The following is a 57,671-nucleotide window of genomic DNA, read 5'->3' on the forward strand; positions in this document are numbered from 1 at the left end:
CAAGCTGCCGACCCGGAAGCGGGATATGATGTCATCTGGCCGGTTCATGCCGAGGGTGTGGATAAAAACAAGGTGTATCCAAGTGGATATAATACGCTAGGTTGGAATGTGAATGTCATTACGACGAACGCCAAGGACCCCGAAGCCATTTTTGCTTATATGAACTGGGCTATCAGTGAAGAAGGCCAGCAAGTCCTCTTTTTCGGACCGAAAGGATTGTTCTATGATGAGGTTAAAGATGGCGTCCCGATCCCGAATGAAGCCTATATCAACCGGGACCCGAAGAAATATGACGAAATGAAGATCGGAGAGTTTAACTGGTACGGAAACACAAGTTATGTGGATGTCGCCAAAGCCAAACGGGAAGAGCTTTTGCCGGAAGAAGCGCAAGACTGGACAACCGTTGCACAGTCTACGGTTTCCTTTAAAACGTCCAAAAACATGACTGAATTCTCCAATCTGGACCCCCTTGCAACATCAGAAGAAGGGATTATTCTCCAAAGGTTGAAAGATTATTATAAGCAGGTCATTCCTCGTCTTGTATTTGCCGGAAATGATGAAGAAGTGAAAAGTATTCTTGCTGAGGCTCAGGCTGAATCGGTAAAACTTGGATATGACAAAGTGCTGAATTGGAAGACAGCCAAATGGCAGGAGAATCTTAAAATTATGGGGAAATGATAATAGAACCAAGCCATACGATGTCAAAAAACGGTGGGTGTGCTGAGGCACGCCCTTTTATTCTCTATTAAGGAGTCGAACGATCATGTATAAAGCAGCGTTGGTCGATGACGAAAACTACGATCTGGTTGGTATGCGTGAGCTTATTCCCTGGGACGAACTTAATATTGAGATTGCTTTCATGGGAAATAAACCACTGGCCGCATTGCATTACCTTCAGAATCATGATGTGGATATTCTCGTTACCGATATTAAAATGCCCGTAATGTCTGGCTTGGAGCTTGCCCGAATGGCACTCCAGACACAGCCGGAGCTTAAGATCATATTTATCAGCGGTTATGAGGACTTTGATTATGCGAAACAGGCTATTCATTTGAAAGCGGATGGTTATATTCTGAAACCAGTGGATGACGATGAAATTAAGTCAACTCTGCAAAAAATCGTTCATGTTCTGAAAGAAGAGAGTACCAAGCTGGAGACAAGCAACGGGAACGAGATCCTTGAACATTTTGATTTTGTGAAGCAGGATTTCTTGAAGCATCTAATGGAAGGCAGTATAGATGCGTCTACCCTGCGGTCCTTCACCCGGCTGTATCCGCTTCCCAAACGAACGGAGACAGCTCATGCCGTTATTATAGAAATGGATCATATGCAGCACTTGTTCACAGATGAAGAATATGAACAATGGCATGAGCTGACGTTTCGCCAGATTACGTCCTGGATTGAAACCAAAAATTGGGGGGCGTGGTGTCGTTTGTCTATCGATCGAATTGGCCTCATGTATTCCCACGATGCAGGGGATATAGAAATGAATCTGAATGAACTTATCCATTACATACGCGATCGCTCCCGCTTTACCATTACAGCCAGTTTTGGAAAAAAAACGAGTCGGGTTGCAGAGCTCCCGGTATCCTTTGATGAAGCGCGAAATTTAATCGGATGCAAAATGTTTCTTGGTAAAAATCGGCTTATCTCTCCAGGGGAGGTACATATTCCGCTTGTACGAGATGTACTGGATGTGAATAGTCAGTTGGATCGGCTATTTACGGCAATGTCCACGTATGAGCTCGTCACCATCTGTGATGCCGTCGAGGAGCTGTTTGAGCATGCGAGAGCCTTTTCCGACTCGTCCAAAGTACACCATTTCTCTACCCATGTCCTGTCACGATTGGAAGGATACTTGAATGCAGAGGCACAAGATGATTTTCCTCACTTTGCAAAATGGAAATCGGAAGGATTTGCGACAGTCCAGCAGTTTGACACGGTAGATGATATTAAATCCTGGCTAAGACGAACGGTGTTCGAATGGTCGGAGCATATCTATTTGCGCAAGCAAAAGTCCAATTGGAAGCTCTTCTCCGATATTGAACATTATGTTGGGCAACGTCTGTCACAAGACGTTACTCTCAAGGACCTGGCTGCCCATTTCTCGTATTCCCCGAATCATCTTGGATTTCTGTTCAAGGATAAGGTGGGAAAAACGTTCAGTGATTATGTTGCCGCCCGTCGGCTTGAACATGCCAGACATCTGCTGCAAACCACCAATCTCAAAATTTATGAAATCGCCGATCGGGTAGGTTATCGGAGTCTTACCTATTTCAGTCGATTGTTCAGAGAAACCTTTGGCATGAAGCCCGGCGATTTCAGAAAGCAGAGTTGATGCATGATACAGCACAGCAGTCGACGACGTTTCCTTCCCATTTTATATAAGTTACTCATATCCAATCTCACACTTGTGATTATTCCAATTATAGTGATTGGTTGCTACGCCTATATTTCCTCAGCACGTTCTGTGGAGGAACATACACGTAACAATCTTGAGGTAGCGGTGAGTCAGATTCAGAGCAATGTTGAATACAGAGTTGGAGAGATCATTCGCAGTTCGGATGAAATCTATCAGGATCAGGGCTTATCTACGTTACTTTCGGGCTACTATCTGGACTGGGAGAAGTATCAGATGACAACGCAATATGTGATGCCAAGACTTGAATCGGCTACTAATCTGCCCAAATCCAAGATTAAGCTCTCCCTGTATTTACATGCACCTACTATCAGTGAATTTTACTACAATGAAACGGAGCAGTCGCTAATCGCCGGAGAAAGACAATATGAAATTCTGCATACCCGTCGGATTCTGGATAAGGGGTGGTATCAGAATCTGCGTATCGGTTACGACGAAATGAAATGGCAGCAAATCGAAAACGATGCCGAATACGGATATATCTCTTTGTTAAGACATGCCATTAATTATGAAACGTTTCAGTCCATTGGACTTGTACGAGTTTCAGTGAAGTTAAAAGATATTTTTGAAGATGTTGACTTCAATCAGTTAGGGGAAGGGACAAAGTTGTTTGTTCTCGATCAGGATGAGCAACTCCTCTATTCGAGTTCGCCTGGCGGTTCCTTGCCATATACTGTCGAAGAATTGAATGAATCCCGTGATTATCTGAAAATCGCCAAACCGATTCACAATATTCCTGTTCAGATCGTTGCGCTAGTCCCGAATGCATCCTTTAAGGACAATTCTCAAAAAGTCCGGAATGTGACCATCATCATATGCGTCATCAGCATTCTTGTTATGACCCTTGTCAGTTTCGTTATGGCACGTATGTTCTCCAGCCGCCTCTCCAAACTGGTAGTATCCCTTGAAGCTTTCAAAGAAGGGGAGTTGCAAAGAAGAATTCAATATTCGGGCAATGATGAGTTTGCCATTATTGCAGAATCCTTTAACGAAATGGCCTCAACCACTGAGCAACTGATTGATGAAGTCTATACGAGCAAGCTGGAGAAGAAGGAAGCAGAGCTGCAAATTTTACATTCCAAAATCAATCCTCACTTTTTATACAATACGTTCTCGTCCATTAGCCGCATGGCAAAGCTTGGGGAGATTGATAAGCTGCATGAGATGATTCGGGCTCTGGCGAAGTTTTATCGTCTTACTTTAAACAAGGGAGAAATGCTGATTCAAGTCGATAAAGAGCTGCAAATTGTAAGAACCTATCTTGATATTCAAAATATTAAATATGCAGAACGCATCCATTATCAGTTGGAGGCTGAGCCGGAAACATTGGCTCTGGAGACGGTTAAATTCATTCTGCAGCCTTTTGTAGAAAACGTGCTGGAACATGCCTGGTATGACGATGAGATCAAGATTCATATTGTGGTGAAGAAGCAGGCAGAACATGTACACATTGAGGTTCGCGACAATGGACTTGGGATGAAGCAGGAGATTATAGACGCGATTTTCACCGAAGGGGCAGGCGGAATAGGCTATGGGATTCGTAACGTGGACCAGCGAATCAAACTTCATTATGGCAAGGACTATGGCGTGAGCATTCGTAGTGAAGTGGGAACAGGTACGGTAGTTACGGTTGTTTTTCCGGTAAAGTCTCCATCTTCCAGGCAGGAGTAGTTCGGTGCAAAGTTACACTTATCGTTGCTGGGTACAGTATTTTTGTAAGCGTGACCAAATTAAAATAAGTAGGAGCCGATACAGCTTAACATTCTACATCATGACTTCGGTACCATCACCCATGAAGGGGGTATTTTAAGACATGGCATCAAGAAGCAAAAGAAGAGCATTTGCTGGGAAGGGATTGGCACTTGCATTGATCGCTGCATTATTTACCACCATGTTTCCGGGCTTTGTCCCATCCAAAGCTCAGGCTGAGCCTGCATCTTATCTATTGTCTAGCAATCGACCAGCTTACGCTTCATCAACTGAAGGGAATAATACGGCGAATCTCGCCGTTGACGGTTCAAGCGGAACGAGATGGTCGAGTGCCTGGGGCAAAGATCCGCAGTGGCTGTATGTAGATCTGGGTGACACTGCTACGATTGACAAAGTACGCATTGAATGGGAGGGAGCATACGCCAAATCATATCAGATTCAGGTGTCAACCGATGAAGTGAACTGGACAGACATCTACAATACGGTAACAGGCAATGGTGGGACCGACGAGCTTACCGTTAATGGAAGTGGCCGCTATGTGCGTGTATTAGGGACAGAAAGAGCCCTCACGAATTATGGTTACTCCATCCTCGAATTTGAAGTGTTCGGCATCGGTGGCACGGGTGTACCTCCTGTTACATATGGACCGGATGTAGCGAAGGGCAAGAAGGTTACCGTCTCTTCCTATGAACAATCCGATTATCTGCCCCCAGGGGCAACACTTCCGGAGAATGCAGTCGATGGAAATTCCTCTACCCGATGGGGTTCAAATCATACGGATGACGAATGGATCTATGTGGATTTGGGCAGTAAGCGGAATATTGGAAGAGTGGTTTTGAACTGGGAAGGGGCGGCAGGGCGAGCATTTGACCTACAGGTCTCCGATGATGCCAATACCTGGACCACCGTGTACCGGGAGCTGCATGGCAGTGGAGGAAAGCAGGACATTTCGATGTATGCTTCCGGACGTTATGTCAAAATGCAAGGCATCGGAAGGGCGACCAATTTTGGCTACTCCCTGTTTGATTTTGAAGTATACGACTATGTAGACGGAACACCGAAGCCATCCTATCCTATTCCTGATTTGCCGAATCCCAGCACCGTCCAGGTAGGAAAGGGCAGTTATTTGACGAATGACATCCGTATGCCTCAGCCCAAATACCCGACGTATAAAACGGATAACGTTCAGGCACCTATCGCGTCTAATGATTGGTGGCAGTCCCTGCTTATTAAGCCGCTCAGTGATTCCATAATTACACTGCCACTCAAATCCAAGTTCTACCCCCAGGGGCTCGGCCTATTGAACCCAGGAGAAGGATGGATTAATGGAAATGGGAGTGCAGTGAACGCAGATGGTAACCCGGACCTGTATTTTATGTCCACCAATATTAATGCCAAGAATATGGAAACCCGTGTCAGCGGGTACAGTGACTATGCGGTTGATACCATTCTCAGTGATGATGAATCGGCGAAAATGAAAACGACCTTCGTAAAGGGGTCCCCTTACGTATTTATGGAATTCAATAATCCCAATACAGCCGAAATCTTTTCTTCGCTCATCACCAAAGTCGTGAATGGAAATGGAGAGCCGATACTGCAATCGGATGGTGATACCTTTACAGGTGATCATATTGGCATTCAGTTGGAGAATCAAAGCGGCGATCCGGCAGGCGAAAAAGAGGATCGCTATTATGGAATTTTTGCGCCGGAAGGAACGGTATTCAAAAAAGCAGGAGCCAAGATCAAACTCCAGCTCGGAGGCGGAAAAGGTTATCTATCCGCAGCTACAATGCCGTCTTTAACGGATCTGAACCAATTCCATCAACATGCCTATGCTTTTGTAACAAATACAGAGGTTTCCTACACCTATGACGAGCAGACGTCTACAGTTACCACCAACTTCAAAGCCGAGACAGCCGTGAAACGTGCAGGATTTTCAGCGGACACATTGCAGGCACTGTACCCACACCAATGGAAAATCACGAAATCTCCGCTTACTTCTCTCACCTATCCGTCCATACGTGGTACGTTGAAAGTGCGGGAGGGAAACCAGTTTACAGTGGAGGATCATTTCTACGGCATGGTTCCCCAGTTTACGGAGCCAACCAATCCGGAATACAACCGAGCAGAGATGGTGAGCTATCTGGAAACGCTCAAAACAGAAACGGACAATAATCTGATGGCTGCCGACGCATACTGGCAGGGCAAAAAACTGCATCCTCTTGCCATGGGTGTACTTGCAGCAAATGAAATGGGCGAGACCGGTTATCGTGACCTGTTCCTTTCCCGGATAAAAGCAATTCTGGTCGATTGGTACATGTACACGGAAGGGGAACCCGACTATTTCCTCTATTACAATGACGATTGGGGAACGATGTACTACAAGACGAGTGAGTTTGGCGCAAACTATGGAATTACCGATCATCATTTCACTTATGGGTATTATGTCTTTGCATCAGCGGTACTGGCTACCTTTGATACACAGTTCCGGGCAGATTATGGCGATATGGTGGATCATCTCATTCGGGATTATGGCAATCCGTCCAAGAACGATCCATTATATCCTTCCTTCCGCAGCTTTGATCCTTATCAGGGCCATTCCTGGGCTGGAGGGTATGCAGACAATGATAGTGGCAATAATCAGGAAGCCGCAGGCGAGTCTCTTTTTGGCTGGGTAGGACAATATATGTGGAGCTTGTTAACCAAGGATCAGGATTTCCGGGATGCAGCGATTTACGGATTTACAACTGAACTGAAAGCAATCGAACAATATTGGTTCAACTATGATGGAGATAACTGGCTCGATGAGTGGAAACATGCTTCTGTTGGGCAAGTCTATGGAAGTTCGTACTTCTTTGGTACGTTCTTCAGCGGTGAGCCGATTCATATTTATGGTATCCACTGGCTTCCTACCAGTGAATACTTGACCAGTTATGGTTTGGACAAAACAAAAGCAGCAGGGTTGTACAACGGATTCGTTGCCGACAACGGAGGGCCGGAACAAGAATGGCAGCATATTGTATGGCCTATTCAGGCGTTAAGTGATCCGGCAGCAGTACTTGCCAAGTGGAGTGCTTCATCCATGCAGAAAAATGAAATTTTCAACACGTACTGGTTCGTAAATAGTATGGCTACGCTTGGTGAACGTACGAAAGACATTTGGGCCACCGGATGGAGCAGTGCAACCGTCTACAAGAAAAATGGTACGTATACTGCACAGATCTGGAACCCGACAGATGAGAGTGTAACCGTCACTTTCAGAAATGCATCCGGTATCACAGGAAAAGCGGTTGTTGGGCCAAAATCACTGGTTAGTGTCAATCCAACCCAAAATACCGAAGTTTCTGATTCATGGATTCCATGGAATGGAGAAAACGGAGAAAATGAAGGTGGGGGAGGAGACACGAATGTCAATTTGGCTGCTAACAAAAATGTGACCGTTTCTTCAACGGAGGAGCCTTTTGTTGGCAAGAATGCGGTCGATGGAAATCCCGAGACACGTTGGAGTTCCGGATTTGGTGATACGCCGGAGTGGATTACGATTGATCTGGGAGAAGTTAAGCAATTGAAACGCATTAAGCTGAATTGGGAAGCAGCCTATGCTACCGCCTATCGTATTGACGTATCGGATGATGGTGCCATCTGGAAGGAACTGTATCATACGCAAGAGGGCAAAGGTGGCTTGGAAGAACTGGCGGTGAACGGAAAAGGTAAATACGTACGACTTACGGGTGAGAAACGAGCCACCCAATATGGATATTCACTCTACGAAGTGGAAGTATACGGGATAGATTAGAGGTTCATAATCGGCTAAACAGAGGAAGAGCAGATCAGAATATTCTGATCTGCTCTTTCCTATTAATGGAATACTTATAATGAAACGGTATGATTGGCAGATTCGCGGTCAGGCTGCAGAGGTCTTATCAGCATTGTGAAGAGTCTGCGAGTGGCGGCCAAGCAGGTATCCTGCAAGCGAGGCCAACATCTGCTGAAATACCATGCCGAGTACAACCGGGACGGCAACCGGCGGAGGGAAATAGGACACGGCAAGCACCGCTCCTGCACTAATATTGCGCATGCCTCCGTTGAACACAAGCGCGACCTGATCAGCTTCATTCCAACCGAGCAATCGGGCAATGAAGTAACTCAGTGCATAGCCAAACGACGCGAGGAAAATGATGATGGCTGCGAGACCGGCCAATCGCCAATTAAAGTCAGCCAAATAGGGAGCAACAACAGAGCCATTGATCGCGACAACAGCCGCCATGAACAATTTGGAGAACGGATTCAGCCTTGGTCCCCAGACCGGGACAATTCCACCCTTGGTCCACTCATTCAGCAGCATACCGAGCAAGGAGGGGACAACGATCATCCAGAACAGACTGCTCATCATTGCTGCCATATCGAGTGTGACACTGGTTCCGATCAGGAGAGACAATATCCCGGGTACAACAAAAGGAGCAAGCATCGTGTCAATCAGGATAATTGAAAGCGTCAGAGCGATATTGCCCCGATAGATACTGACCCAGATAAAGCTGCTTACACCAGTCGGAATAACTGCGGCGAGAACAAGGCCCGTTATCGTGTAGGCATCCGTTGGGAATACCAGGTGACCCATGCCCAGAGCAATCAAAGGCATCGCCAAATGCAAAATAAACAGGCAAACAAACAGTGGAAAAGGCTTCTTCAGCACGTTCACAAAATCCCGTATCCCGAGGCTGATGCTTCCGGCAAACGTCATGAAAGCAAAAAGCCATGGTGACAAAAAGGTATAAGAAGAAAGAAGACTCCCGCAAAGAACGCCAATAATAATGCTGATTGGGGTAATCAGTGGCATGATGCGGTTCAAGCGTACATTTAAGGCCTGAAGCATATTCATGACATCCCTTTACCGTGTGATTCCTTTATTATACATGTTAATAAAGCTGAATGCAGACCCATTTGCAATGAAGTACACCGAACAGTTATGATGGATTTTGGAGGAGTACTCCAATTTTGAGTAGGGGGGATGATTGTGATTAAATGGAAAAGAAAGCAAGCTTGGATAATGACAGGCCTCATTGCGTCAAGTATTCTAGTGATCTCGGCCTGTTCCGTTGTGGAACAAGCGAATCAGAGTTTGAATTACGTAAGTGGGGCTACTGATTATATAGAGCAAGTATCAAGCGCTGGTACAGAATTGCAGCAACTCGCTTCAGGAGCAGTGAACAATCCGGAAGTGACCACTCAGGTTCAGGAGAAAATCGATCAGATTCAGGCGGAAGCAAGTGAATTCTCTCAGCTCACAGCACCAGCCATAGGTGAAAGCATTCATGAGAATCTGGTTAGTTATAATAATCAATTAACCGAAGTTGTGGGTCAATTCGAGAATACAATTGCACAGCACGGTTTTACAGCCGAAAACTGGGAGAAGACAGGAATTCCTGAACTGATCTCCAATATCAATGGTTTAAAAGATCCGTTAAGCGGGCTTGGAAATAATTGAAGAATTGAACCAGCAGTTACAGGTGTAGTTATATTCATTTGTAAGCGATAGCTGGATTATCCTAATAAATTGCATCATCTTAATAAATAAGGACGTTATACCGAAGTGTTTTTACCTCTCGGGAATATCGTCCTTTTTCGTTTTTTTTATAAATAAGGTGAAAAGTAGCAAGACTAGGTAATGCATTTACAGGATGGATATGAATTTTTTGCACATAATGATGTGAAGTCGCTCCCTTGTTTGACAACGGTGTGACATCGGCGTATGATGAGCTTTTATGAATAAAATATAGTTACTTACTTTAGTTCTGGAGACTGCACCAAAATATGTTCTTATCAAAGGAGACCTGCGTTATGTCTGAACAAGATGGAAAAGTAATCATTATTACGGGCGGAGCGAGTGGGATTGGTAAAGAAACAGCTCTTCAACTTTCGGCACAAGGCGCGACGATTGTTGTGGCGGATTATAATGAAGAGGGTGCGAAGAAGCTTGCTGCCGAGATTGAAGCAGCTGGTGGCACAGCCGGGGCATATAAAGTGGACGTGTCCAAAGGGGACGAGATCAAGGCCCTGATCGACTGGACTGTAGAGAAATACGGAACATTGAACGGTATTTTCAACAACGCTGGCATTGGACTTGTGAAGCCATTTCTGGAGATGGACCCGGAATCCTATCACAGAGTAATTGATGTTGACCAACACAGTGTGTATTACGGCATGTTTTATGGTGCGAAGAAAATGGTTGAACTGAATGTACAAGGGACCATTGTTAATACAGCATCGATCTATGGCAGCATTGCTGCTGTGGGAAGCTTTAACTACAATGCAGCCAAGGCAGCTGTCGTGATGATGTCCAAATCCGGTGCACTGGAACTTGCCGAGCATGGCATTCGTGTGGTCGGTGTAGCTCCAGGCTTCATTGAGACCCCGATTCTGGGAGATGACAGAGCGATGAAGGATGCACTTGCCACCCAACATATGCGCGGAGAGCTCATTCAACCTGAGAAAGTTGCAAGTGTTGTTGCCTTCCTGTTCAGTGACGCTGCCAGTGCAGTGAATGGTACAACGGTTGCGGTAGATGATGGATTCCTCAGCTTCAAAACAAAATAAGATATACGGTATAAAGGCAGTCCGTATCCGAAAAATATAAGGGAAAACGGTGCAGCAACGAATAAATCGTTCTGCACCGTTTTTTATATCCCATATAAGACGAATGTTTATTATGAAAATAATTCTATATAGTCATCCCGGTAGTTCAGAGATCATGATACAATAAGCAGGCATGTGCTTTTATCATTTTGTGGTGTCATAGACAATACGCACACCGAGAGAGCCATAGCTCTCTTCTTTGTAGTGACATTGGGAGCATGTTTTTGTAGCGCATAACGCATCACTGTGAACTTGTAATTTTTCGTTGCATAGCGGGCATTTATTTTCAAAAAGAGTCTTCAACACGTTAAACATGCTTAATCACTCATTTCGGATTAATTTACTTGGTTTTTATTATAGCCGAATATTTTATCCGCGTATACTGTTTTTTTGCATCATTTTTACACCGCAAGAAAGGAAGAAAAACCGATGGATACTCTGCTTTTTATCATCATGTTTATACTGGGTCTGGTCGGTTCCTTCTTCTCCGGTTTGTTGGGTATTGGTGGAGCCATAATTAATTACCCGTTGTTATTGTACGTACCTTCTCTTATGGGACTGGAGCCGTTCTCGGCACACGAGGTATCGTCAATCAGCATGTTTCAGGTGTTTTTTGCCTCACTTGCTGGTGTGATCGCCTACATCAGGAGAACAGGGAGTGGGAAAAAGAGCGACGCTCTCATTCATAAAGGTCTGGTGGCTTATATGGGCTCCAGTATTCTTGTCGGGAGTCTGATCGGCGGATTCATATCCGGTCATCTGAATGGAGAAGTTATTAATCTGATCTACGGCATTCTGGCCATTATTGCCATTGTGCTCATGCTGATTCCTGGTAAGGGAACAGAGGACTCGGGTGGATCATTAGTGTTTAACACGTATGTTGCGGCAGGATCGGCTCTTGCTGTTGGGATCGTCTCAGGAATTGTCGGTGCAGGCGGAGCTTTTATATTAATTCCAATCATGCTTACTGTACTTAAGATCCCTACCCGGACGACCATAGCTTCTTCGTTGGCGATCGTGTTCATCTCTGCGATCGGTGGAGTGCTGGGTAAGGTTCTGGGTGGAGACATCCCGCTGGAGCCCATCATTTATACGGTAATCGGGAGTCTGCTTGGCGCTTCAATCGGTTCCAAAGTCAGTTCGATGATTAATGTGAGACTGCTTCGGTATGGACTGATGATTCTTATCGCCATTACAGCAGTGAAGGTGTGGTCTTCCATTTTGTAAAACGACATAGGATTAAAGCGTCCATGACGATTTCGTAACCAAACGGATGGAATGCCGTATAAAGGTTATGAACATGAGCTGGCGAATTTGTTGCAGCATGAATTCAAATCAGTTTTCGTCCATGGAGCACCCTCAAACTCCTTTCATGGATACATGTTTAACATTATTAGAAGTTGAGGTATCCATCCTATGAATAACGTACTTACAGAACAGGCTGATGCAGGATATCGGCTGGCCGAACAGAAGGCAGCTCAATATTTTAATTCTCTTCATGAACAACTTTTGGATAACACCTATACTACTGCGCTTACGCAAGATATTTACTTGTGGCAAAAAAAGCATGTTCAACCATTTTCCTGGTTATCTTTTTTATTACCGAGTCAAAAGAAGCCGGATTCCCGGGATGCTCATAGATATATCCATTGGCTGAATGTTACAGGCAAACTGGATGATTACCTGGATCGAAGTATTTCTTACATTTATATGCGAGATCTGGGCAAAGCACTGGATTCCCCCGATACGCAAGAGCGTATTCAGCGGATGGCTCAGGATACCAAAGCATACTTTATGCGTTCAAATACAATTCATCGCAAGGAAAGCTCGGATTATATCAGTCTGGCCGCCTTGTACCGCTGGGCTCAGAAGGAGAACGTGGAAACAGCCGTCATCTGGGTAATCAGCAAATTAAAGCAGGTCGCTTCCAATATTCCCAAAGAACTGGACGCTGAACAGGCACAGCGCAAGCTGCTTAAGATTATCCTGGGCGTGGTTCTGCATGTGAACGATGATATGCATGATGAGACTCCCCAGGCAGAACGTTCCCAGAGGCTGGACGCTGCAATTCGGCTTGGTTATTCTTACGGACTGACCTATCCGTTTATTGATGACCTGCTAGATTCGCAGGCGTTAACTGAACAAGAGAAGGAGCAGTATTCTCTCTTGATTCGAAATGCGCTTCTCACCGGGATCGTGCCAGATATCGGCGAATGGAAGGGAGCCAGCCTCAAAGTCATTCAATATGTTCATGCCGAGCTGAGGGAGGCGTTCGAGTATATTAAAAACTACCAGCGCGCTGAAACACAGCATACGTTCTTCGAGCAATCCTATGTATTCTTTCAGTCCCAGGAAGTAGACCGGGCCAAAAAACTGTCGAACGCAAATTATTCCAATGAAGAACTTTATATCCCGATTATTATTAAATCCTCATCCTCCAGACTTATTGTTCGCTCCGTGCTCAGTGCATCGGCTGATGAAGGTTTTGATTTGCGGACGTTCTACTATGGCATATATAATCAGCTTGCAGACGATTTTGCTGATATGTTTGCTGATATGGAGGAGGGGGCAGTAACCCCATATACCTACTATCTGAAGTACCGTGATCTGCGACCCGATCTGATTAATCCATACGAACTTTACTGGGCGGTTATCTCTTATCTGATTCATGAGGTGTACCATTCGGATGCGAAGACACGTGAGGTCATACTGGATCGTGCGATTAATGGTCTTAAGCGTTGTAAAGAACGATTGGGTCAAGATCAATATAACGAAGTGATGATGATCTTTGCCTCAGGACAACCGGAATTTAATCACCTAATTCAGCAAATGGTGCGAAAAGCCGATGATGTGGATTTCCTGGATAAATTGCTGCGGGATCAGGTCATCATGCAATTGCAGAATGACAAGCAGGAAAAACAGGATTTTCTGGATACGATTCGCACAGTTCGTGAACAGATCAATATTGAATTGCAGATTTCCAAGCCGAGCGGACTTCCAGAGATGAAAGGGACACTAATTGATGCAGCAAATTACAGTCTGCAGGGAGATGGGAAGCGGCTAAGACCGATCCTGACCTGGGTGATGGGAGTGCGTGAATATGGACTGCATGAATCTTCTATCCTCCCTCTTCTTAGATCACTGGAATACATGCATACCGCATCACTGATCTTTGATGATCTGCCGACTCAGGATAATGCTTCAACGCGGCGAGGCCGCTCTACTTTACATCAGGTACACAACAGCGCAACAGCTGAATTGACAGGTTTATATCTTATCCAAAAAGCCATTGGCGAGCAATCCTCCCTCAAACAGTTTGACGCCGCTACCGTGCTTACCCTGATTCAATATTCGGCTCAAAAAGCAGAAGATATGTGTATGGGACAGGCGATGGATCTGAACGCCAAAGGAAAAGCGCTGACACTGGAACAATTGAACATGATCTGTTTCTACAAAACAGGCATTGCTTTCGAGGCTGCACTTGTGATGCCTGCCATTCTGGCTCAGGTGAAGGAAGTGGAGATTGCATCTCTGAAGAAGTTTGCCTATCATGCGGGTATCGCCTTTCAAATTAAGGATGACCTGTTGGATTTGGAAGGAGATCATCGGGTACTCGGTAAGCCGGCAGGTCAGGATGTGCGCAACAACAGCTCCACCTTTGTATCTATTTTGGGTGAAGATGGCGCGAAGAAAGAGATGTGGGAGCACTACTGTCTGGCAACCGATGCACTGAACGAAATGCCAAAACCGATTTCTTTTCTGAGGCATCTGTTGGATTACATTATTGGCCGGGAGCGGTGAGATCTTTCCTGATCCATCCTGTACTCAGCATGGATTATATAAGTTAAAACAAAGATGCCTGGATTCCTTACGGATTGAATCCAGGTCTTGTTTTGCGTTCCCGACACAAACAATTAGAAAATGAGATGTTTCAACAATGAAAAAATCGGGTACTAAGCAAATATTGCGTATATACAACAAAAGGAGAGCTTAAGATGCAGGTTCAAAAGGTCGATCATCACGAATTGTTTGAGCAGATTTATAATCAAGCACCTATTGGGATTGCACTTGTTGCTCCAACAGGACAGTGGATGAAAGTGAATCCTGCTTTATGCAGAATGCTGGGTTATACTGCTCAAGAGTTAATCCTACTTGATTACCAGGAGATCACCCATCCCGATGATGTTGCACAGGATCTGATATACGTGCGTGAACTCTGTAAAGGTGAACTGAAAGAGTACAGATACGAAAAGCGTTATATTCAGAAAAATGGAGAAATTATATGGATATCATTGCATATATCTTTGGCTCGGAACGAGGTTAGCGGTGAACCGCTGTATTTTATTTGCCACGTTGTAGATATTACGGATCATAAAACAACCGAACAAAAGCTGCTTCAAACGGAAGAAATGTTCAAACTTATTTCCGATAATGCACAGGAAATCATCTATATCGCCACCTTTGATGGTGTTTGTCGCTATTGTTCTCCTTCCATTTATAATTTGCTTGGGTATTCGCCAGAAGAAGTGATTGGCAATAACAATACAGCAGTTTTCCATCCTCAGGATCTAGGAGGTACCTCACAGATCGATTTGAGCACAGGTCATATGTTGAATATGCAGGCTCGCCATAAAGATGGACATTGTGTTTGGTTTGAAACCACATATAAGATAATTGGAGACCCTGGGCAAGAGCAACAAATTCTTGCCATTGGTCGGGATATATCGGAGAGAAAGAAACATGAGGAAATTAGCGCAGAAGCAGAACGGATCGCCATGATCGGCAGTTGGGAGTGGAACATGATTAATGACCATGTTTCCATGTCCAACCAGATATTTGAGATTTTTGAAATAGATCATAAGAAACGGTATAAAGCCAGCGATATCTTTGCACTCATGGAGCCGACAGAGGAGCAGCGGTTGAAGGCATGTATCGAATCGGTGAAAACGGGCGAACCGCTTGATTATGAATATCGGCATCTGGGTTCAGATGGTAAAGAAAAGTATCTTCATCTGCGAGGGTTAATTACCTTTGATGAGAATCAACAACCAGTACAGTTGAACGGTACGTTGCAGGATATTACGGAGCGTAAGCTTGTCGAATTCAAACTACAGGAATCGGTGGAACGTTATACATCACTCAAAAAATATAATCATGATGCCATCATTTCTTTTGACATGAACGGCAATATCATAAATGCCAACCCGGTAGCAATGAAGATGACTGGGTGCCCGGTTGCGGAAATGATCGGAACAAGCATATGCAGGTTTATCGGAATGTATCATCTCGGACTTATTCTCAATAGCCAGTATGAGATGGCTGAGAAAGAAATCAATGCCATTCAACACTTAGATGGTTCTGAGACAGAAGTATTAGCAACGCTTGCGCCCATCATTATTAATGAAAAAAACGTGGGCTTCTATCTGATTGCGAAGGATATTACGGAACAGAAGAAGCTTCTTGTAGCCAAAGAGACTGCCGAACGAATGAATAAGGCAAAAAGTGAATTTTTGGCAATGATGAGCCATGAGATCCGTACCCCCATGAATGGAGTGATTGGGATGACGGATTTGCTTCTGGATACGCCTGGACTTAGCGGAGAGCAAAAGGAATACATCGAAATCATCCAAAAGAGTGGGGATTCACTGCTTGCGATTATCAATGATATTCTCGACTTCTCCAAAATAGAGTCGGGTAAAACCGATCTGGTGGATGAACCCTTCGATCTTAAGGAAATTGTGACGGAGACGGTTAATATCGTAACGCCAATGATTCGGGAGAAGCAGTTGCATCTTCATCTAAGCCTCGATGACGCCATTCCTCTTCCCGTGTATGGGGATGCTTACCGTCTAAAACAAGTCCTGACCAACATCATCGGCAATGCCGTGAAGTTCACCCCGGAAGGCAGTGTTGAAATCGAGGTAAAGGTTATCGGACAAGAATATAATGACGTTCAATTTCAGTTTAAAGTGAAGGATACAGGGATTGGAATTCCAGTCGAGAAAAGAGAGCATTTATTCGAGGCCTTCTACCAATTGGAGAATTTCATGACGCGCAAGCCTCAAGGTACTGGACTTGGACTGGCGATCAGCAAGAAGCTTGTAGAGCTTATGCAGGGAGATATCTGGATTGAAGAGTCCGATGATCCGGGAACTACATTTATTTTTACAGCTTCGTTTAAAGTCAGCAACATGGAGGAGTTCAACAGATATGATCTAGAACAGCAAAAGATTAAAACAGATCAATTGCGAATTCTGATTGCGGAGGACAATGAGGTGAACCAGCTTGTTCTGCGCCGGATGATTGAGAAGAAAGGGCATTTTGTGGATTATGTGGTGAACGGGATAGAGGCAGTGGAGGCGGTCAAACGAAGTGTGTACGATATTATTTTTATGGATGTGCACATGCCTCGACTGAACGGATTTGAAGCGACCAAAGTGATTAAGGAATTACTTCCAGAGTCATCCCCTTATATTGTTGCAGTTACTGCGAACGCAGTTAGAGGGGATATGGACAAATGTCTGAAGGCCGGAATGGATGCGTATGTAAGCAAACCAATTAAAAGTGAATCCATTATGCAAGTGATGGAGGAGTTTTACAAAACAAAGAAACAAAAGAATCGTTTATGATTTGCAAACGAACATGACAATGGAGAATATATAGAATGTACCATTACTGACATGGCCCTGGTTTAAGATTTCTTTAGGTGTATGAACGGATTACCTATTGTTTGGCAAAAGAGCCGTTGATTTATCCTTGTGATAAGTCAACGGCTTTTTAACGTTAGACAGAAATCGGAGTGGATAGAAAGTGCTGAATAAAAGTTGACAAATATATAGTTAGGCACCATACTACATCTATGACCAACCATAATAAAGAAACAAATGACATGTATCTCATTCCCTCGTTAGTACAAACGAAGCGACAGGTTGATCGCTATCAATTAGATGTTGATGCACAAGCCGTGCTTGTCGCATCCAGGCTGATGGTAGCGGGAGCCAAACTTGGGCATGCTGCGGAAATTCACTTCTCCAGATTTGGTTTATCAACAGGTCGTTATCGTCTGTTAGCAGATCTAGAGGATAACGATGGCGAAGAGCTGCCCTCGCAACTCGCGGAAAATCTGGGCGTTACTCGTGCAACCGTAACTGGTCTAATTGAGATTCTTGAACGCGATGGACTGGTCGCTCGTCGGACGAGTTCCGTCGATGGCCGTCAGAAGTCAGTCATCTTGACAGCCAAGGGCGCCAAAAAGCTGACGGATATGGCTTCGGAGCATTTTGCCAGATTGGAAGCGATGGTCGGCTTGCTTACCATTGAGGAACGGAGTGTTTTTCTCGATCTGCTGGGGCGTGTAACCCAAGGCATCTCGGCACTTACAGAGGAGTCAATCGACTTCTCTGAACCCAAATCCTAGGAGCATAGCAAGAAAGGTGAAACGGGCTAGATCAGCTAGCCCATTTTCATCACCATATAGTTAGGCTCCTAATTACATAGTGAAATAATAGGATTTAATTTCAAATAAAAGGAGTAGTGATATGTTTAACCAAAAAGACCCCATTCGATCAGAGGAAAGTTATGCTGCTCGATCCGCACAGCCTCGCCAAAAACCGTTTGTGTTATGGCGAGAATTAATCCCAGCTTATTTATCGCCTGCCATTATGGCAAGCATCGGGGGAATCGTTACCGCTGATAAAGTGCTGCAGTTACGAGCACTAACAACGATAGGAGGGGCGTCCCTGCTGATGGCTCTATGGATTGGACTCTGGCTGCGTAAGCGCGGGAGCCGTACACGCTGGGTGGTGAAAACGCCTCGTGTGATCGTCGTGGGTTGCTTTGCACTTGCAGGCGCAATGCTTGGCCTTATGGCCTCGTGGGGGATTACCAACGTGCTGCATATCGTAAACCCGAGTCTTTCATGGACTTGGCTGGATCATATCGGGTTCGATTTTCCCCTGTCCGGTGCATTAGCCTGTACGATCATGACCTGGCGTTGGAGAGCTTCCTTTACAAAATAAATGAATTCACTTGAGAAGGAGATATGAAAACATGATTACTATTATTGGAGCAACAGGTTTGATTGGAAATGCACTTTTGAGACGTTTGATGGAGGGCGGCGTTCCCGTTCGGGCAATAAGCAGAGAGCCGGATCAGCTTCGTCAACAAATCGTGGACTTGGCATTGTCCGATGTTGAACTTTGTATTGCCGATGCGAATGATCCTGAATCGATGCGCAGAGCTTTGGCCGGTGCCAGCCAACTATTCCTTGCGTTATCCAACAATCCCAGACAAGTGGAATTAGAGACATCCATTATTCAGATAGCTGCGCAAGAGGGAGTGAAGCATATCGTCAAAATATCCAGTCCAGCTTATGAGGAACGTTCACCTGTAGCAGTAGCAAAATGGCATGCCGATATCGAGCAAGTTCTCGTGACATCAGGAATTACGTATACAATATTGCGACCTTATGCGTTCATGCAAAATTTGCTGCGTCTCGCACCAACCATAACAACCCAGGATATGTTCTTCGGCTGTATTGGAGATTCACCGTGCAACTTCATCGATTGCCGGGATATCGCAGATGTTGCCGCGGAAGTAATGACACGATTCAAGTCGGTTAACAGCATTTATACGTTGACGGGTTCCGAAACGTTCACCTATTCACAGATTGCAGATAAATTGTCCATCCTGCTTAATCGACCGATCAAATTCTTAAACCTCAAACCTGAGGCGTTGCGAACTGATCTGATGGAACATGGACAGATGCCTTCTTGGCTCGCAGACCACGTTGTGGAAATCCAGACGATGTCTACCGTTGTGTCAGAGAAGCCGACGGATACCGTTCGACGCTTGCTCGGCAGAGAGCCTCGCTCGCTCGATGCATTTCTGGAAGAGTATCGGGATGCATTTAAACCGAGGCTATAACCATGCATTGCAATAAGGAGAATCCCCCTAATCATTCTTTAGGGGGATTCTTTTGATGTAAAACAAACCTCACTGCTGATTTTGATCCATAATTGAGAGATATCCATATAACCAAATTCGGCGGTTTGCATGCCGAAGATGCTCTGATCGAGTTGAGCGCGCTTGTTCATGTGACAACCGTGCAAAATCCAGTTGTTTTCTCGCAGCATTTCCTCAGCTTCATCTAATAGCTCTGCACGTTCTATGCTGGGCAGCTGGGCGAACTGATCCAGTTTTTGATCCAGTATAGATTGCAGATCAGGAGTCATGCACATATGAAAATGATTGGACAGGTTTTTGAAAAAGTGAATCATGCCATATTGCCAATCTCCCTCCAGAATCTCTTCAGCCATGATCAATTCGGCATTCATCGTTTCTCCAAAATGAATATTATCTTCGCAGGGACACATGGCAAGGCGCAGGCCAATGACTTGTGCACGCCGCTGAAGCCACTCCGCAGCTTTTGAATCTTTGTTCAAAGTATACGATAGTGCAATGGTCTCACCTTGGTATCCACTGCTGTGTAGCAACTCGCGGGCGTGTTCAAGCGAGGATTCTGTCCAGTCCAGTATTTCACTTTTCCATGGCAAGAAGCTGCCTGCGGGTGTAATTCGATTACCGCCGAGATCCTTCACAAGTGCCACAGAGTCATATACCATCCTCAGCGCTTGGCGAAATTTCGGATGATGGTGGATGCCTTCCTTACGAAAATTGAAAAGCATATACTGGCACCCAAGCGCAGGATAATTGATGCTGTTTGTATTGAAATCGGTTGATGGGAGCTTCAGCCGAGATGTTCCAGGTAGTCCATAGTACCGATCATTCGGGCCCAAATCGGGAACAAACCAAATATGGACTTGGTCGAGATGGGGACGAATACCGTAATAAGCTTCGAATGCGCCAAGCTCCAGCACATCCTCATTCATCTTCGTAATCTGAAAAGGTCCGGTGCCAATCAGCCGTTCGGAGACTTCCATATCGTAGGGCAGAATGGTCATTCGTATACAGCTAAACAGATGCAAAAAGAAGCGGTTCGGCCGACTTAGTTCAAATCGGATACAGTAATCGCCAGTGATTTCGGCACGTTCAATATCTCGATATAACCAGATGGACGGGCTGTGCACATCATGCAATCGCTGTAATGTGGCTTGTACGTCCTTGGATGTCATGACACGTCCATGGTGGAAACGCACCCCTTTACGGAGATAGAAGATCCATACGGTATGATCTTCGCTGCATTCCCACATATGCGCCAAATTGGGCTGGAACGAATTGGATTTGGCATCATAAGTGACCAATGTATTGCCAACCTGACCGAGCAGGTAGGTTTCAAAAGCTGTATAAACAAAAGCAGGGTCCAGATTGCCTTGTCTGCGTGATCTCATCATGCGCAGCACATCCTGACCGGATGCCGTTTCGGCATGACTGTGGAATCCCATATGCTTGTTAAGTGATCGCAGCAATTGTTCCTGCAGTGTTTTATGGATGTCAATAGTGCCGATCAGCTCGATTGCTTCTTTAATTTTACCTCTCCCAATCAGTTCCCGCAGATGATTCTCCAGCGTTTCATTCACACTGCGCAGCAGCGTCATCTCCGAATAATGTCCTCGCCCACGCCCAGGCTGCCAATGAATAAAACCTTGGTCCTCCAGCTTGCGAAGAATAATCTTCACGTTGCGTGGAGTACAGCATAAGGCATCGGAAAGGCTGTCGATGGTTACTGGAACTGGTTCATCAAGTGTAAGAGAAAGTTTTTTTGCTGTTGCAAGACGAACATAATGGGTTGTTGTGGTATCCATGTTGGGATGCTCCTTTATAAAAGGTGAAAAGTGTTATCGCAATCTTACACTTTTATTTCCCCCTTTGATCGATACAATTATACATTAAGAGACAGGGAAAGACAGCCCACTAAGACAAAGCAACAAGAACAGGAGAACCATACGCAATGAAGCAACATTTACGGCAGATTCACCCTTTAGCTTGGACCATTATTGTGGGAACGATGTTTGGACGTCTCGTTACGTCCATGAGCATTCCGTTTCTATCCATTTATCTGACCCAGGTACTAGGTGCTACACCAACACAGACTGGCGTAACCGTCGCGGTCAGTTCTCTGGCGGGGGTTATGGTCAGCTTTTATGGAGGTTATATTTCCGATCGAATCGGTCGCAAAAAAGTCATGATGGTCTCCGTATTTGGCTGGGCCTGTGTTTTCTTCATCTTTTCAGCAGCGGAGCATCTATGGGTATTTTTTGTGGCCAATACATTAAACGGATTATGCCGCGCCGTGTTTGAGCCCACGTCCCGTGCACTTCTATCGGATATTACTCCGCCGCAGAATAAACTGCTTGTGTTCAATCTCCGATACGCCGCTATTAATCTGGGAGTTGTGTTCGGACCCATTATCGGTCTTCAGCTGGGATCAGCAGAGTCCACGTTTCCGTTTATGATCTCCGGGTTGGTATATATCGTTTACGGTCTGGTCTTGTTCCTGCAATTTCAATTGCAGCGTGCAAATTTGCCAGAACATGTCCAGGTCGCTGCACCCCGTTTACGAGATGCACTCGCAACCACCGGACGTGACCGTGTATTTTTGCCAGTACTTATCGGGACTACGTTTTGCGTACTCGGGTATGGGCATTTTAGCTCTACCCTGGCTCAGTATGTTGCCCAGAACCCTCTTTTTGAACATGGGAGCCAAGTGTTCTCCTATATGCTTTCACTTAATGCGTTGACGGTGCTTGCAGTCCAATTCCCGATTGTGCGGGTGGCCAGCAAATTTCCGCCAGTTGTACCCCTCATTCTTGGAAACCTGCTGGTTGCCACAAGTCTGTTGCTTTTTGGCATCGCTGAAGGCGTTATGCTGCTGATGATCAGTGTCATTCTGTTCACGATTGGGGAAGTACTCATGTTCACCATGATGGATGTGCTGATTGACCGTATTGCCAAACCGGAATGGAAAGGGACCTACTTCGGTACAATTGGATTCAATAACTTGGGCAGCGTCATGGCACCAATTTTGGGAGGGCTCCTATTAACCCAATTTGGGACGGGGAATGGCCTGTTTATTTTTGTACCGCTGGCACTGACCACTGCACTCGGACTGCCATTTCTGATCGTCGCGCATAGACGCCTTGTCGTCAGGGAGAGGGAGGTTAATGTTTAATCTCAGAGAAATTCCCTATCTGGGGTTATGATCGTTGAAATTGCAGCATATGATGTTCAGTGGCATGAAGGAAATAACAATTGAGTTAATATTATCTTGACGGATTACGGTGCAGAGAATACAATAAACAACAAATATGTGTGACGGGTGGTTAAGATGAACATGTTCCAGACAGGGCGCATTCTGAATCGATAACTGAATACGCATGAGCAAAGTGACTTAACCAATGGATTGTATATTGGCGTCTAGACAGTCATGTTTGTGCACCCCTGTCGTGGACGCTCATCATTATTGCGTGCAGAGGAGAAATCCGGAAACGCTTCTTATTTCATTTGGTTCTCTTATTGTTACAAGCTGTAGATGAACATTAGTTCATCTATGGCTTTTTTGCATGCATTCCACTCAATTTGTTGCACATGGAAGGGAGATTTGCAGTGCTTTTTAGCAAAACTATCCCTATGAGGAGAAAGAGAGGCAGCGATATGAAACGACCTACTCAAAGTTATACCATTTGGTTTTCCCAACGAACCGGAAGTACTCTGCTGGGTGAAGCCTTAAGTTCTACGGGTGTCGCAGGATATCCGAGGGAGTGGCTGCATTATCAGCTTAAAAGCCCGGACACATTAAAGCGTGAAGATCTGGAGCAGATCTGGGATCAGGGAACAACGTCGAACGGAGTATTCGGAATCAAAATTAATTTTGAACAACGATGGATTGACGCATTCCGCAGTCTCTATAGTCTGCCAACAGACTTATCACGGGCTGACGTATGGAGTACGGGCTTCCCTAATTGCACCAAGCACATTTATATGACACGTCGCAACAAAGTCAGATTGGCTGTGTCCTGGTGGAGAGCCATTGTCTCGGGTGAATGGCACCGCAAGCACGGAGACAGCCCTCAGCAGCAGGATATTGCAGATCAATATAACTTTGATGCAATTAAGCATCTGCTTGTAGAGAGCAACATGTGCGAAGCAGCAATTGAAGATTTTCTGTCTGAGTCAGGTATTGTGCCGCTGACGATTGTGTATGAGGACTTTATAGAAGATTACGAGGGAACCGTCATGAATGTGTTAAAGTTTTTGGATGTTCAATTTGACGGTGTAACCGTATCACCTCCGTTCTTTGACCCGATTGCAGACGAGATTTCTGAACAATGGGTACAAAGATTTCGGGAAGAATGCCAGAGGGATTGGGAGAATGTAAAATGGTAAACACACTTGATAAGATTCATCCACGGGTTGGAAATGTTGCATTTATTGTTATTATGCATGATTCATCTTAGTGAGGGACCACAATGCTTTAAATCACAAAATAAAATAGGAATGTTACGAAGGGGTGAGGGGCTATGCCCAAAACAGAGAAACGCTCCATGTCCTGGCTGCTGCAATATCTAAAACCCGTTAAAGGCCGATTGGCCTTGCTTATGGTGATGTTGCTAACGTCAACGGGGCTGCAGCTCCTGAATCCACAGATTATTAAACGATTTATTGATACGGCAGCAAGTGGGGGAGTCCTTACTAACCTGATCCAGCTTGCTGGGATATTTCTGGTGGTTGCCGTTGTGAATCAATTGATTACAGTAGCCGTTAGTTATCTGGGTAACGATGTGGCCTGGCGGGCAACAAACCGATTGCGGGGAGATCTCCTGAAGCATTGTCTGCGTCTGGATATGCGATTTCATAATGTAAAGACACCTGGAGAAATGATTGAACGGGTGGATGGTGATGTAACGAGTATCTCCAACTTCTTCGCGATGTTCATTGTACAGGTGGTTGGAAGCTTTGTATTACTCGCTGGAATTCTCGGGTTTATGTTCAGTGTAAACGTACCGATTGCAATCGTCATGACGGTGTTTACAATGTTATCGATTCTGTTTATGGTGTTCATTCGTAATCTCGGAGTAAACTCTTCCAAAAATGAGCGTGAAGCGAGCGCGTCCTTATTCGGATTAATTGAAGAGCGTATCGCGGGAATCGAAGATGTTCAAGCCAATGGGCATGTCCCCTATGTGATGAATCGCTTTTATCGTACGATGCGAGTTGTATTTCAAAAAGGCAGGAAAGCCTGGCTGCTTCGGGTTATTCCATGGAATACGACGGTCATTCTGTTTGCCCTTGCTGTCACGGCGGTACTTCTGCTTGGTGTTCATTATTACATGCAAGGCATGATCAGCATCGGAACCCTGTTTCTGATTTATCAATATACACAGATGCTCAATGATCCTATTGAGATGTTGGGCGATCAGGTTCAAGAGTTTCAGAAGGCAAAATCCGGTATGCTCCGTTCAAGAGAACTGTTGTCTTTGCGTAGTGAGATCAAGGACGGAGAAGAGGATCAGCTGCCAGAAGGGCCGCTTGGTCTGGAATTCAAGCAGGTGAACTTCAGTTATAACGAGGATAAACCTGTATTGCAGAATATTAACTTTGCCATTAAACCCGGCGAACGGCTTGGTATTATTGGTCGTACAGGGAGCGGCAAGTCAAGTCTCAGTCGGGTGCTTCTGCGCCTGTATAATCTGGATAGCGGAACGATTCGTGTCGGTGGCAAAGATATTTCAGAGCTTACCTTGCCTGCACTCTACCGCAGGGTTGGTATGGTTACGCAGGATGTACAGTTGTTCGACGGTACGCTGCGAGACAATTTAACACTGTTCAACCAGGACGTCTCGGATCAGATCATTAAGGAGACCACGGATCGACTGGGATTAAGTCACTGGATCGAATCCCAGCCCGCAGGGTTGGATACACATCTGAAGGCGGGTGGTTCTTCCTTGTCCGCAGGGGAAGCTCAACTATTTGCCCTGACGCGAGTATTTCTGACTGAACCAAGCCTGGTTATTCTCGATGAGCCTTCTTCACGGCTGGATGCCGCTACAGAGAGCATGCTTCAGTCGGCCATCGATCAGCTGATGAAGCAATGTACCGGAATTATTATTGCACACCGTCTGGCTACGTTGGAGAAGGTCGATCAGATTATGGTACTGGGTGATGGCAAGGTACTGGAATTCGGAGCCAGAGAAGAACTCGCCAGCGATCCGGCGTCACATTATGCGAGATTGCTGATTACGGGGCGAGAGGAGGAATTGGCGTGAATGTAACCGGATTTATAGGCCGTTTGTTTCGATTCAGGCCTTTTCTATTTTTGATCAACGGATTGTCATGGTGCATATTTCATTCTTTACCTCTGGCAATCGGAGTTGGTATGCAGTGGTTCTTTGACCGGGCAACGGCGGGTTCCAGTGATTATATGTGGCTGGCAGCTCCGCTGATCTTCATTGCTTTGATTAGAGCGGTAAGAGTAGGGACGTTTTTTGCCGCGTTCTATGCATGGATTACGTATATCTACCATATTCAGGCCATTCTGCGTACCAATATGCTCGCCGGTATTATGCGCTGGCCAGGACGCAATCTGCCAGCTTCACCGGGAGAGGCGATGAGTCGCTTTCGGGATGATGTGGATGAAGTGGTTGAGTACGTGGAATCCTGGGTCGATTTCTGGGGAAGGCTCGTGTTCGCCATCGTATCCATCATCATTATGGCAAACATCAACTGGAAAATCACTCTGGTAGCTGTTTTGCCGCTGGTGGTTGTAACGTTGTTGAACAACTTTTCTGGTAATCGGGCCCGCCGATATGCCCAGGTCAATCGTGAGTCGACTGGTCGAATTACCAGTTTCATTGCGGAGACCTTTGGTGCTGTTCAGGCATTGAAACTCGGGCAGGCAGAAGAGCATGTCTCTGCTCGTTTTAACAAACTGAATGAAGAACGTCGTCAAGCTGCGCTCCGGGATAATTTGTTCAAACAGTGGATGAGATCCCTTAATCAGCATGTGCTCAGTATCTGTACAGGTCTCATTCTCCTGATGTGTGCAGCCGAGATGAAATCCGGCAGTTTCACCGTAGGTAATTTTGCCTTGTTCACTAGTTATCTTGCCAATATTGGCTTTAGCATTTCTTTGTTTGGATATATGGTGTTTCAGCATAAACGGCTCAAAGTATCTTTTGACCGGATGCGAACTCTATTTCGTCCGGGTGAGGAAGACCGGATCATGGATTTCAGAGAGACTTATCTGAATGAAGATCCGCCTGAGCTTCCTACTGAACAGAGAGATCCTAAGGAGAAGCTAAGAGAGCTGGAGATCAGCAATCTGGCGTACCAATATCCTCATTCTGCAAATGGAATACAGGATATCAGCTTCCGTGTAAAGCGGGGTCAATTTCTGGTCATTACGGGACGGATCGGTTCTGGCAAATCGACTCTAGTACGCACACTCTTGGGACTGCTGCCCAAACAGGAAGGCACGATTCGCTGGAATGGAGAAGATGTTGATCCCGCTACTTTCCTGATGCCGCCCAGAGCAGCGTATACGCCGCAAGTACCCCGACTGTTCAGTGATACGCTAAAAGAGAATATGGTTCAGGGCAAACAGGGTCATACGGAGATTGCTCTTGCAAAAGCTATTCGCCTGGCTGTTATGGATAAGGATATCCAAAACCTGGATCAAGGACTCGAAACGTCCGTAGGTCCGAGAGGTGTCATGCTGTCGGGTGGTCAGATTCAGCGCGCGGCAACCGGCCGCATGTTGATGACGGAAGCTGACCTGTTCATCTTCGATGATCTGTCCAGTGCGCTGGATGTGGAAACCGAGCAACAGGTCTGGGAAGGCTTGTTCCAGGAGCCAGATGTCACATGTATTGCGGTGTCTCACCGCAGAGCAGCACTTGCCAAGGCAGATCATATTATCGTCATGAAGGATGGACGAATTGAGGCCGAGGGAAGCCTTTCCGAATTGCTTGCTACAAATGAAGAGATGCAGCTGCTTTGGCAAGGTGAGCAATCACCGGTTAAAGTGGGGTAGTGTAAAATATAGTATATGTAACAAATGAAAAAAGCCGTACAGACAACTCTTGTCGAAAGAGTTAAGATCTGTACGGCTTTTATTATGGCACAATAGGTCAATCTTTATTTGATCAGCTGTGCAATCAATGAATACGCAATGATGACCAGGAAGATGATCGTGATGTGGTTAATGGAGAAAATAAACATTTTATGTGACCATTTCTTGGTTTCTTTCTTATCGAAAGTCGCCACACTAAGAATAAGCCAGGCCAAACTTACCAGAAACGCAACAATGGCAATGAACGGACTCATCGGCCAGAACAAGAAGCTGGAGAATAACAACAATACCAGATAAACATTCGTCTGGATGTATGTCCGTCTGATTCCTTTTACGACAGGAAGCATAGGAACACCAGCGGCTTTGTATTCATCAAATCTCCGGATGGCAATACCATAGAAGTGAGGCATCTGCCACAACAGCATGGTAACGACCAAAGCCCAAATTTCATAATGACCCAGCTCTGGTGAAATGGCTGCCCAACCGATAAGAGGAGGAACAGCACCCGAAAGGCTTCCTACTTCCGTATTGTAAACCGTTGTTCGCTTGGTCCACATCGTATAAGGGAACACGTACAGCAGCAGTCCCAATATGCCGAATACGGCAGCCGAAGGGGAAGCGATATACAACATGATGCCCCCGATAATCGTAATGGCAATACCGAGGATCAAACCTGTTTTGGTATCTACACGACCTGTTACGGTAGGACGTGTTTTGGTGCGCTCCATGATCGCATCAATATCCCGATCATACAAATTGTTAAACACCCCGGCCGCTCCGATAATCAGGGAAGACCCGATAACAGAGAGAATAATGGGTACAATATTAGCTAAAATGGATGCATCAAAAACATACAAAGCCAAACTTAAACCGGCAAACATGGCGATCAGATTGGACTTGATGATTCCGATTTTGATGGTATCAAAGAAAACTTTCGGAATCGAGCTAGTATACTCCAGACTGATTTCGGGCCGTGACCCTTTATTCAATGTTTTCAAGAACTCACTTCCTATATCTATACTTATATATCTCGTGGTTTCATTATAGCATTCAATACACTATGTGAATTAATTAACGATTTAGTATTTAAAATAATGTCATTTGATTGTGAACAATTTAAAAACAAGGTTTATTTTAATTGTTAAAAATGATTTTATGTGATACAGGTCATTGAAACCAAGCAGCAGTGACAATAAAAGAATATTTTTCTTGCATATTGAATCGGTTTTGTATATTGTAGATATAAGAGGTCTTTAATAGGATGATTAATTCCTCTTACATTATTGTCAATAGAACCAACTGTAAGCGGCAAGAAGAGCCAGGATAGACCTATTTTTTTGAGACAATAGAGGATATTGAATATCTGGAAAGGGTGTTAAATATGGAACAGCAGACGGATGTATTAATCATTGGAGGAGGACCTGCGGGTCTTAATGCAGCACTTGTACTAGGCAGAGCCCGTAAACAGGTTGTGGTTATAGATGATGAACGCCCGCGTAATTGGGTCACGCGTGAAACACACGGTTTTCTGACGAGAGATGGCGCAAGTCCACGTGAATTTCGGAAGGTTGCGAAAGAACAGATTAGCGCATATCCGTCCGTTCATTTTGTAGGAGACACAGCGACCTCAGTGACAGGAACCGATGGCGATTTTCAAGTTGCGACTGCACAGGGAGAAGTCTATCGCACGAAGAAAGTTTTGTTTGCAGTAGGGAAAAAAGACCTTCCGCTGGATATTAACGGGTTGACAGAGGTATATGGCAAGAGTGCTTTTGTATGTCCTTATTGCGATGGTTGGGAATTAAGAGATCAAGCTCTCGTTATTATTGTTAATGGAGCCAAGGCATTTCACATGGCCAAGACCATTTCCGGCTGGACAAGCAAGTTTACCATTTGCACGAATGGACCTGATGAATTAACAGATGAGCAGCGGGAGGAATTGAAGCAGCATGGTGTTCCGGTATGGGACTCTCCAATTCGATCCATCGAATCCAGCGATGGGATGGTGCAGCAGGTTGTACTGGAGGATGGCACCGAAATCTCTTGCACGGGAATTTTCTTTGGACCGAAACTGACTGCTGGATCTGAACTGCCGCGGACATTAGGATGTGAGGTTAACGAAGCCGGTACGGTCGTTGTGGATGATTACGGCAAAACGACTGTACCGGGTGTATTCAGCGCCGGAGATGCAGCGTCAGAGATGTACCAGGCCATTACTGCGGCGTCCTTGGGTGCATTAACCGCTGTAACGATCAACAGTGAGCTGAATATGGAAGCTTGGGATGAGCGTGGTAAACTTTTAAACCCATAGGATAACGATATAGAGTTTCATCTCCATGACTTTGCATAAGAATTTAACTAAATAATTCAAATTCAAAAGGGGTTGCAGAGGCAATTCCCTTTTTGTGTTTAACAGATTTTCTCTGTTGTCGAGTGGAGTGGTTCCGACCGGTATTGGCGTAAACAAATATTTTCACTATATGACAAATATTACATTTTAATAGAAGCCTTTCTTATATGATAGAGCTGTACTCCAAAACGAAAGGAAGATGAAGATGAAAAAGAAACTTATGGTCGGTCTTTTAACTGTCGTTGCATGTTTCACGCTAGGCTCTACATCTTTTGCAGCTAGTGTACCTTCAACTTCAACTAGTAGTTTACCAGACAGTACACAAGTAGTTCCTTACGCACAAAAGTATATAACCTGGCAAACCATTTTACCCAAATCTCAATTTCCAACGCTTGGTGATATTCCTATGACGGCTAGTTATAATGTTGATCCGTACCGGGGGACACTTACATTAAAATCAGTCGATGGTCAGACAGGCTATACGTGGACGGTTACCTATGAGGGTTACGTCACCTATTAATCAATTTATCATTCAATACTGATACCTATCCAAAAAACAGCCACCAATCTGGATGAAAATCCAGATTGGTGGCTGTTTTAATTTGGGATGATACGATCTATTGACAAAGAGATTGTTTTGGCGCACTATAAACATATAAATAAATATACTTTATAAAGTATATAAATAAAATATTTTATACAGTAAATTCAGATTTTGTTTTCATTTTATTTGCAGGGAAGGGATTTATTATGGCAACTTGGTTTCTTATCATCATCTACCTGGCGTTTATCAGTTTGGGGATTCCTGACTCCTTGCTAGGTTCAGCCTGGCCAGTGATGTGGCCTGAACTTGGGGCTTCGTTTGGGTCGGCAGGAATTCTATCCATGGTTGTTGCAGGGGGAACCATCGTTTCAAGCTTGGCAAGCGGTACGGTTATTCAAAAATGGGGAACAGGCAAGGTTACGCTAATTAGTTGTTGTCTGACAGCCGGAGCACTCCTTGGATTTTCCTTCGCCCCTTCATTGGTATGGCTCGTCATTCTTGCCATTCCTCTGGGTCTTGGGGCCGGAGCCGTTGATGCTGCGTTGAATCATTATGTCGCAGAGCACTACAAAGCACACCATATGAACTGGCTGCACTGTTTCTGGGGTGTGGGCGCGACAACGGGGCCTATCATTATGTCGTATTACATTGCAGAGCAGCATTCCTGGAGAAACGGATATACAGCTGTAGCCATCGTCCAGTTTTGTCTCGTCATTATTTTGTTTGCGACGTTGCCCTTGTGGAAGCGTGTTGCTGCTAGTCGTGAGCGTGCGAGGCCGATAAACGAATCAGATCATGTGCAAGCGGAAAGCACATATCTACAAAGTGAGAATAAACCTGAACGGAATGTATTGAAGATTAAGGGAGTCAAAAACTCACTGATCGCATTTCTGTTTTATTGTGGCGTGGAAACAACGGTGGGTTTATGGGGAGCCAGCTATCTGGTAGGCGCAAGAAACATCACGGCAGAAACGGCTGCGGGATGGATCTCCTTATACTACGGTGGCATTACGATTGGTAGGCTGATTACAGGCTTTATCACGTTGAAAATTAAAAATCGGGTGTTAATTCTGGCTGGTCAAGTGACCGCCATTGTGGGTGTAATCATTTTATTGCTTCCATTATCGATTTCGTTTGCACTGGCTGGATTTATGCTGATTGGTTTGGGACTTGCACCCATCTATCCCGGACTTCTACATGAAACTCCAGCTCGATTCGGCAAAGCGAATTCTGCCCGATTAATGGGATACCAGATGGCACTGGCGTACACAGGGACCACACTACTTCCTCCGCTTTTTGGGGTCCTTGCTGCAAACACCAATATCGGCTTTTTCCCGCTGGTTGTACTTGTATTCCTTATCTTGATGCTGGCCAGCTCAGAGCAAGTGAATCGCATTTTGAAAAAGAGGATTCTGAATGGATAGATAAAAAAAGGGAGTGCTTAACATGCTATCATTAATATTGTTATGCTTGATCGTATATGTGGGGGCGTATGCATGTCTGGCTGCGTCCAAGCAGCCTATGGATGTAAAACCTGTGCGGTCGTTCGATGATTTCTTCGAGTAAGGGATACAATATTCCATATAATGAATTATAGACAAAAAAAGCGGGAGCAGTTCTCGCTTTTTTTGTTTATTTTGCCGATAAACTTCACTCGTTTTCTACAACCACTTCTGACAAACTCCTCTGGATGTATATACCTACATTATGTCTTCAATTTAGCTATTTTACAGTTCATAGAACTGCTCGTGTTTATCCTTTAAGTAACGAATCAAGGTAGATCAAAATCTATAGCGCTTTCATTAGAACTGGCTCAAATATTAGGTTGACAGTATTTTTCGAAACGGTTTTAATTATATAGACCGATTGTTATAATTCGTTGAAGGATGTGGCTTTATTGAGTGAAAAGTCTAGTGCTAGAGAACTCATCGTCAGCACTGCAGCCAGACTGTTTTTTTCACAAGGATATCATGCGACCGGTCTAAATCAGATTATTAAGGAGAGCAGTACGCCAAAAGGCTCGTTATATCATTATTTCCCACATGGCAAGGAAGAGCTCGCTCATGAGTGCATTCAAAAAGCCAATGAAAACATTCTGCAGAAGTTTGAAGAAACATTTGCAGCCCATGATAATACGGGGGATGCCATTCAGCAATTTATCCATGACTTAGCGGTTGAAACCGAGGCGGCAGGTTTTACGGGCTTTCTTCCATTTAGTTTCTGGGCAGCCGTGGAGACCTCCTGTATCAGTCAGCAATTGCGAATTGCCTGTCAGGATGTGTTTGCAGGTTGGCAGCAAATGATTACGAAACATCTGATTTTGGATGGCATAGGTGAAGAGAAAGCACAAGAGATGGGACTTCTCGTCATTTCCTTAATGGAGGGAGCATTGATTATCAGCCTGACTAACCAGGACAAAAAGCCTTTGCTGACGGCTGCTGATTATTTGTCCGTTGTGGCAAAGAATGCAAGAGAGAAGCAATAAGCTTCGTAAAGAGAAATAGAAATCGTCAGAATGTTTGAGGAGGATGGGATTGTGGAGGCTTCCATGAAAGCTGGTTCTGTACAGGATCAACAAGAAACAAAACAATATAAAGTATTTCCAATTTTATTCGCCATGCTGCTCAGCGGCTTTATTGGACTGTTTGGTGAAACAGCTCTGAATGTGGCATTGACACCGCTTATGGGCTTGCTCGAAGTTGGACCTACTACGATCCAATGGTTAACGACAGGTTATCTGCTCGTTTTGGGTATTTTGGTGCCGGTTTCCGGTATGCTGTTGCAATGGTTTTCGACGAGACAGTTGTTCACAACTTCTCTGATTTTTTCGATTGCAGGAACGCTTGTTGCTGCTATTGCACCGAGCTTTGAAATTTTGTTGGTGGCACGGGTATTACAAGCTGTAGGTACAGCTCTGTTACTGCCACTAATGTTCAACACCATATTGGTTATCTTCCCGATTGAAAAGCGTGGCGCTGCCATGGGCTTGATCGGTTTGGTTATCATGTTTGCGCCAGCAAGTGGTCCGAGTATCTCGGGTCTGATTCTGGCAAATCTGAGCTGGCACTGGATTTTCTGGATCTCCTTGCCGTTCTTTATTATCTCATTGGTATGTGGCTTGCTGTTCTTACCGAATATTTCGAAATTGACCAAGCCCAAAATTGATGTTCTTTCCATTATACTTTCGACACTGGGCTTTGGTGGAATCGTGTACGGATTCAGTAGTGCCGGAGGACATGGGGAAAGTGGCGGTGGCTGGACCAGTCCTATCGTTGTAGCGACACTGGTTATTGGCGTGTTATCTTTGCTGATGTTCAGCATCCGTCAATTGAGAATGAAACAGCCGATGATGGATCTGCGGGCATTCAAATATCCAATGTTTACGATTGGTTTGATCCTGATCTTCCTCTGTATGATGATGATGCTGTCATCCATGTTGATTCTGCCGATGTATCTGCAACAAGGTATGGCGGTTACAGCATTGACTGCTGGTTTGGTTTTACTGCCGGGCAGTTTGCTGAATGGATTCTTGTCTCCGGTTATGGGGCGTCTGTTCGACAAGTTCGGTCCGAAGTGGCTTGTGATTATCGGTCTCGCTATCGTGACTGTTGTTCTCTTCATGTACACGGGAATTACTCCGACAACAACACTGGGCAAGATTATTACATTGCATGTGTTCATGATGATCGGAATTTCAATGATCATGATGCCTGCACAAACCAACGGTTTGAATCAACTGCCACCTGATTTTTACCCTCACGGAACCGCGATTATGAATACATTACAGCAGGTATCGGGAGCTATCGGTACAGCTGTTGCGGTGAGTATACTGAGCGCAGGACAGACCCGCTTCTTGAGCGGTGTGACGAATCCTGAGAGCCCAGAGAATCAGTTGGCAGGGTTCACATCCGGTGTACAAAATGCATTTGTTTTCGCACTGATTCTCGCTGTAATTGGACTGATCATCTCACTGTTCCTGAAGCGAGTTAAGGTGGGTGCTCAGCAGGAACAACAAGGCTCTATGCATTAATTGAACGGCATATAAAAGAAACGAACGATGCTCTCCCTTTAAAAGGGGGCATCGTTTTTTTTGTACCTTGACATGAAACGGGTTCCATCCATTAGAGTGAAAATAGACCTGCTAAGGTAAATCAAATAAATCTTGATTGGGAAGCAAATAGTTCATGTTCTGGCGACTGCAATTTATAATCAAGGAGACGTCTTTATGAGAATCGTTAAATCTCTACCTGCTAACATCGAACAATTGCTGGATCGATATGAGAAAAACGGTCATCTGACTATGCAAGCTTCGCTAATGGGAAAGCAGTCGGTTGTCTATCGTTTACAAGAATACTGCCTGAAAGTGTATACTGCTCGTGGGAAAATGGATGGGGAATATGAATGTGAGGCACTCTTGTCGTTACAAAACAACCATCATGTTCCTGAATTGTATGCTTATGCTTCGGGAAATTTTACGCTGACGGAATGGATTGAAGGATTCAATCTGAGAGAGTATCGGGCTGCGTACGGACACATACCACACAACCTGATGTATGATATGTTTTCGACAGAACTTCAGCAGATTCAGGCGGGGTATCACGATTGGGATGTCATACGATATGAGAATTTGTTATGGACTGCAACAGGGGAGGTCAAACGAACTGATTTTTGGCTATGTGAACCTGTCCGTTGCATGCGTATTCAAGAAAGATTACAACAAAAGATCATACAAAAAATTGATAGGATATACGGCGGTGATGGAACTGAGCTGGACGAGCTGATGCATTATTTTGATCGACACGGTCTTACGAGCACGGAGGTTCAGGAGGCATTGGCGCATTTTAGATCACAAACACCGAGGATGGCAATAGCACAGTGAGCCTTTAACACAATAAAACCCTGACGATTACCAGAATCGTTAGGGTTTTATTTGGCATGAATTGGTTGGTTTGGTAGTTCAGCGTTTATTCAGGGAATCTACTTCTTAACCAGTTCCAATATTTCATTGGCGATAAGGTCCGGGTGATATTGATGAATATAATGCTCGGTATCCTTAACGGTTACATGCTTGGAGTGTTCCGACCAGGACGTAAATTCAGCTTGGGTTTTATCCCATATAGGCTCACTGGCTCCAAAGTAATCTGCTGTCAGTATGGTAAGTGGAAACAGGAAGGGCTTTTTGTTGTCGACAACAACCTTGGCATTGGCTGTCATTTCACGTAACTCATCCACGGTGTTGGCATTCCCATAGTTAAGCAGCAGGGCCGTTGTATCGATCTTCTTCAGTTCATCAGGCACAAACTTCAGACCGTTTCGATTGGCATTGGAGGCTTCCACGACTGCGTCAGACTGTAAGGACAAGCGGAGCAGTCCCGTATGAATCCGGAATTGGTTCATGAAGCCACCAATCACACTTGCCATATCGTCAGTTTCATTGGCGTAATATTCCGGACTTCCCCCATCCAACATGACAATACCTTGTACTTCATCCGGATACTTTTGAGCAAACCGGAGTGTTTCCAGCGATCCAAGGGAGTGACCTACCAGGACGTATGGTGGCTTTTGCCCAGATACCTCTAATAACTCGTGCAATTCATCTGCCACAGTATCGACATCGCGTTTCTTATCGGTACTATCGCTATAACCATAGCCAAAGCGATCGTAAACCGCGAATTTCGTGTAAGGTGCAAGCTTTTCATAAAGCGGATAATAGTCTACATAAGGATCAGCAGTACCCCATCCGGATGCAAGGACGACCGTTGTATCTCCCTGACCACCCGTATATAAATGCATATTGTCACCATGCACGCTGTACAGCTTGCCAGGAGGAATGAATGTTTTTGCATCCTGCCGTGCACTCACTTGTTGGTAGATCACGCCTGTCCCCAAAAGGAGGAGAATCGCAACAACTCCGAATATAAACGTTTTAAATAATCTTCTGCGCCATTTTTTCATCATCTCTCACATACTCTCTGCTGTATTTTCTCTATTATATATGCCCAGTCTTATTGGAGAGAAAACAGAGTCTTAATTCCACCTTAATTAGTTTAACCAGGAGATGAATCAACATGGGTTAGTGATATAGTCCTGTGAGATGTTCGTCGCTGGGCTGTAAAATCTTCGACAGTTGATTAGGGAAATTCAGATAACCGAAGGCGAAATTGATTATAAACGAACAATGATTTAATATAAAGCAATATTACTCCTGTTATACTCAAGATTGAATGAAGGATTGAATGATTGATTATAGAGAACAGAAGGTATGAATAATGACAAAATACGAAAATCAGATTCCAACAGCCGCAGGTATGAGCTTCAGCTCCCTTGTAAGCATGTTAAGGGATTCCATGCAGAGAAGTATAGAGCGGAGACCCGTGAGCAGCATTCCCGTGGAGAAATATGAACCAGCGGAATCATTAAACATATCCGATAACCCACAGGTGACATGGTTCGGACACTCGGCTTTTCTGCTTGAGATTGAAGGACACCGATTGCTCTTTGATCCAATGCTCGGCAACCGTCCATCTCCTGTATCCTGGGCGGGTACGAAACGATACAACACTAACCTGCCGATTCAACCTGAGGATTTTCCAGCCTTGGATGCGATCATTATATCGCATGACCATTATGATCATCTGGACTACTCTTCCATCCGCAGATTAAAGAATAAAACAGACCGGTTTATTGTCCCGCTTGGCGTGCGTCGACGACTAATTCAACTGGGTGTGCCTTCGGAACAGATTACTGAACATAACTGGTGGGATGAGCTATCCTTCAAGGGTTTGACATTTGCCTGTACGCCTGCAAGGCATTTCTCGGGTAGAGGATTGCTGGATCGCAATTCTACATTATGGTGTTCGTGGGTCATTGCCGGACAGGAAACGAAGGTTTTCTTTAGCGGTGATAGCGGATACGGTCCTCATTTCAAGGAAATCGGTAGTAAGTACGGACCCTTTGACCTGACTCTGATGGAATGCGGCCAATATGACGAGCGTTGGTCCAACATTCATATGATGCCGGAAGAAACGGTGCAGGCTCACTTGGATGTCAAGGGGGGACTGCTCATCCCTATTCATTGGGCCGCTTTTACATTGGCCTATCATGCATGGAACGAGCCGGTTGAACGGATTACCAAGGCTGCACATGCATTGAATGTCGACATTGCAACACCCAAAATCGGTGAGAAGGTTGTGCTGCATTCGGAGACTTACCCGAGCCAGCCATGGTGGAGATCGAACTGAGGTTGAGAAAAAGCGTTCCCTCATCGGATGAGAGGACGCTTTTTCTTTTTGTATTTATAATAGAATCGATAGGGCGCTGCAGATGAGCAAAACACCCATCACCATATTAAAAGGACGTTCATATTTCAATAAAAAACTTTGGAATAACACACCACATAACCCCCACGTCATATTCGCACTAACACCTATGATGGTGAGAAGCAACGAAAAAACGATAATATGGACATGTGACTGCCCAAGAGGCATGACAAATACGGAGATAGCCGTAAGACCATACAGAATGACTTTGGGATTGATGAATTGCAGGGTAAAGCCAAAGAGAAATGAAAAACGATTCACCTTGGAATCTTTGGCATTCGCAGGTTTACTTCGCATAATTTTAATTGCCAAATAGATCATGTACACACATCCCAACACGTTCAGGGCTGGTTTGATCCTTGGGATGTATTGATGCAGAATAAGGTTGAAATAACTGGACAGAACCATAATAAGCAGGCAGCCGGCTGCAACGCCACCAATAAACGGAAGGATTTTTCTGAATCCTTCGTTTCTTGCATGAGTCATGGCAATGATGTTGTTGGGACCCGGTGTGAATGAAGCCACGATTGCGTACGTCAGTAACGGTATAATATTCATAAGTCCTCCACAATTGATTCTCGGTGTATGTTATATTTAGTTGAAATGTACGTTATAACGTACGATCTTTATAATTGTACATTATGTGCGCTATAAAGCACAATATAATCTTTTAAAAACAGAGGTGACTTTATATTGAAAAACATTAACGTTGTTCTTGCACAAAATTTGAAACAGCTCAGGGAGCAAAGAAAGCTTAGTCTGGACAAGGTTGCCGAGATGTCTGGAATTAGCAAGACGATGCTTGGTCAAATTGAACGGGGGGAATCGAACCCTACAATTGCTACCGTATGGAAGATTGCGAACGGTCTGAAAATATCTTTTACCGCCTTGATCCACGAGCCGAAGTCGGACACCACAGTCGTAACGGGCAGTGATATTCAAGCTTTGATGGAGAATGAGGGCAAGATTCGGATTTATCCGCATTTTTCTTTTGAAGAGGGGCGACGTTTTGAAATGTACGTTATGGAGATGGATGAGGAGTCTTCTTTGAATGCTGAACCGCATATCGATGGGGCAGAGGAATTTATTACGGTTTTTGAAGGGGAAGTTATAATTCGGGTTGGGGAGGAGGATTATACGGTAAAACAAGGGGAGTCGATCCGTTTTCGGGCGGACAAGCCTCATGCCTATAAGAATTCGGGTGCCTCTGCGAACAAGTTAAGCATGGTCATCCATTATTCAAAATGAAATGAACAGAACGCCAATAAGCAGTCTGTAAACTCGGCTGCTGTATTGGCGTTCTGTTATAGATTTAACTCCAGCGGCAAGGTTGCTGATTAAGGCTTTTCTTTTGCCTGACGCTGAATTTCCGTGGAGGTTAACGCTTTATCATATACTTTTACGTTATCCATCGAGCCTTTATAGAAGGGATCGGCTGTATAACGGCTTTTGCCCAAATAAGCTTCCGTCACTTGAAGATCCTTCGGGTTAAACGTAATTTCGGTGCTGCTTGCTACAGCTTTTCCGTTCACATACAGAGTACCTGTATCTCCCTGAAGGGTGACAGCGACATGTACCCATTGATTGGAGGGCAGCGGTTCAGCAGCAATGAGGCTCTGATCCCGTCCCTGGTCATGGATGGTGAATTGCAGAGCTCCTGTATGCTGTGCGGGGGTAAGGAACATATGTCTGGTCAGGCCATTTCCAAAATCGAAAATTCGCTGCCAGGCTCCGCCGCCACTCCAGTTGACCCATGCACTAAAGGTGAAATCCGTCGTATCTGTGATGATTCCGGGCAGCTGGATATAGCTGTCTGTTCCATTGAAGGCGGCAGCCTGATTTTTGCTGTTAACCGCAGAAGTCGTTGTCACATTAAAGGCTTGGCCGTGATATTCATTTTTGCTGGAATCCTGTGCGATTTTTGCAAGCTTCTTTTGATTAAACGTATATTCTCCAAGCAGTGGACTTACTGCTTGTTGTGGAATAGTAACATTAAACGTTTTGGAGCTCACCGCGCTTCCTTTGCGGATCGTTGCCGTTAATGCCACCTTGGCATCTCCCTTGCCAACACGAGGGCGATTCACTACCCCTGTAGCAGAGAGGGCAGAGGCGTTGGAGGATTTCCAAGTAATCTCTGAATCGCGTGTTCCCTTGGTCGGGAGGGAAAGGTTAAAGAATATGTTCCCCGTGTCGCCGATGTTCAGGTCCCTTTTGACCGCACTAACAATATCCTGATCCTTCATTGCAGTCATCTGACTCCCCCAGATGGCCACACCAGAAGAGGAGAGCGCGCTAAAGGTCAGAACCGTCTTCTGGGAATCCGGCTCCCATTCATGCGTGAAAACGCCATTATATACGATGTTATTGGATGTGATTTGCACCTTATTGTCTGGTCCAAGAGTCCATGTTCCCGTCACGGCACCATTAATCTGCCCATCTGCTGTGAATTGAACGGATTGCGATGATTTGATCTCGGCCGTGATTTCCTTCCCGTGATTTACCCATTGGTACTGTCCAGCAATATCCTGGGTTGTCAGTTGGTCAGTATCCTCTTCTAAAGCTGCATAACGATAGGGAGAAACGACAGGCCATCCTTCCGAGTTCATATGCATCTCATGTACGCGGACTTCATGCTCTTCTCCGCGACCCGGAAAGCGGGAATGGAAAATCAGAAATTGTTTTCCGGTTTCTGCGTCATAATAGGCGGAGTTATGCCCTGGTGATACATAGCCGATACCCTGACCAGTGCCGGGATCACCGATCTGTCTTTGAAAGAGGAAGTTCCCCAGTAATTTCACGCCAAAAGGCTCAATCGAGCGGTCATCAAACAAGGGTTTGTCCTTGTCCGCCTTGACGGTGATCATATCGTTTCCTTCGGCATCGAGGAAAGGACCATCCGGCGTTTTGGAGCGGGCTACACGAATGTTATATCCTCCGTCAGCACCCAACCCACCATAGGACAGATACAGATAATAATAGTCGGTTTCGGGATTATAGAGCATATAAGGAGCTTCAATTCGGCTGTGATTGCCTCCGGTCAGTTTTTTGCCATACCCCTGATTAGGGAGTGGTTTTCCCGTCGTTTTGTCCATCTCCAGAATGAAAATCCCCCCGGAATAGGAACCGTATACCATCCATAATTTTCCGTTTTTATCGAAAAACATATCAGGGTCGACCACATTCGGATGGATCGTTGCATCGAATATGGTGCCATCCTCACTGATCTGATCCCACATGCCGGATTTCAGCAGAATGCCCTGATCCTTATAAGGCCCTTCAATGTTGTCTGCGACAGCAACGCCTAACGCAGAGCGGGGAGAGTCTCCTTTGCACGCATTGTAATACATATAAAATTTGCCATCCTCCAGCTGAATGACGTCTGCTGCCCATAACGTATCGGTCTGCGCCCATTCTAGGGCTTCTGCGAATTCCTTGGTTACATTGGGCACAACAGGATTATCATCCGTAACCCCGGAGGCGACCGAATCCCAATTCATCAAATCCTTGGATTTGGCTACCTGGAGATGTGAGCCGAAAATATAAAAGGTATCACCGACCTTAATAACGGAAGGGTCATGAACGGAAACATTTCTGAATGATGGAGCCGTATTCTCAATGGATGTGGAAACTTGCGATTTGGAACTGTCTGCCCCTGGACTGTCCGCCAATACGGACACGGGTGCCAAAGTTGTTGCCGTAAGTAATGCAGTGCTCAGTAAAGAAATGTGAAGTACGCTTACCCAATAACGTTTCATACGTTTCCCCTTTCCCAATACCTGAAATGAAAAATCAACCTATTCACTGCCGCAAACGTTATATGGCCGGACAGTCCTCCTTTTCGATAATATTAAATATCAAGCGCTTTCATTTGTTATATTATCAATCAGTTTATATATTTGTAAACCATAAATATTATCGTTAGGGTGTCTTTATGAATCTTTATGATTGAGAGGGAGATAAGCAAAAAGATGGATTGATTCGTATGAATTCCTGTACTACGTTGGACTTTCTGTAATTTTGGGATTGAAATCATGACTCGGAATAAGATACTATACGATTAGATCAGTTGTTCATATATTTATTAATTAATTTACATTTATACGAATTAAAGAAAGCCATCTACGATAATTTACGCTACATAGGAGGAATGAACATGACTACATTTCGCAATCAACTCATCGCACACTACAAGTTTGAAGATGCAGCCAAGATCGGCAAGGATAGCTCGGGGAACGGACACAATGGAACAGCCTCAGGAGAAAAACTACCCAGCATTTCCGAAGTAAATGGCAGATCGGCGGTGACTTTTACCGGAGGATCGAACGGAACATCCTACTTGGAGCTGCCTTCGAATTTGCTGCAAGATGTAAGCGATAACACAGGTGTGACTGTTGCGGCATGGGTCCATTTGGACAAAGGTTCGAATGTGTGGGAGCGAATTTTCGACTTCGGCAATGGCGAGAAGGGCCCCTATTTATTTCTGACTCGTCAGATGAGAGGTACGTTATATGCGGGAGATGATTTGGTTGTAGACCCGGGACGCGGATTTGCCAGTGGGGAATGGATGCATATTGCTTTGTCGGTGGCAGGAAGTCAAGGCGGCACACGCAGCAGCGCAGGTCCGGTTGTATATGTGAATGGGGAGATGGTGGCGGATGGCTCCATCAGTCAGACGTCCAGTGGCAATTATGCCAAACTGCGCAGATGGTTTGATTCGTTCGTGGACCCTGTGAACTATAGCCGTAATTATATTGGACGTTCTCAGTACTCGGCAGATGTGGACTTTGCGGGATCACTATCTGATTTTCGGATTTATCAGACGGCTCTATCCATGGATGAAGTCATTGAGGTGATGTGCGAGTCCCTGACTGATGAAGAGATTGTGAAGCTAGCCGGAGATAAATATTTGTCTGCTCCAGCCCGGATTATTACCAAAGATGTAGCATTGCCTATAGATTTGCTAGGGGGAAAGGTGAACGTTCAATGGAGTTCAAGTCAGCCTGAAGTTCTGTCAGCGAATGGAGAAATTCAATCTCTGAGCTCTGCACAGGGAGTTCGTTTGAATGCACTTTTGACCAAGGGTGGAAGTACGTCGAACAAAAGTTTTGATGTCTCTGTTGTTCCAGAGCACCTCCCGCCTTATACCGTTACGATTCACGGGGATCAACGTGTGGCGGATATTAGCGAAGTAATGTACGGCCTCTTCTACGAGGACATTAACAATGCGGCAGACGGGGGAATCTATGCAGAGCTTGTTCAGAACCGCTCGTTTGAATCCTTTGCATTCGATACATACTCGCATGACTCGGGAGAATGTGGTTGTTCGACAGGTCGGAACCGTGATCCGTTGTATGCCTGGTCCGGGGATACCGACAAAATGATCGTGCAGCAGACCGATGGATTAAACACTCATTTTAACGTGAAAGACCCGGAAGTGAATGCTTATTATGTAACGGTTCCGGCTGGTGCGACGATTCGAAATCGCGGCTTCTCGGATTCCAATCAACATTGTGCCATGTCCATTAAGAAGGGTGAGGCATATGATTTTACTGTCTGGGCCAAGGCAGTATCCGCAGGAACGATTACGATTCAATTGCAGGATGGGAACGGCGATGCCATCAGTGATTCAGTTGCGCTGCAAGTGGAAGGTGGTAACACATGGATGAAGTACGGAATCCAGAATTCGAACGTAACCCTGACTGGAACGGAAACTGCGCTGGGGCAATTGGCACTCACCTTCGATGGGGACATTTCCATCGATATGGTATCGTTGATTCCACAAGATGTATGGGGAGCCAATCCGAAAGAGCAGGGAATATCCGCGTCAGCACATGCCAACTACACGGGTAATCCAAACTATCGACTCCGGAAAGACCTGGTTCAAGCACTCGTCGATCTGCATCCAAAGTTTCTGCGTTTCCCGGGGGGATGCATTTCGGAAGGTTCATTTATTTGGGACAATGTGTATGACTGGAAGGATTCGGTGGGACCGGTTGAACTTCGCAAGGAGAACTATAATGTCTGGGGTTACATGATGACGATGGGCCTCGGATACATGGAGTATTTCCAACTAGCTGAAGATCTGAATGCCGCTCCGGTTCCGGTCATGGCCTGTGGCGTTCTGTGCCAGGCGCGTTCGGATTATGCACATCCGGCGGGTGGCGCTTTGAGGGAGTATTATATCCGTAACTTTACAGACCTGATCGATTTTGCGCTCAGCACGGATATTGAACATAATGAATGGGCGGCCATACGGAGCAGCATGGGGCATCCTGAGTCGTTCGATCTGCGTTATCTTGGCGTAGGTAATGAGAACTGGGGAACCGAATTTTTTGCGAACTTTGAAGTATTCAAGACGTCAATTGATGATTATATGAAGCGTAACTATCCTGATCATGAGCTGCACATCATTTCGACAGTCGGCGCTCAGGCAGACGATGATGCGTACCAGCAGGGATGGAAATTCCTGAGCGGCAATCTGACCGGATCAGCTCAAGTCGCTTTTGCAGATGGCAAAGAGGTGATCGAGGAGACGGTCACTTGGTATGAGAACCAGGACAACTATATGGATACCATTGCCGATGAACATTACTATCGTTCCAATGACTATCTGCTGAACAACGTGGATCGGTACAACTATTATGAGCGGGCGTATCACGAAGATGGCAGTATGGATTGGAAAGAGACATCTAAGGTATTTGTGGGAGAATATGCGTCAACGGACAAAAATACCTTGGCAGGTGCGGTTGCTGAAGCGGCGATCATGACCGGGTTTGAAAATAATGCGGACGTTGTTCGCCTGGCTGCCTATGCACCACTATTTAACAAGGTACTAACAGATGGCACCTACCGCTGGACGCCGGACTGCATCTGGTTTGATGATGAGACGGTGTGGTACACACCGAATTACTATGTACAGCAGCTTTTTGCCAAGTACGTGGGCGATCAGGTGCTGAGCACTTCATTTTCAACATACAGCAAGGGTCAACCGATAGAGCTCATACCGCGTGGCGGGATCGAGATTGCGACAGGTCAAGCTGACATTGTGGTGAAACGGATTACGGTCACATCGAACCAGGATGGCAGGGTGCTGTTTACAGAAGATTTCAGGGAGCAGACAGCTCTGAATGAGTCGTGGAATCGGATTCCGGGATCGGCAGGATACACGCTGGAGACGGGAAAAGGGCTGATTTTGAAAGCGCAGGCAAGCGGTCTGAATGGGGTGTATCTTCTGAACGATGAATGGACGAATTATAAAGTTGAAGTTGAGATTCAGCGCACAGCGGGTGAGGATGGCTTCACCATCGGTGTGGGATTGACGGATATATCCCCTGAGAAAAAGGATGTCATTGAATACGCGATTGGATATGGCGGCAGTGCAACGGGAGTCAAAGTATACAAACAAGGTGTAGAGGGCTACACCCTGGGTGATTATTCTTCCAGTACTGCAGCGGGAAATCTCCGGGCAGCCAACTATGAACCACTGGAGAACGATACGAATTATACGATTACGATGAATTATGGTGGTGACACAGGGAAGAATCTGATCTGCTCTTATACCGATGGTCACACAACCAGCCGAATTCTGGATTACAAGCTCGAAGCGTACAACCGGGACGTATTCCATTCCGTTACGAGAGATGCACAGCATGTGTATGTGAAGCTGGTGAACGCAGATGGGGTGGATAAAGCAACTCAAATTCACCTTCAGGATCTGAACGTTGCTTCTGTTGCGAGAATGATAACACTTAGCGGCGATGAAGAATTGCTACATGTTCCCAACGTGAATCAGAAGAACGATGAGAAGATCGTTCCACAAGAACAAGTGATTCATCTACAGGAGGATTCGGTTGTGGTTCATCTGTCTGCGCATTCGGTGAATGTCCTGATCATGGAGCGTCTGTATAAATAATTAACAAAAATGCCCCTTTATCCAGACGTTAGGTCGTCTTAGATAAGGGGGCATTTTGAATAGAGTTAACAGGAGCCTATAGGTTAGCCAATAAGAACATGATCCTCGGCATAACCAATTTTGGACGTACGTTTCTTCTGGGCCAATGCAAAAGCGAGTGTTAAAGGTCCCAACCGACCTGCAAACATGGTGAAGATGACTAGAATTTTTCCAGTAGCACTCAGCTCACTTGTAAGGCCCATCGATAGTCCTGTAGTGCTAAACGCAGAAGTCGCTTCAAACAGAACATCCAGAAAATGATTCTCAAGAATTCCTTCGGAGATGGACAGAAGTATGGAGATTCCTAGCACAAACGCCAGTGAACTCATGACAACAGCGAGTGCGCGCATAACGGTTTCTTCTGCTATTTTACGCTCAAAAGCATGTGTTTGCCCGCCGCCCCGAAATGTTTGAATGGTCACTAGAACAAGCACGACAAAGGTGTTAACTTTAATTCCTCCACCCGTCCCGCCGGAAGCGGCTCCAATAAACATCAGGATAATAATAAAAAATTGGGATGTTGCAAGCATGCTACCAATATCAATTGTATTGAAACCGGAGCTTCGAGGGGCAGTACCCTGAAATAGAGCAGCCCATATGCGTTCGCCATAAGATAAATCAGCAAACGTGGACGGATTCCAACTTTCAAGTAAAAGGATGGTGATGAATCCAAACAAATATAGAGAAAAACTGCCGATTAATACAATCTTCGAATGCAGAGATAGCTTTCTCCATGATCGTTTGCGAAAAACATCCACAACCACAATGTAACCCAATCCGCCAATGATAAAGAGCGAAATGACCGTAAGATTGACTACCGGATCGCCAACAAAGGGGGAAAGGCTATTAGACCATAAGGAGAAACCCGCATTGTTGAAAGCAGACACAGAGTGGAATATCGCGTAATAAAGAGCTTGTCCCCATCCCAGTTCACTATGCCATCGCAAAGTAAGAATCAATGTAGCCAAAGCTTCAAAAGCAAAGGCTATGAGCACAATATACATCGAAAGCTTAACCAGACCTTGAGCAGAAGATGTATTGGTGGCTTGTTGAATAAGGAGCCTCTGTTTCAATCCAATCCGTTTCCCCAGAATAATGGCAACCATTACACCTAGTGTCATGAACCCCAACCCGCCAACCTGAATCAGAATCATGATGATGACTTGTCCAAATGTAGAAAAGACACTGCCTGTATCCAAGACAATTAACCCATTTACACATATGGCAGAGGTTGCTGTAAACAAGGCATCAAGTAAACCGATAGATGTTCCGGTATTCGAAGATACCGGCAATACAAGTAATATGGCCCCGATCCAGATGAGAGCGAAGAAGATCATCATGATAAGTTGAGGGGGACTCATATTATTTTTCAGTTTGTTTACAATCGATTCAACGATGGATAGAGCTGAAGTTCTCGGTACGTGTTTATTTCTTTTGCTCATAATCACTCTCCAGAATCCGAATGTCTTCGTTACTGCCGATTAACAAGAGCATATCTCCCGTACGAACGGTGTCTTCTGCCCTTGGAGAAATATTCAGGTTACTCCCCGTTTTGATGGCGATAACAGTACATCCATATCCTGCCCGGATGTTGAGTTCTTGTAGCGTTTTCTGATTCATACTTTCAGGAGCTTTGATCTCGACCAGGTTGTAGTCTGGAGACAATTCGATGGAATCAATAATGTTGTCTGAGCTAAGCTGATTCCCCAGCCTTGTGGCCATGTCACGTTCCGGGTAAACGATCTGATCGGCACCAATCTTGCTAAGCACACTGCCATGGTTATCATTTTTGGCCTTGGCTGTTACTTTGGGTACATTGAGTTCCTTCAATAACAGAGTGGTCAATATACTGGCTTGCAGATCTTCACCGATTGCGACAATGGCGTGGGAGAAGTTGCTTGCTCCCAACTCTTTGAGGACTGATTTGTCAGTACAATCCGCCTGTACAACATGGGTGGCTATTGTTGAAATTTCCTGAACCAGATTTTCATTCTTGTCTACTGCGAGCACTTCATGTCCATTGTTAATGAGCGTCCGTGTCAGGCTTGAACCGAATCGTCCAAGACCAAGTACGATAAACTGTTTTTTCATGATATCCCTCATTTGTTATCAAAATAAATAATTGTCACCTCTGAATCTTAATAGGTAAATATTACGTACATAGAATTGTAAGGTTTCATATGTTCAGTATCAAACCAGGGTGGAATTACCAAATACACGATATATCTATACATATCTCAAAAGAGTTTATTTTAATTGCTTAAGAATAGAATTGCAACCGATGCGTTCCTTTTTTAGTTGTATTGTTGGTCTGTAGACAATGGTCAACAAAAGATACCTAAAGTAAATAGCCTACACTATGGCCGATTCCTGACGGATTCTATAATGAATTTGAAGGAGGAGACAGCTCATGCGTTCCAACTACAAACAATTTATACGAAACGTTCCGCTTCATCTTATGATATTGCCTGGACTGATCATCATTATTGTATTCGGTTACATTCCGATGGCGGGACTCTCCATTGCCTTTCAGAATTTCTCTCCCATTGCCGGATTCAAAAATATGAATTGGGTCGGCCTGGACAATTTCAGGTACTTATTCGATCTGCCTGGATTCGGGCAGGTCGTATGGAATACCGTTTTCATATCCGTGATGAAAATTGTGTCCGGTTTGGTCATTCCGGTGCTTGTGGCCTTATTGCTGAATGAGGTACGCAAAACAGGGTTTAAACGAACAATACAGACGGTCATCTATATGCCGCATTTCTTTTCGTGGGTCATATTGGCCGGGATCATTGTGGATGTGTTGTCCCCTAGCACAGGTATCGTAAATATACTGCTTAAGGCGATAGGGGTTGAACCTGTTCAGTTCCTGGCCAACAACGAATGGTTTCCTTACATACTCGTCATTACGGACCAATGGAAAGAATTCGGATTTGGCACCATTATATACTTGGCCGCATTGACAAACATTGATAAATCCTTGTATGAAGCATCCGTAATGGATGGGGCGGGAAGATGGAAGCAGACATGGCATATTACGCTCCCCGGCATTCGTCCAATCGTAATACTGATGGTTACGCTAAGCCTTGGTAACGTACTGAATGGCGGCTTTGACCAAGTGTTCAATCTATATAATCCGCTCGTCTACGAATCGGGAGATATTCTCGATACCATGATCTATCGGATTGGTTTGCAGGATGCTCAGTACTCCGTATCCACCGCATTGGGCCTCATTAAATCAGTCGTTTCGTTCATCTTTATCGGGCTTGGATATTTCCTGGCCTATCGATTAGCCAATTATCGGATTTTCTAGAAAGGAGGCAAGAACATGCATCACGCTTCGAGAGCCTATCGATGGTTTCTGGGATTGAATTACGTCATCCTGACCCTTCTTGCCTTGCTGTGTCTGTTTCCTATTGTGAATATTCTGGCGATTTCGTTTAGTTCAAGTGATGCAGTCAAGGCGGGGAGTGTGACATTCTGGCCGGTGGACTTCACCCTGTCCTCCTATAAATACATTCTGGAGAATCAGCAGTTTCTAAACTCGTTCGGCACAAGTCTTCTCCGCGTTGTACTCGGGGTTGCGACCAATCTGGTCTTCACGATTCTTGTAGCCTATCCGCTCTCCAAAGAGGCAGCAAAGTTCCGTTCCAGAACATTCTATGCGTGGATTTTTGTCTTCACCATGCTATTCAGTGGGGGATTGATCCCGGGTTATCTTATCGTTAAGGAAGCAGGTCTGTTGGATTCAATCTGGGCCCTGATTTTGCCGGGGGCGGTTCCCATCTTTAATGTATTACTTATGCTGAATTTCTTTCGAGGCTTGCCGAAGGAATTGGAAGAAGCAGCATGGATGGATGGTGCAGGCCATTTTCGCACACTATGGAGCATTTACCTCCCCATTTCATTGCCAAGTATTGCAACCATCACACTATTTGCCATGGTAGGACACTGGAACGCCTGGTTTGATGGCATGATCTACATGAAGAGTCCGGAAGGTTATCCGCTAGCTACGTATCTGCAATCGATGCTGCAGCAAGTGACGATGCTTCAAAGTGAGATGATGACCCTGGAGGACGCAACGCTGTTAAGCCAGGTGTCGGACAGAACGACTCAGGCATCCCAAATCTTTTTGTCCGTTATACCCATTCTGCTCGTGTATCCATTCCTGCAAAGGTATTTCGTTCATGGACTTGTTGTAGGCAGTGTAAAGGGATAAGATCGATGGAGGAAAGCCAATGGGAGGAGCCGATTTCCGGCTCCTATTTGCCGTTGAGGAAAGGAGTGGAGGGAAATGAGATTTGCGATGGGCACCTGGAAAAATGCATCCATTGTCGTCAAGCTGATGATTGCTTTTGTGCTTGTCATTCTGCCCCTATATGGAATCAGCATTATGATCACACATACCAGCTCCAAGCAAATGCAGACAGAAGTGGAGAAGGCGCATGAATCAAAGCTGTATTTTTACCACAATCATCTGCAATTCGAACTGGAGCGAATGAGTGGGCTTGTGACCGAATTTTCGTTCGATGATACGATGTCCACGCTAAGTACACGAGCAGCGATCATGAGCAGGTATGAGGTGACTTCCAGTCTCAATAATATCCACAACAAGCTGGGTCAGATCATGGTAACGAGTCCCTATATCAGTGATGTTGTGTATTACGTACCGGCTCTGCATAAACGGGTCAGCGCAGTGGACGGAATTCGCAATGTGGAGGATGGCGAATGGAAGGCTCTGCTGGCAACTATGGGAAATCTGAATGGTGAGCTGTCTTATTCGGATAACAATCTTTATTTTCTCAAAAGCAACCCGTACAACATGAATCATGAGGAACCGCCCAATTTCATATTAGGCATACGTTTGTCTGCTGAAGAATTGAAGCACAGATTGCAGCAACTCGCGGAAACAGGGGGCAGTGATATTACGCTGAGCTTCGGAGAGCATCACAATGTGGTCATTTCTTCTTCTGATGAACCTGCATCGTCGGCACAATTGCAGCAGGTATCTCCAGAATCTCCGGTATCCATGCAGGTTACGAGGTTTCAATCCGATCCATTTCTGTACTATTCGCTTTATGATCCCGATCACTCATTCACGCTGACGGCCAGCATTCCTAATGATGTGCTCAAAGCTCCTCTGGAACAATACAACTTGTGGTTGTGGATGCTGACGCTTATTTCAATCGTTATTATTATGATCTTCTCCTTTTCGATCTATAGGTCGATTCACAAGCCGTTATCTGTGCTCATCCGCGGGTTCAGAATGGCGGAGCAGGGGCAGACAAGCATTCATATTCCACAATCCAGACGGGACGAATTTGGTTATTTGTACTCTCGTTTCAATCACATGATAGAGCGCTTACATATTCTGATTGATGAAAATTATGTTGCCCGCATACGAACCAGCGAGGCAGAACTTAAACATCTGCAGTCTCAGATTCAGCCTCACTTTTTATATAACAGCCTGTTCAGCATCAAGCAAATGGCCGAGGTTGAGAATGTTGAATTGATTCAGGAGTTTACCGATTATTTGGGACAATATTTCAGGTATATGTCCAGGGATTCTCATTCCGAGGTATCGCTCGGTGAAGAGATGGACCACGCCTTGGTCTATGCTTCGATTCAAAAAATCCGGTTTGGGTCAAGAGTCCAGCTGCAGCTGGAGGAACTAAGCAGGGATTATCGAGGTATTGCCATTCCCCGGGTCATCATTCAGCCGATTGTGGAGAATGTCTTCGAGCATGCCCTTGCCAAACGCAGTCAGGGAGGGACTCTGAAATTATCCTATCAAGTGGATCAAGACAAACTGTCCATTCGAATTGAGGATGATGGCGATCAGTTAACGGATGCAATCTTGAGCAATCTGCAAGCGTCCTTTCAAGAATCTGCGAATCAGAGATCTGGGAATGAAGAGATTACAGGACTGATGAATGTGAATCAACGTTTACGAATCAAGTTTGGGACAGGCTATGGCCTTAGCGCGCAGCGCAGTGCGTTGGGCGGGCTATGCATGATTATAAATATTCCATGGAGACGGGAGTAGTCGTATGCAGCGTATGTTAATTGTAGATGATGAACCGGTTATTTTGGATGGACTCTATGCTTTCTTTCAAAAGGCGGATTTTCAGGACATGGAGATCATTAAGGCGTACTCTGCCTTTGAAGCAATCGAGTGGTTGAACTCCGTCAAAATTGATATCGTGCTTAGCGACATCTGTATGCCTGGCATGGATGGCATGGAGCTGATCGAGAAGATTATGGATCGGTGGCCACGATGCAAAGTTCTTTTGCTGACAGGTCATAACGAATTTGATTATGCACATCAAGCGATACGCAACCCTTGTGTTGTGGACTACCTGTTAAAGACAGAGGGCATGAGTCATATCCGCGCTGCGGTAGAGCGGGCGTTAACACAAATTTCGGAGGAGAATGATTTCCGGTACCAGCACGCCTGGTTTCGCAGCAAGCTGCCCAGAGCGCTGCCTCAGCTACAAAGACAGTTGCTGCTGGATCTCCTAAAGCGAACGGAACGGCATGATATCGCCTCGCTTCAGGAAGAATTGGATGCTGTCCAGCTCCCCTTCATATCCGCTGAGCCTGTAATCCCGGTCATCATACGGGTCGAGGAGTGGAACAACTATCAATCCCAGGCAGACCGGAGTTTAATTCGATATGCCGTTGCCAATGTTGCGGAGGAGCTGCTTCAGGATAAGTCCAAGGTCAAAGCAATCGATCTGGATTATCAGGTCATTGCCTGCTTTGTTCAACCCAAGGTGGAGCTATCGAGCTTCTATACAGGACGGCAGGAGAAGTGGGAACAGACACTGCGTTTTGTCTATGGAACGCTGGAGTCTGTGCAGCAATCCTGTGCGAACTGCCTGAATCTGTCCGTCTCCATTATGGTGAGCGAGCAGGCAGTGGAGTGGATCGGGCTGAATCAGGCCATCGCGCAGTTGCGCCTGTCTATTCATGAGGGCCCGGGACTCGGGATGGAGAAGCTGCTTCGTGTCAATGTGCAGCATGATTTGCCATACATCCCCAATATTTTGAATCAGCAGAGTGTTGCAGCCCTTCATCTGGATCAGGTCAAGCAGCGCGTTACAGCAGGTGATAGGGAGTGGATGGAGTCGTTTCATAAATGGACAGAGGCTTCAAAAGAAGGGCTTCAGGACCCATTCTTTCGAATGAAAATCTATACTGGAGCAGGCAGCGGGCTGATCGATCTTCTTCATGAACTGGGCTTGTACGAATCGGCGATGGAGGAAATAGCATTGTCTCGAATGCTTCATTTTGACATCCATACGGCTTGGTCAGATCTGGTGGTTTTCTATCAATCGGCATATGAATGGATCATCTCCAAACGAAGTGTTACGCGCATCCATGATCAGTCGCAGATTCTTATTACCATTCATCATTATATCAAGCACCATCTGGAGGATGACCTTTCGTTAACCCGAATTGCACAGGAGGTTTCTCTCAATCCGTCATATCTGTCCCGTTGGTACAAGCGCATAACAGGCAAAGGCATATCGGACTATATCCATGACCGGCGCATTGAGCGCAGCAAGGAATTACTTCTCGGCTCGGCCTGCAAAATGCATGAAATATCCGCCAAGGTCGGATTTAGTGATCAGCATTATTTTTATCGATTCTTCAAAAAAGCTACCGGCTGCACGCCGCAGGAATATCGGGATCAAAAAAGTTAGATCAAGTATGAAATGGTAAATCAAAGATACCAGATGTCAACGGGGTGCACTCGAAGTGATAGCGCTTACTTATTACAATAAATTATATATAAGATGAAGCAAGATTAAACCATAACGGAGAGAGCAGAAGAGACCTGTAGAAGCGGAGCTAAAAGCTTTCTGTGAAAGCTACTTCGTAAGCATAAACTCGCCTTTATCACCGGATTTCTCCCTTCTAAAAGGGATAAAGGAAATCTGGGGATAACAGCGATCAAAAGGTTGTTCTGCTATCGGAGTGCAACGTTTAATATTCATTAGTTCATCTTATATACCTCACGGGAGGAATAAAAAGGGGGATTCGCATGAACATGTCATTAAAGAAATTCTCATTGTTAACGTTAACCATGGTTCTGGCAACTACGCTTGCAGCCTGTTCTTCCGGTACGGGTAGCGCGGAGAATGAAGCCCAGCCGAACAACACACAGCAGGATGCCGGAGGTCCGCTTACGAAATATGATCCACCCATCAAATTAACATCAACCATGAATGAAACCGGAAAAGAATCGCTTGCTGAAGGTGATACACACGCCAATAACATTTGGACCCGGGGATACAAGGATGAGCTGGGCATCGATGTCACCTACGACTGGATTGTTCCGGATGCCAATTATAACGACAAAATGAACGTCACCCTGGCTAGCGGCGATTTGCCAGATGTACTCAAAGTGAGTGCTGTGCAATTCGAACAGCTGCATGAGGCAGGAATGCTGGAAGATCTGACCGAGGTTTATGATAAGTATGCATCGGATCTGGTCAAGGAGTTTATGTCCGCTGAGAATGGAGCAGGTTTGAAGCCAGTAACCAAGGACGGCAAGATATACGCGATGGTAAGCTTTCCAGGCTCGCTGGATTCCTCGGATATGATCTGGATTCGCCAGGATTGGTTGAAAAAGGTCGGGCTTGAAACGCCAAAATCCATGCAGGACGTCATCCAGATTGCAGAAGCTTTCACCTTTGAAGATCCGGACGGAAATGGTAAAGATGATACGTACGGCATTGCACTTAATAAGGATTTGCCCATTAATGCGTTCCTGCTTGGTTATCATGGTTATTTGGAAACCTGGATCAAGGATGCTTCAGGCCAGATTGTGAATGGTACCGTTCAACCTGAGGTGAAGGAAGGATTGCGTGAGCTGCAAAATCTGTATCAGAAGGGTGTACTCGATCCCGAGTTTGGCGTTAAGGACTTTACGAAGATGATGGAAGATGTGAATGCAGGCAAGTCAGGCATGTTCTTTCTGCCACAATGGGCGCCATTTCAGGTTAGCAGCATGATCAAGAAGGATAAAAACGTGGACTGGTTGCCTTATCCGGTACAATCAATCGACGATCAGCCAGCCAAAACACAGAACCACCTTAGCTTGGGCGGCATATTCGCCGTACGTAAAGGCTATGAGCACCCGGAAGCATTGATCAAGCTGCTGAACTTCCAGGCAGAAAAAATGTTCGGTGAATCTGCCAAGGAAGAGCGCGCTGCGTATTTGAACGGGTTGACCGGACTTGGTTTTCATAATGCGACGGTATCCAATCTGCCTGCCAACAAAAACGTAAAAGCACAGGATGAAGTGGAGCAGGCGCTCAAAACGGGAGATACTTCGGGATTAGAGCTTGAAGCGAAGCTGTTCTACGATGATATTATGGATTACCGTAATGGTAATCTGGATAAGTGGCATATGGAACGTATTTTTGGACCGGAGAGCTCGCAGGGCGTCATTAAATATTATCGGGATAACGACCTGATTGTCATGAATGAATTTATCTACGCACCAACGAGAACCATGAATACGAAACAGGCAACCCTGGATAAGCTGCGCGCGGAGACGTTTCTGAAAATCATCTACGGCAACCTGTCTATTGATGAGTTCGATAGCTTTGTTGCCAATTGGAAAAAGCTTGGTGGTGACCAAATCACTCAGGAAGTGAATGAAGTCATTAATGCCAATAAGTAACGAAAAGTTGATGCACAGCAAATGCCACTCTGCGTACGATACGCAGGGTGGCATTTTTATGGTGGAGGACAGGAACATATGGATCAGAAGAATCAGATTCACAAACCAAGTTATAACCCTGCGTTATTCCGCTTCAGGTCTGCAGATCATCCTGTTTCATGAGCGCCATCCCGGTGCCTCTTGCGATATTCATTGGGACTGCAGCCCATCTCTTGCTTAAACAGCTTGGTAAAGTGTGAGTAGTTGGTATAGCCAACATGTCCCGCAATGGCATGGACTGATTGTGAAGTCGTTTCCAACAGCTGGCGAGCGGCTACAAGACGGGTATGTATGACATAATTTCCAAGTGAGATTCCCATCTCTTTCTTGAACAGACGTGCGAGATAGTCCGGATTCAGATAGACCATTTCCCCCAGGTTATTCCTCGTTAGATCTTCCCCGTAATGAGTACGTATATAATGGGTAATCTCATGTACAACCGACTTCGGCTGCTCGGCAACATTCAGGTAATCCGCAGCGGTATTAACGAGATAGGCTATGTAGGATTGCATATCTTCAATAGAATACAGAGATTGCATGAATAATTGATCATTCGTTTTGCCCATATACAGCTTGTGGACCTCAATTCCTTTGCTCTTCAATTGGGCATAGACAAGCTGTACCAGGTCGAGACGCAACAGGCTAAGCACGGCAGTACCGACCACCCCTTCACGAACAAGTTGGTGCATATAACGAACGGTTTCATCCAGAAAGGCCTGAAAGCGGTTCTCATTCAGCAATTGCTCCAGCAATGCCAGATCAGGCGGTGTGTAATTCAATTCAGGCGTGCTGTAGTTCTTCAGAAAAAAGGTCTGGTTGCGGTGTTTGATTCGTTCTTCATTCATTAGCAGCAGCTCGTTGATCGTGTGACGAATCTGACCCAGTGGCAGAGAAAAGCCGATACTACAGCAGGCATCCGACTTCAGATAATTATTAACCTCCGGGATGAACGAACTGCACATGGATTCGATCAGTGGTGCATCGGGTGCTCTGTTCCATTTTAAAATAACCATCCAGTTATGCTCCTTGATCTCGGTAATGGCTTCAATGGAGAAGAGAGCGTCCTGAAACCGTTCAACCATCACATTCAAACAAGCGTAATCGAACAGGTTCTTGTCGGTCTTGCCCAGGGTGCCATCATACGGAAACAGGTTAACCAGAATAGGAAGAAATAGATCCGTTGTTTCATATGGAAGATTTTGTTCTGTCAAAAAGGCAGAGACGTCGGCAGGGCCGGAAGGAAAGGCTTTACCAGAGATCAGCCTGCGCCAGCTGTCCTCAATGAGCTTGCTGCGGTTTTTTTGCCACAGTTCACCCTCATGAATGGCTTTGGCAATGAACTGCTGATCTAGGGCTTTGGCAACCGCTTTTTGAATAATAAGAGTCAACTTGTCAAACTCAATAGGCTTCAGGAAATAATCAAAGCTTTGCAGTTCGATTGCTTTCTGGGCATAGTTGAAATCGGCATAGTTAGTGAGAAAAATTGTCTGTACACTATGTGATTCCTCCCGGACCCATGCCAGCAGTTCAAGTCCGCTTCCCTGGGGCATCTCAATATCGCAAATGAGGATCTGAACAGGATGGCTCTGTAAAATCTCCTTGGCCTGCGCAATGTTATAGGCTGTGAATATGGTGTCGATGCCAAGGCTTTTCCAGTCAATTTTCTTTTCCAAAGCCATGACGACAAAGTAATCATCATCAACCAGCAATGCATTCATGGTTTGTCACCTCTCCCGTAGTATCTGAATTCAGTATCATTTTGGGTAAGGAAAGCGTGATCCGAGCGCCACTTGCGTCGTTTGCAAATGTAATATTCGCTTCCTCTCCATACAACAACTCCAAACGTTGGATAGTATTCATAATGCCAATTCGGTTGCCGCCAGTTTGTTCGAGCGCTTCTCCACGCATGAGTGCGTCAAGAACATCCCGGCTGAAGCCTGGACCTGTATCCGAAATTTGGATGAGCACATGATCGCC

40 protein-coding genes (2 of these 40 only partly in view) are annotated in these 57,671 nt (G+C 45.3%); 30 read left to right on the plus strand and 10 right to left on the minus strand.

The window, feature by feature from the left end; translation table 11 throughout:
* From QP794_RS12395 to QP794_RS12410, 4 genes are all read left to right on the plus strand, one after another.
* Window positions 1–678, plus strand: partial view of an extracellular solute-binding protein gene (locus QP794_RS12395; RefSeq protein WP_285076895.1) — the end only. 1,059 nt of this gene lie to the left of the window's left edge; 678 of the gene's 1,737 nt are visible here — the last part of the coding sequence; the start codon falls outside the window, past its left edge; it ends in the stop codon at window positions 676–678.
* 85 nt (window positions 679–763) lie between these two features.
* On the plus strand, window positions 764–2,338 hold the full coding sequence (locus tag QP794_RS12400) for a response regulator transcription factor (protein WP_285076897.1): 1,575 nt from the start codon (window positions 764–766) through the stop codon (window positions 2,336–2,338).
* Between the two features lie 132 nt (window positions 2,339–2,470).
* Window positions 2,471–4,090 (plus strand): cache domain-containing sensor histidine kinase, encoded by a 1,620-nt coding sequence (locus QP794_RS12405; protein ID WP_285076899.1) that lies wholly within the window; start codon window positions 2,471–2,473, stop codon window positions 4,088–4,090.
* Window positions 4,091–4,232: 142 nt separating this feature from the next.
* Window positions 4,233–7,925 (plus strand): discoidin domain-containing protein, encoded by a 3,693-nt coding sequence (locus QP794_RS12410; protein ID WP_285076901.1) that lies wholly within the window; start codon window positions 4,233–4,235, stop codon window positions 7,923–7,925.
* A 108-nt stretch (window positions 7,926–8,033) separates the two neighbouring features.
* Here QP794_RS12410 and QP794_RS12415 read toward each other — a convergent pair whose 3' ends face one another.
* Window positions 8,034–9,002, minus strand: a complete 969-nt coding sequence (locus QP794_RS12415; protein WP_285077462.1) for a bile acid:sodium symporter family protein — start codon at window positions 9,000–9,002, stop codon at window positions 8,034–8,036.
* A gap of 141 nt (window positions 9,003–9,143) precedes the next feature.
* Between QP794_RS12415 and QP794_RS12420 the strand changes: the two genes are divergently transcribed.
* The 8 genes from QP794_RS12420 to QP794_RS12455 all read left to right on the plus strand — a co-directional run bounded on the left by QP794_RS12420 (window position 9,144) and on the right by QP794_RS12455 (window position 19,687).
* On the plus strand, window positions 9,144–9,614 hold the full coding sequence (locus tag QP794_RS12420) for a DUF6376 family protein (protein WP_285076903.1): 471 nt from the start codon (window positions 9,144–9,146) through the stop codon (window positions 9,612–9,614).
* Window positions 9,615–9,967: 353 nt separating this feature from the next.
* Window positions 9,968–10,723: an SDR family NAD(P)-dependent oxidoreductase gene (locus tag QP794_RS12425; protein ID WP_285076905.1), complete on the plus strand. Its 756-nt coding sequence runs from the start codon at window positions 9,968–9,970 to the stop codon at window positions 10,721–10,723.
* 468 nt (window positions 10,724–11,191) lie between these two features.
* Window positions 11,192–11,989 (plus strand): sulfite exporter TauE/SafE family protein, encoded by a 798-nt coding sequence (locus QP794_RS12430; protein ID WP_285076908.1) that lies wholly within the window; start codon window positions 11,192–11,194, stop codon window positions 11,987–11,989.
* 189 nt (window positions 11,990–12,178) lie between these two features.
* Window positions 12,179–14,563 (plus strand): polyprenyl synthetase family protein, encoded by a 2,385-nt coding sequence (locus QP794_RS12435; RefSeq protein WP_285076910.1) that lies wholly within the window; start codon window positions 12,179–12,181, stop codon window positions 14,561–14,563.
* A gap of 194 nt (window positions 14,564–14,757) precedes the next feature.
* Window positions 14,758–17,391, plus strand: a complete 2,634-nt coding sequence (locus tag QP794_RS12440) for a PAS domain S-box protein (protein ID WP_285076912.1) — start codon at window positions 14,758–14,760, stop codon at window positions 17,389–17,391.
* A gap of 230 nt (window positions 17,392–17,621) precedes the next feature.
* Window positions 17,622–18,179, plus strand: coding sequence for a MarR family winged helix-turn-helix transcriptional regulator (locus QP794_RS12445; protein WP_024628760.1), 558 nt, complete (start codon window positions 17,622–17,624; stop codon window positions 18,177–18,179).
* A 121-nt stretch (window positions 18,180–18,300) separates the two neighbouring features.
* Window positions 18,301–18,780, plus strand: coding sequence for a hypothetical protein (locus QP794_RS12450; RefSeq protein ID WP_285076914.1), 480 nt, complete (start codon window positions 18,301–18,303; stop codon window positions 18,778–18,780).
* 31 nt (window positions 18,781–18,811) lie between these two features.
* Window positions 18,812–19,687 carry an SDR family oxidoreductase gene (locus QP794_RS12455; RefSeq protein WP_285076915.1) on the plus strand — a complete coding sequence of 292 codons (876 nt, stop codon included), beginning with the start codon at window positions 18,812–18,814 and terminating at the stop codon, window positions 19,685–19,687.
* Window positions 19,688–19,725: 38 nt separating this feature from the next.
* On the opposite strand, the gene QP794_RS12460 is transcribed toward QP794_RS12455, so the two are convergent.
* On the minus strand, window positions 19,726–21,525 hold the full coding sequence (locus tag QP794_RS12460; RefSeq protein ID WP_285076917.1) for an ABC transporter substrate-binding protein: 1,800 nt from the start codon (window positions 21,523–21,525) through the stop codon (window positions 19,726–19,728).
* 146 nt (window positions 21,526–21,671) lie between these two features.
* On the opposite strand from QP794_RS12460, the gene QP794_RS12465 reads away from it, so the two are divergent.
* From QP794_RS12465 to QP794_RS12480, 4 genes are all read left to right on the plus strand, one after another.
* Entirely contained in the window at window positions 21,672–22,892 is a 1,221-nt protein-coding gene (locus QP794_RS12465) for an MDR family MFS transporter (RefSeq protein ID WP_285076919.1), read from the plus strand.
* Window positions 22,893–23,374: 482 nt separating this feature from the next.
* On the plus strand, window positions 23,375–24,106 hold the full coding sequence (locus tag QP794_RS12470) for a Stf0 family sulfotransferase (RefSeq protein ID WP_285076920.1): 732 nt from the start codon (window positions 23,375–23,377) through the stop codon (window positions 24,104–24,106).
* Window positions 24,107–24,240: 134 nt separating this feature from the next.
* Entirely contained in the window at window positions 24,241–25,986 is a 1,746-nt protein-coding gene (locus QP794_RS12475) for an ABC transporter ATP-binding protein (RefSeq protein ID WP_285076922.1), read from the plus strand.
* A complete protein-coding gene (locus QP794_RS12480; protein WP_285076924.1) occupies window positions 25,983–27,752 on the plus strand; it encodes an ABC transporter ATP-binding protein in 1,770 nt (589 codons plus the stop codon). The genes QP794_RS12475 and QP794_RS12480 overlap by 4 nt, the downstream gene beginning before the upstream one ends.
* A 104-nt stretch (window positions 27,753–27,856) precedes the next feature.
* Here the strand turns inward: QP794_RS12480 and cyoE are convergent, their stop codons facing one another.
* Window positions 27,857–28,780, minus strand: coding sequence for a heme o synthase (gene cyoE, locus QP794_RS12485; RefSeq protein WP_379436314.1), 924 nt, complete (start codon window positions 28,778–28,780; stop codon window positions 27,857–27,859).
* Window positions 28,781–29,172: 392 nt separating this feature from the next.
* Here cyoE and QP794_RS12490 point away from each other — a divergent pair, with 392 nt between their 5' ends.
* The 6 genes from QP794_RS12490 to QP794_RS12515 all read left to right on the plus strand — a co-directional run bounded on the left by QP794_RS12490 (window position 29,173) and on the right by QP794_RS12515 (window position 35,564).
* On the plus strand, window positions 29,173–30,102 hold the full coding sequence (locus QP794_RS12490; protein ID WP_285076926.1) for an NAD(P)/FAD-dependent oxidoreductase: 930 nt from the start codon (window positions 29,173–29,175) through the stop codon (window positions 30,100–30,102).
* A 244-nt stretch (window positions 30,103–30,346) separates the two neighbouring features.
* Window positions 30,347–30,661 (plus strand): hypothetical protein, encoded by a 315-nt coding sequence (locus QP794_RS12495; protein WP_094939878.1) that lies wholly within the window; start codon window positions 30,347–30,349, stop codon window positions 30,659–30,661.
* Window positions 30,662–30,891: 230 nt separating this feature from the next.
* Entirely contained in the window at window positions 30,892–32,109 is a 1,218-nt protein-coding gene (locus tag QP794_RS12500; protein ID WP_285076929.1) for an MFS transporter, read from the plus strand.
* A 473-nt stretch (window positions 32,110–32,582) separates the two neighbouring features.
* On the plus strand, window positions 32,583–33,170 hold the full coding sequence (locus tag QP794_RS12505) for a TetR/AcrR family transcriptional regulator (protein WP_079344325.1): 588 nt from the start codon (window positions 32,583–32,585) through the stop codon (window positions 33,168–33,170).
* Window positions 33,171–33,233: 63 nt separating this feature from the next.
* The gene (locus tag QP794_RS12510) at window positions 33,234–34,715 is read left to right on the plus strand and encodes a DHA2 family efflux MFS transporter permease subunit (protein WP_285077464.1); all 1,482 of its coding nucleotides are present in this window, start codon (window positions 33,234–33,236) and stop codon (window positions 34,713–34,715) included.
* 195 nt (window positions 34,716–34,910) lie between these two features.
* Window positions 34,911–35,564 (plus strand): protein kinase family protein, encoded by a 654-nt coding sequence (locus tag QP794_RS12515; protein ID WP_285076933.1) that lies wholly within the window; start codon window positions 34,911–34,913, stop codon window positions 35,562–35,564.
* A gap of 98 nt (window positions 35,565–35,662) precedes the next feature.
* On the opposite strand, the gene QP794_RS12520 is transcribed toward QP794_RS12515, so the two are convergent.
* Window positions 35,663–36,643 (minus strand): alpha/beta fold hydrolase, encoded by a 981-nt coding sequence (locus QP794_RS12520; RefSeq protein ID WP_285076934.1) that lies wholly within the window; start codon window positions 36,641–36,643, stop codon window positions 35,663–35,665.
* Window positions 36,644–36,954: 311 nt separating this feature from the next.
* On the opposite strand from QP794_RS12520, the gene QP794_RS12525 reads away from it, so the two are divergent.
* The gene (locus QP794_RS12525; RefSeq protein WP_483311900.1) at window positions 36,955–37,926 is read left to right on the plus strand and encodes an MBL fold metallo-hydrolase; all 972 of its coding nucleotides are present in this window, start codon (window positions 36,955–36,957) and stop codon (window positions 37,924–37,926) included.
* Between the two features lie 54 nt (window positions 37,927–37,980).
* Here the strand turns inward: QP794_RS12525 and QP794_RS12530 are convergent, their stop codons facing one another.
* The gene (locus tag QP794_RS12530; protein WP_285076937.1) at window positions 37,981–38,562 is read right to left on the minus strand and encodes a LysE family transporter; all 582 of its coding nucleotides are present in this window, start codon (window positions 38,560–38,562) and stop codon (window positions 37,981–37,983) included.
* 135 nt (window positions 38,563–38,697) lie between these two features.
* On the opposite strand from QP794_RS12530, the gene QP794_RS12535 reads away from it, so the two are divergent.
* Window positions 38,698–39,252 carry a helix-turn-helix domain-containing protein gene (locus tag QP794_RS12535; RefSeq protein ID WP_285076939.1) on the plus strand — a complete coding sequence of 185 codons (555 nt, stop codon included), beginning with the start codon at window positions 38,698–38,700 and terminating at the stop codon, window positions 39,250–39,252.
* 89 nt (window positions 39,253–39,341) lie between these two features.
* Here the strand turns inward: QP794_RS12535 and abnB are convergent, their stop codons facing one another.
* Entirely contained in the window at window positions 39,342–41,759 is a 2,418-nt protein-coding gene (gene abnB, locus QP794_RS12540) for an arabinan endo-1,5-alpha-L-arabinosidase AbnB (protein ID WP_285076940.1), read from the minus strand.
* A 398-nt stretch (window positions 41,760–42,157) separates the two neighbouring features.
* On the opposite strand from abnB, the gene QP794_RS12545 reads away from it, so the two are divergent.
* The gene (locus tag QP794_RS12545) at window positions 42,158–45,916 is read left to right on the plus strand and encodes an alpha-L-arabinofuranosidase C-terminal domain-containing protein (RefSeq protein WP_285076942.1); all 3,759 of its coding nucleotides are present in this window, start codon (window positions 42,158–42,160) and stop codon (window positions 45,914–45,916) included.
* Between the two features lie 83 nt (window positions 45,917–45,999).
* Here the strand turns inward: QP794_RS12545 and QP794_RS12550 are convergent, their stop codons facing one another.
* On the minus strand, window positions 46,000–47,397 hold the full coding sequence (locus QP794_RS12550) for a TrkH family potassium uptake protein (RefSeq protein WP_285076944.1): 1,398 nt from the start codon (window positions 47,395–47,397) through the stop codon (window positions 46,000–46,002).
* A complete protein-coding gene (locus QP794_RS12555; protein WP_285076946.1) occupies window positions 47,381–48,046 on the minus strand; it encodes a potassium channel family protein in 666 nt (221 codons plus the stop codon). Before QP794_RS12555 ends, QP794_RS12550 begins: the two co-directional genes overlap by 17 nt.
* A 319-nt stretch (window positions 48,047–48,365) precedes the next feature.
* On the opposite strand from QP794_RS12555, the gene QP794_RS12560 reads away from it, so the two are divergent.
* The 5 genes from QP794_RS12560 to QP794_RS12580 all read left to right on the plus strand — a co-directional run bounded on the left by QP794_RS12560 (window position 48,366) and on the right by QP794_RS12580 (window position 55,655).
* Window positions 48,366–49,271: an ABC transporter permease gene (locus tag QP794_RS12560; RefSeq protein WP_285076948.1), complete on the plus strand. Its 906-nt coding sequence runs from the start codon at window positions 48,366–48,368 to the stop codon at window positions 49,269–49,271.
* Window positions 49,272–49,286: 15 nt separating this feature from the next.
* On the plus strand, window positions 49,287–50,177 hold the full coding sequence (locus QP794_RS12565) for a carbohydrate ABC transporter permease (RefSeq protein ID WP_079344334.1): 891 nt from the start codon (window positions 49,287–49,289) through the stop codon (window positions 50,175–50,177).
* Between the two features lie 75 nt (window positions 50,178–50,252).
* On the plus strand, window positions 50,253–52,004 hold the full coding sequence (locus QP794_RS12570) for a sensor histidine kinase (RefSeq protein ID WP_285076951.1): 1,752 nt from the start codon (window positions 50,253–50,255) through the stop codon (window positions 52,002–52,004).
* 4 nt (window positions 52,005–52,008) lie between these two features.
* Complete coding sequence (locus tag QP794_RS12575; protein WP_285076953.1) at window positions 52,009–53,667, plus strand: response regulator transcription factor; 1,659 nt, start codon at window positions 52,009–52,011, stop codon at window positions 53,665–53,667.
* Between the two features lie 341 nt (window positions 53,668–54,008).
* Window positions 54,009–55,655, plus strand: a complete 1,647-nt coding sequence (locus QP794_RS12580) for an extracellular solute-binding protein (RefSeq protein ID WP_285076955.1) — start codon at window positions 54,009–54,011, stop codon at window positions 55,653–55,655.
* Between the two features lie 146 nt (window positions 55,656–55,801).
* Here QP794_RS12580 and QP794_RS12585 read toward each other — a convergent pair whose 3' ends face one another.
* The gene (locus tag QP794_RS12585; RefSeq protein WP_285076957.1) at window positions 55,802–57,412 is read right to left on the minus strand and encodes a response regulator; all 1,611 of its coding nucleotides are present in this window, start codon (window positions 57,410–57,412) and stop codon (window positions 55,802–55,804) included.
* On the minus strand, window positions 57,393–57,671 hold the end of the coding sequence (locus tag QP794_RS12590; protein ID WP_285076959.1) for a sensor histidine kinase. Its footprint extends 1,473 nt past the window's final position; 279 of the gene's 1,752 nt are visible here — the last part of the coding sequence; its start codon lies off the right edge, out of view; it ends in the stop codon at window positions 57,393–57,395. The genes QP794_RS12585 and QP794_RS12590 overlap by 20 nt, the downstream gene beginning before the upstream one ends.

This window comes from Paenibacillus sp. UMB7766-LJ446 (genome assembly GCF_030226665.1).
Taxonomy (GTDB): Bacteria; Bacillota; Bacilli; order Paenibacillales; family Paenibacillaceae; genus Paenibacillus; species Paenibacillus vandeheii.

What these genes read in the sequence shown, in the direction of transcription:
- QP794_RS12400 (WP_285076897.1), top strand. Translation starts at nt 764, where the DNA reads ATGTATAAAGCAGCGTTGGTCGATGACGAAAACTACGATCTGGTTGGT.
- QP794_RS12410 (WP_285076901.1), top strand. Translation starts at nt 4,233, where the DNA reads ATGGCATCAAGAAGCAAAAGAAGAGCATTTGCTGGGAAGGGATTGGCA.
- QP794_RS12415 (WP_285077462.1), bottom strand. Translation starts at nt 9,002, where the DNA reads ATGCTTCAGGCCTTAAATGTACGCTTGAACCGCATCATGCCACTGATT.
- QP794_RS12425 (WP_285076905.1), top strand. Translation starts at nt 9,968, where the DNA reads ATGTCTGAACAAGATGGAAAAGTAATCATTATTACGGGCGGAGCGAGT.
- QP794_RS12430 (WP_285076908.1), top strand. Translation starts at nt 11,192, where the DNA reads ATGGATACTCTGCTTTTTATCATCATGTTTATACTGGGTCTGGTCGGT.
- QP794_RS12435 (WP_285076910.1), top strand. Translation starts at nt 12,179, where the DNA reads ATGAATAACGTACTTACAGAACAGGCTGATGCAGGATATCGGCTGGCC.
- QP794_RS12440 (WP_285076912.1), top strand. Translation starts at nt 14,758, where the DNA reads ATGCAGGTTCAAAAGGTCGATCATCACGAATTGTTTGAGCAGATTTAT.
- QP794_RS12445 (WP_024628760.1), top strand. Translation starts at nt 17,622, where the DNA reads ATGACCAACCATAATAAAGAAACAAATGACATGTATCTCATTCCCTCG.
- QP794_RS12450 (WP_285076914.1), top strand. Translation starts at nt 18,301, where the DNA reads ATGTTTAACCAAAAAGACCCCATTCGATCAGAGGAAAGTTATGCTGCT.
- QP794_RS12455 (WP_285076915.1), top strand. Translation starts at nt 18,812, where the DNA reads ATGATTACTATTATTGGAGCAACAGGTTTGATTGGAAATGCACTTTTG.
- QP794_RS12460 (WP_285076917.1), bottom strand. Translation starts at nt 21,525, where the DNA reads ATGGATACCACAACAACCCATTATGTTCGTCTTGCAACAGCAAAAAAA.
- QP794_RS12465 (WP_285076919.1), top strand. Translation starts at nt 21,672, where the DNA reads ATGAAGCAACATTTACGGCAGATTCACCCTTTAGCTTGGACCATTATT.
- QP794_RS12470 (WP_285076920.1), top strand. Translation starts at nt 23,375, where the DNA reads ATGAAACGACCTACTCAAAGTTATACCATTTGGTTTTCCCAACGAACC.
- QP794_RS12475 (WP_285076922.1), top strand. Translation starts at nt 24,241, where the DNA reads ATGCCCAAAACAGAGAAACGCTCCATGTCCTGGCTGCTGCAATATCTA.
- QP794_RS12490 (WP_285076926.1), top strand. Translation starts at nt 29,173, where the DNA reads ATGGAACAGCAGACGGATGTATTAATCATTGGAGGAGGACCTGCGGGT.
- QP794_RS12495 (WP_094939878.1), top strand. Translation starts at nt 30,347, where the DNA reads ATGAAAAAGAAACTTATGGTCGGTCTTTTAACTGTCGTTGCATGTTTC.
- QP794_RS12500 (WP_285076929.1), top strand. Translation starts at nt 30,892, where the DNA reads ATGGCAACTTGGTTTCTTATCATCATCTACCTGGCGTTTATCAGTTTG.
- QP794_RS12510 (WP_285077464.1), top strand. Translation starts at nt 33,234, where the DNA reads ATGAAAGCTGGTTCTGTACAGGATCAACAAGAAACAAAACAATATAAA.
- QP794_RS12515 (WP_285076933.1), top strand. Translation starts at nt 34,911, where the DNA reads ATGAGAATCGTTAAATCTCTACCTGCTAACATCGAACAATTGCTGGAT.
- QP794_RS12520 (WP_285076934.1), bottom strand. Translation starts at nt 36,643, where the DNA reads ATGATGAAAAAATGGCGCAGAAGATTATTTAAAACGTTTATATTCGGA.
- QP794_RS12525 (WP_483311900.1), top strand. Translation starts at nt 36,955, where the DNA reads ATGACAAAATACGAAAATCAGATTCCAACAGCCGCAGGTATGAGCTTC.
- QP794_RS12530 (WP_285076937.1), bottom strand. Translation starts at nt 38,562, where the DNA reads ATGAATATTATACCGTTACTGACGTACGCAATCGTGGCTTCATTCACA.
- abnB (WP_285076940.1), bottom strand. Translation starts at nt 41,759, where the DNA reads ATGAAACGTTATTGGGTAAGCGTACTTCACATTTCTTTACTGAGCACT.
- QP794_RS12545 (WP_285076942.1), top strand. Translation starts at nt 42,158, where the DNA reads ATGACTACATTTCGCAATCAACTCATCGCACACTACAAGTTTGAAGAT.
- QP794_RS12550 (WP_285076944.1), bottom strand. Translation starts at nt 47,397, where the DNA reads ATGAGCAAAAGAAATAAACACGTACCGAGAACTTCAGCTCTATCCATC.
- QP794_RS12555 (WP_285076946.1), bottom strand. Translation starts at nt 48,046, where the DNA reads ATGAAAAAACAGTTTATCGTACTTGGTCTTGGACGATTCGGTTCAAGC.
- QP794_RS12560 (WP_285076948.1), top strand. Translation starts at nt 48,366, where the DNA reads ATGCGTTCCAACTACAAACAATTTATACGAAACGTTCCGCTTCATCTT.
- QP794_RS12565 (WP_079344334.1), top strand. Translation starts at nt 49,287, where the DNA reads ATGCATCACGCTTCGAGAGCCTATCGATGGTTTCTGGGATTGAATTAC.
- QP794_RS12570 (WP_285076951.1), top strand. Translation starts at nt 50,253, where the DNA reads ATGAGATTTGCGATGGGCACCTGGAAAAATGCATCCATTGTCGTCAAG.
- QP794_RS12575 (WP_285076953.1), top strand. Translation starts at nt 52,009, where the DNA reads ATGCAGCGTATGTTAATTGTAGATGATGAACCGGTTATTTTGGATGGA.
- QP794_RS12580 (WP_285076955.1), top strand. Translation starts at nt 54,009, where the DNA reads ATGAACATGTCATTAAAGAAATTCTCATTGTTAACGTTAACCATGGTT.
- QP794_RS12585 (WP_285076957.1), bottom strand. Translation starts at nt 57,412, where the DNA reads ATGAATGCATTGCTGGTTGATGATGATTACTTTGTCGTCATGGCTTTG.